This window comes from Microcoleus sp. B4-D4 (assembly GCF_036705185.1).
Taxonomy (GTDB): domain Bacteria; phylum Cyanobacteriota; class Cyanobacteriia; order Cyanobacteriales; family Microcoleaceae; genus Microcoleus.
On sequence record NZ_JAUBTX010000036.1, the window covers coordinates 1,705 to 59,375 of the forward strand.

The 57,671-nt window shown below is 46.1% G+C and carries 46 protein-coding genes and 1 pseudogene (1 of these 47 running past the window's edge); 17 read left to right on the forward strand and 30 right to left on the reverse strand.

From position 1 onward, the window contains the following. Positions 1–599: 599 nt before the first annotated feature. Positions 600–1,139, reverse strand: coding sequence for a pyroglutamyl-peptidase I family protein (locus tag QUB13_RS22250; protein ID WP_333384871.1), 540 nt, complete (start codon positions 1,137–1,139; stop codon positions 600–602). Between the two features lie 335 nt (positions 1,140–1,474). On the opposite strand from QUB13_RS22250, the gene hisH reads away from it, so the two are divergent. Next, on the forward strand, positions 1,475–2,110 hold the full coding sequence (hisH, locus tag QUB13_RS22255) for an imidazole glycerol phosphate synthase subunit HisH (RefSeq protein ID WP_333384874.1): 636 nt from the start codon (positions 1,475–1,477) through the stop codon (positions 2,108–2,110). Positions 2,111–2,191: 81 nt separating this feature from the next. On the opposite strand, the gene glgX is transcribed toward hisH, so the two are convergent. Beyond that, complete coding sequence (gene glgX, locus QUB13_RS22260; RefSeq protein ID WP_333384877.1) at positions 2,192–4,390, reverse strand: glycogen debranching protein GlgX; 2,199 nt, start codon at positions 4,388–4,390, stop codon at positions 2,192–2,194. 214 nt (positions 4,391–4,604) lie between these two features. Continuing rightward, positions 4,605–6,428: a malto-oligosyltrehalose trehalohydrolase gene (gene treZ, locus QUB13_RS22265; RefSeq protein ID WP_333385007.1), complete on the reverse strand. Its 1,824-nt coding sequence runs from the start codon at positions 6,426–6,428 to the stop codon at positions 4,605–4,607. Positions 6,429–6,822: 394 nt separating this feature from the next. Between treZ and QUB13_RS22270 the strand changes: the two genes are divergently transcribed. From QUB13_RS22270 to hpsO, 5 genes are all read left to right on the forward strand, one after another. Beyond that, positions 6,823–7,128 (forward strand): hypothetical protein, encoded by a 306-nt coding sequence (locus tag QUB13_RS22270; RefSeq protein ID WP_333384880.1) that lies wholly within the window; start codon positions 6,823–6,825, stop codon positions 7,126–7,128. Between the two features lie 15 nt (positions 7,129–7,143). Then, the gene (gene rsmD, locus QUB13_RS22275; RefSeq protein WP_333384884.1) at positions 7,144–7,686 is read left to right on the forward strand and encodes a 16S rRNA (guanine(966)-N(2))-methyltransferase RsmD; all 543 of its coding nucleotides are present in this window, start codon (positions 7,144–7,146) and stop codon (positions 7,684–7,686) included. Positions 7,687–7,981: 295 nt separating this feature from the next. Further along, entirely contained in the window at positions 7,982–9,442 is a 1,461-nt protein-coding gene (gene glmM, locus QUB13_RS22280; RefSeq protein WP_333385011.1) for a phosphoglucosamine mutase, read from the forward strand. A gap of 224 nt (positions 9,443–9,666) precedes the next feature. Further along, positions 9,667–10,635 (forward strand): hormogonium polysaccharide biosynthesis glycosyltransferase HpsN, encoded by a 969-nt coding sequence (hpsN, locus tag QUB13_RS22285; RefSeq protein WP_333384888.1) that lies wholly within the window; start codon positions 9,667–9,669, stop codon positions 10,633–10,635. 137 nt (positions 10,636–10,772) lie between these two features. Then, entirely contained in the window at positions 10,773–11,942 is a 1,170-nt protein-coding gene (hpsO, locus tag QUB13_RS22290) for a hormogonium polysaccharide biosynthesis glycosyltransferase HpsO (RefSeq protein ID WP_333384890.1), read from the forward strand. A gap of 309 nt (positions 11,943–12,251) precedes the next feature. Here hpsO and QUB13_RS22295 read toward each other — a convergent pair whose 3' ends face one another. Next, positions 12,252–12,380 (reverse strand): hypothetical protein, encoded by a 129-nt coding sequence (locus QUB13_RS22295; protein ID WP_333384893.1) that lies wholly within the window; start codon positions 12,378–12,380, stop codon positions 12,252–12,254. A 16-nt stretch (positions 12,381–12,396) separates the two neighbouring features. Between QUB13_RS22295 and QUB13_RS22300 the strand changes: the two genes are divergently transcribed. The 3 genes from QUB13_RS22300 to hpsP are packed head-to-tail and all read left to right on the forward strand — an operon-like array spanning position 12,397 to position 14,242. Further along, entirely contained in the window at positions 12,397–12,744 is a 348-nt protein-coding gene (locus QUB13_RS22300; protein ID WP_333384896.1) for a hypothetical protein, read from the forward strand. Beyond that, positions 12,741–12,920, forward strand: a complete 180-nt coding sequence (locus tag QUB13_RS22305; protein WP_194008849.1) for a hypothetical protein — start codon at positions 12,741–12,743, stop codon at positions 12,918–12,920. The genes QUB13_RS22300 and QUB13_RS22305 overlap by 4 nt, the downstream gene beginning before the upstream one ends. Positions 12,921–12,967: 47 nt before the next feature. Next, positions 12,968–14,242, forward strand: a complete 1,275-nt coding sequence (gene hpsP, locus QUB13_RS22310) for a hormogonium polysaccharide biosynthesis glycosyltransferase HpsP (RefSeq protein ID WP_333384899.1) — start codon at positions 12,968–12,970, stop codon at positions 14,240–14,242. 127 nt (positions 14,243–14,369) lie between these two features. On the opposite strand, the gene QUB13_RS22315 is transcribed toward hpsP, so the two are convergent. The 4 genes from QUB13_RS22315 to QUB13_RS22330 form a co-directional block, all read right to left on the reverse strand. Further along, positions 14,370–16,331: a TerD family protein gene (locus QUB13_RS22315; RefSeq protein WP_333384900.1), complete on the reverse strand. Its 1,962-nt coding sequence runs from the start codon at positions 16,329–16,331 to the stop codon at positions 14,370–14,372. A 240-nt stretch (positions 16,332–16,571) separates the two neighbouring features. Continuing rightward, on the reverse strand, positions 16,572–17,129 hold the full coding sequence (locus QUB13_RS22320) for a TerD family protein (RefSeq protein WP_333384902.1): 558 nt from the start codon (positions 17,127–17,129) through the stop codon (positions 16,572–16,574). A 233-nt stretch (positions 17,130–17,362) separates the two neighbouring features. Further along, complete coding sequence (locus QUB13_RS22325; protein ID WP_333384905.1) at positions 17,363–17,788, reverse strand: DUF4359 domain-containing protein; 426 nt, start codon at positions 17,786–17,788, stop codon at positions 17,363–17,365. A gap of 398 nt (positions 17,789–18,186) precedes the next feature. After that, positions 18,187–19,152 (reverse strand): M48 family metallopeptidase, encoded by a 966-nt coding sequence (locus QUB13_RS22330; protein WP_333384908.1) that lies wholly within the window; start codon positions 19,150–19,152, stop codon positions 18,187–18,189. Positions 19,153–19,397: 245 nt separating this feature from the next. Between QUB13_RS22330 and QUB13_RS22335 the strand changes: the two genes are divergently transcribed. Next, on the forward strand, positions 19,398–19,949 hold the full coding sequence (locus tag QUB13_RS22335) for a 1,2-dihydroxy-3-keto-5-methylthiopentene dioxygenase (protein ID WP_333384911.1): 552 nt from the start codon (positions 19,398–19,400) through the stop codon (positions 19,947–19,949). A 71-nt stretch (positions 19,950–20,020) separates the two neighbouring features. On the opposite strand, the gene QUB13_RS22340 is transcribed toward QUB13_RS22335, so the two are convergent. Continuing rightward, the gene (locus QUB13_RS22340) at positions 20,021–21,640 is read right to left on the reverse strand and encodes an NAD(P)/FAD-dependent oxidoreductase (RefSeq protein WP_333384914.1); all 1,620 of its coding nucleotides are present in this window, start codon (positions 21,638–21,640) and stop codon (positions 20,021–20,023) included. A gap of 379 nt (positions 21,641–22,019) precedes the next feature. Here QUB13_RS22340 and QUB13_RS22345 point away from each other — a divergent pair, with 379 nt between their 5' ends. Continuing rightward, complete coding sequence (locus QUB13_RS22345; RefSeq protein ID WP_333384917.1) at positions 22,020–22,628, forward strand: chorismate lyase; 609 nt, start codon at positions 22,020–22,022, stop codon at positions 22,626–22,628. A gap of 94 nt (positions 22,629–22,722) precedes the next feature. On the opposite strand, the gene QUB13_RS22350 is transcribed toward QUB13_RS22345, so the two are convergent. The 13 genes from QUB13_RS22350 to QUB13_RS22410 all read right to left on the reverse strand — a co-directional run bounded on the left by QUB13_RS22350 (position 22,723) and on the right by QUB13_RS22410 (position 42,689). Then, positions 22,723–24,039: a cytochrome P450 gene (locus tag QUB13_RS22350; RefSeq protein WP_333384920.1), complete on the reverse strand. Its 1,317-nt coding sequence runs from the start codon at positions 24,037–24,039 to the stop codon at positions 22,723–22,725. Between the two features lie 72 nt (positions 24,040–24,111). Next, positions 24,112–29,424, reverse strand: coding sequence for a PAS domain S-box protein (locus QUB13_RS22355; RefSeq protein WP_333384923.1), 5,313 nt, complete (start codon positions 29,422–29,424; stop codon positions 24,112–24,114). 353 nt (positions 29,425–29,777) lie between these two features. Next, complete coding sequence (locus QUB13_RS22360) at positions 29,778–31,757, reverse strand: ABC transporter ATP-binding protein (protein WP_333384926.1); 1,980 nt, start codon at positions 31,755–31,757, stop codon at positions 29,778–29,780. Between the two features lie 270 nt (positions 31,758–32,027). Further along, positions 32,028–32,537 carry a hypothetical protein gene (locus tag QUB13_RS22365; RefSeq protein WP_333384929.1) on the reverse strand — a complete coding sequence of 170 codons (510 nt, stop codon included), beginning with the start codon at positions 32,535–32,537 and terminating at the stop codon, positions 32,028–32,030. Between the two features lie 420 nt (positions 32,538–32,957). Next, positions 32,958–33,173, reverse strand: a complete 216-nt coding sequence (locus QUB13_RS22370; RefSeq protein ID WP_194008835.1) for a hypothetical protein — start codon at positions 33,171–33,173, stop codon at positions 32,958–32,960. 163 nt (positions 33,174–33,336) lie between these two features. Further along, positions 33,337–33,561, reverse strand: coding sequence for a DUF3574 domain-containing protein (locus QUB13_RS22375; protein ID WP_333385014.1), 225 nt, complete (start codon positions 33,559–33,561; stop codon positions 33,337–33,339). Between the two features lie 419 nt (positions 33,562–33,980). Continuing rightward, positions 33,981–34,328: a hypothetical protein gene (locus QUB13_RS22380; protein WP_333384932.1), complete on the reverse strand. Its 348-nt coding sequence runs from the start codon at positions 34,326–34,328 to the stop codon at positions 33,981–33,983. A 379-nt stretch (positions 34,329–34,707) separates the two neighbouring features. Beyond that, positions 34,708–35,790, reverse strand: a complete 1,083-nt coding sequence (locus tag QUB13_RS22385; RefSeq protein ID WP_333384935.1) for an ABC transporter ATP-binding protein — start codon at positions 35,788–35,790, stop codon at positions 34,708–34,710. Between the two features lie 398 nt (positions 35,791–36,188). Beyond that, a complete protein-coding gene (locus QUB13_RS22390) occupies positions 36,189–37,052 on the reverse strand; it encodes a carbohydrate ABC transporter permease (RefSeq protein ID WP_333384938.1) in 864 nt (287 codons plus the stop codon). A 98-nt stretch (positions 37,053–37,150) separates the two neighbouring features. Beyond that, entirely contained in the window at positions 37,151–38,044 is an 894-nt protein-coding gene (locus tag QUB13_RS22395) for a carbohydrate ABC transporter permease (RefSeq protein ID WP_333385017.1), read from the reverse strand. Between the two features lie 283 nt (positions 38,045–38,327). After that, positions 38,328–39,644 (reverse strand): ABC transporter substrate-binding protein, encoded by a 1,317-nt coding sequence (locus QUB13_RS22400; RefSeq protein ID WP_333384941.1) that lies wholly within the window; start codon positions 39,642–39,644, stop codon positions 38,328–38,330. A 547-nt stretch (positions 39,645–40,191) separates the two neighbouring features. Then, entirely contained in the window at positions 40,192–41,634 is a 1,443-nt protein-coding gene (locus tag QUB13_RS22405; RefSeq protein ID WP_333384944.1) for a DUF4912 domain-containing protein, read from the reverse strand. Between the two features lie 764 nt (positions 41,635–42,398). After that, positions 42,399–42,689 (reverse strand): type II toxin-antitoxin system Phd/YefM family antitoxin, encoded by a 291-nt coding sequence (locus QUB13_RS22410; RefSeq protein ID WP_333384947.1) that lies wholly within the window; start codon positions 42,687–42,689, stop codon positions 42,399–42,401. 131 nt (positions 42,690–42,820) lie between these two features. Here QUB13_RS22410 and QUB13_RS22415 point away from each other — a divergent pair, with 131 nt between their 5' ends. Continuing rightward, positions 42,821–43,396 (forward strand): Uma2 family endonuclease, encoded by a 576-nt coding sequence (locus QUB13_RS22415; protein WP_333384950.1) that lies wholly within the window; start codon positions 42,821–42,823, stop codon positions 43,394–43,396. A 71-nt stretch (positions 43,397–43,467) separates the two neighbouring features. Further along, positions 43,468–45,054 (forward strand): cysteine--tRNA ligase, encoded by a 1,587-nt coding sequence (cysS, locus tag QUB13_RS22420; RefSeq protein WP_333384953.1) that lies wholly within the window; start codon positions 43,468–43,470, stop codon positions 45,052–45,054. 55 nt (positions 45,055–45,109) lie between these two features. Here cysS and QUB13_RS22425 read toward each other — a convergent pair whose 3' ends face one another. After that, a complete protein-coding gene (locus tag QUB13_RS22425) occupies positions 45,110–46,066 on the reverse strand; it encodes an alpha/beta fold hydrolase (RefSeq protein WP_333385020.1) in 957 nt (318 codons plus the stop codon). A 140-nt stretch (positions 46,067–46,206) separates the two neighbouring features. Here QUB13_RS22425 and QUB13_RS22430 point away from each other — a divergent pair, with 140 nt between their 5' ends. Further along, positions 46,207–47,313 carry an AI-2E family transporter gene (locus QUB13_RS22430; RefSeq protein ID WP_333384956.1) on the forward strand — a complete coding sequence of 369 codons (1,107 nt, stop codon included), beginning with the start codon at positions 46,207–46,209 and terminating at the stop codon, positions 47,311–47,313. A 374-nt stretch (positions 47,314–47,687) separates the two neighbouring features. Here the strand turns inward: QUB13_RS22430 and QUB13_RS22435 are convergent, their stop codons facing one another. Next, positions 47,688–48,599 (reverse strand): OmpA family protein, encoded by a 912-nt coding sequence (locus QUB13_RS22435; RefSeq protein ID WP_333118662.1) that lies wholly within the window; start codon positions 48,597–48,599, stop codon positions 47,688–47,690. Between the two features lie 371 nt (positions 48,600–48,970). Between QUB13_RS22435 and QUB13_RS22440 the strand changes: the two genes are divergently transcribed. Both QUB13_RS22440 and QUB13_RS22445 read left to right on the forward strand, forming a co-directional pair. Further along, entirely contained in the window at positions 48,971–49,642 is a 672-nt protein-coding gene (locus QUB13_RS22440) for a hypothetical protein (protein ID WP_194011787.1), read from the forward strand. Between the two features lie 5 nt (positions 49,643–49,647). Continuing rightward, positions 49,648–51,717 (forward strand): abortive infection protein, encoded by a 2,070-nt coding sequence (locus tag QUB13_RS22445; protein ID WP_333384961.1) that lies wholly within the window; start codon positions 49,648–49,650, stop codon positions 51,715–51,717. A 423-nt stretch (positions 51,718–52,140) separates the two neighbouring features. Here QUB13_RS22445 and QUB13_RS22450 read toward each other — a convergent pair whose 3' ends face one another. The 4 genes and pseudogenes from QUB13_RS22450 to QUB13_RS22465 form a co-directional block, all read right to left on the reverse strand. Further along, a complete protein-coding gene (locus QUB13_RS22450) occupies positions 52,141–53,370 on the reverse strand; it encodes a DUF4335 domain-containing protein (RefSeq protein ID WP_333384964.1) in 1,230 nt (409 codons plus the stop codon). A 2-nt stretch (positions 53,371–53,372) separates the two neighbouring features. Next, a complete protein-coding gene (locus tag QUB13_RS22455; RefSeq protein WP_333089278.1) occupies positions 53,373–53,999 on the reverse strand; it encodes a DUF3038 domain-containing protein in 627 nt (208 codons plus the stop codon). A gap of 126 nt (positions 54,000–54,125) precedes the next feature. Further along, a complete protein-coding gene (locus tag QUB13_RS22460; RefSeq protein WP_333089276.1) occupies positions 54,126–54,254 on the reverse strand; it encodes a hypothetical protein in 129 nt (42 codons plus the stop codon). Between the two features lie 100 nt (positions 54,255–54,354). After that, positions 54,355–54,519, reverse strand: a pseudogene (locus QUB13_RS22465) (IS200/IS605 family transposase); the annotation flags it as partial. Positions 54,520–54,553: 34 nt separating this feature from the next. On the opposite strand from QUB13_RS22465, the gene QUB13_RS22470 reads away from it, so the two are divergent. Then, positions 54,554–55,825 (forward strand): RNA-guided endonuclease InsQ/TnpB family protein, encoded by a 1,272-nt coding sequence (locus tag QUB13_RS22470; protein WP_333384968.1) that lies wholly within the window; start codon positions 54,554–54,556, stop codon positions 55,823–55,825. Between the two features lie 40 nt (positions 55,826–55,865). Here QUB13_RS22470 and QUB13_RS22475 read toward each other — a convergent pair whose 3' ends face one another. Both QUB13_RS22475 and QUB13_RS22480 read right to left on the reverse strand, forming a co-directional pair. Continuing rightward, positions 55,866–56,369: a hypothetical protein gene (locus tag QUB13_RS22475; RefSeq protein ID WP_333089272.1), complete on the reverse strand. Its 504-nt coding sequence runs from the start codon at positions 56,367–56,369 to the stop codon at positions 55,866–55,868. Between the two features lie 476 nt (positions 56,370–56,845). After that, positions 56,846–57,671, reverse strand: partial view of a cation:proton antiporter gene (locus tag QUB13_RS22480; protein WP_333384971.1) — the 3' end only. The gene runs 1,379 nt beyond the window's last position; the window shows 826 of its 2,205 coding nt (coding positions 1,380–2,205); its start codon lies beyond the right edge, outside the window; it ends in the stop codon at positions 56,846–56,848.

The window sequence follows — 57,671 nt, forward strand, 5'->3', positions numbered from 1 at the left end:
GTTGTTAGTTGTTATTTGTTAGTTGTTATTTGTCAGTTGTCAGTTGTTATTTGTTATTGGTTAGTTGTCAGTTGTTAGTTGTTAGTTGTTATTTGTTAGTTGTTATTTGTCAGTTGTCAGTTGTTATTTGTTATTGGTTAGTTGTCAGTTGTTATTTGTTAGTTGTTAGTTGTTAGTTGTTAGTTGTTAGTTGTTAGTTGTTAGTTGTTAGTTGTTAGTTGTTAGTTGTTAGTTGTTATTTGTTAGTTGTTATTTGTTATTTGTTATTTGTTATTTGTTATTTGTTATTTGTTAGTTGTTAGTTGTTAGTTGTTATTTGTTATTTGTTAGTTGGTAGGGGCGGTGGATGGTGCGTGCCCGCCCTCTCAGTTGTTAGTTGGTAGGGGCGGTGCCCCGTGCCCGCCCTCTTAGTTGTTAGTTGTTAGTTGTTAGTTGTTAATTGTTAGTTGCTAGAGATAGCGGCTCGATCGCGTTGTGAGGTATGCCCTATGCCCTATGCCCTATGCCCTATGCCCTATGCCCTGTTTGCCCAATGCCCTGTTTGGCCAATGCCCTGTTTGCCCTGTTTGGCCAATGCCCTGTTTGGCCAATGCCCGACATTACCTCATATGAGAGCTGGAAATACTATAGTTCATTGTTAAGCGATTCACAATAGATAAAAAATCAGCAACAATCTTGTCGGTGTTGTCGGGAGTTAAAATCGGGACGTGGACAAAAATACATTGAGTGGGTATTTGAGAATCATAAATATGCTTTAAAACCGCATAATAGAGGTCTTCGCAAACATATTTCCCGGCTTCGTGACTGATTTCTGTGACGGCTAAATCTGCGACTAGCGCTTCAAGATTAACTGTTGTTTTCAAAATCTCCGTATCGCAGCAAGCGCAGGATTCCACGGTTAATTTTTCCCTGCTTTCTGCCATGCCACAGCAGATAATTATGTTTGGTTGGAGTTGGTTGATTTGGGCGATTGCCAAATTCGCTGCTAGCTGGGAATCTACGGGTAGTTTCCTCAAAAAAGTTAGGGAATCAGGCAAAGATTGAATTTGGGAAATGTTAGCTAATAAATCGTCAGAAGAATTTGATTGCTGATGCGATCGCCAAGTGTCAAATGAAGTTAGCAGGATTTTGGTATTCATATAATCTCCCGTAAATTGACGTGCAGAAAACCTTGTCGCTGGGTAGGGGCGAGTATCAAAAATCCTCTGGTTTTACAGCAGAAATACTGATGAACCAGTCCCTACGACTCTCGAATATGGGAATCAGGAATTGAAAATTCATCAGACTGTTGGCTGTTGGCTGTTGACTGTTGGCTGTTAACTAATGACTAATGACTAATGACTACTGACTAATGACTAATGACTAATGACTACTGACTACTGACTACTAACTACTGACTACTGACTACTAACTACTGACTACTGACGTTTTGTGCAATAATACTAAAAATTGATCATATAAGGCAAGTAAGTCAATGTCTGTCATCGCAGTAGTAGACTATGACATGGGCAATCTGCACTCGGTCTGTAAAGGCTTGGAAAATGTGGGCGCAGTGCCAAAAATTACGGATTCTCCTGCTGCAATCGAGCAGGCTGATGCGGTGGTTTTGCCGGGAGTTGGTTCCTTTGACCCGGCAATGCAGAATTTGCGATCGCGCAATTTGATAGAACCGATAAAAAGTGCGATCGCCTCTGGAAAGCCTTTTTTAGGCATTTGTTTGGGCTTGCAAATGCTGTTTGACAGTTCCGAAGAAGGTACAGAACCAGGATTGGGAATTATTGCCGGAAAAGTGCGCCGATTTCGCTCAGAACCGGGGTTAACCATTCCGCACATGGGATGGAATCAGTTAGAATTCACTCAGCCCAATTTGCCGCTGTGGCAAAATCTTTCATCTCAACCTTGGGTTTATTTAGTGCATTCCTATTATGTCGATCCGGTGGACTCAACAGTCAAAGCTGCAGTGGTGACGCACGGAAGTCAGACGGTGACGGCTGCCATAGCTAAAGACAATCTGATGGCCGTACAATTTCACCCGGAAAAGTCTTCAAGCACGGGATTGCAAATGCTATCAAATTTTGTGAGTCAAGTGAGAGCAAAAGTAGCCACTTAGAGTCAATTAAAAACCCGATTTCTTCAAGAAACCGGGTTTTTAATAAATCAGCTATTACTGTTTAGCGTTCGACCGCCAATTTTATTTGAGACACTTTAAAATCACCACCGATCGCGCCGTCACCGGAACAGCTTTCCCCTTTGCATAAATTCGCCCTTGAGATTCCACAAATTTCGGTTCAGCGGTGTCAAGCACGGCAATCCACTGCAAACTTTGAAAGCGGGGGGGAATCACAAAATCGAGCGTCTCCCAATAAGCATTGAAAAACAACAGAAAACTATCATCAACAATCCGTTCGCCGCGAGCATTGGGCGTGGCAAGTTCTTTACCGTTGAGGAAAATGCCGATCGCCTTAGCATATCCCACTTGCCACTGTTCGTCAGTCATTTCCCCGCCATCGGGGTTGAACCAAGCAATATCGCTAACTTGAGAACCGTGAATGGCGCGTCCTTGGAACCACTTACGGCGGCGGAACACCGGATGTTCGCGTCGCAAGCGGGTTAACTGGCGCGTAAATTCGAGCAAGTCAGCATTTTTGAACTGCAATCCCCAATCCACCCAGGAGATTTCGTTGTCCTGACAGTAAGCATTGTTATTGCCTCCTTGACTTCGCCCCATTTCGTCTCCCGCCACCAGCATCGGCACCCCTTGGGACAGCAGTAATGAAGTTAAAAAATTCCGCTTTTGGCGTTCTCGCAACGCCTGCACTTCGGGATCCTCAGTTTCCCCGTCCCCAGCACAGGGGTCTGGCGGAGGTGGATATTCTCCCTCTCCTAGCGCTTCAGTATATGGGAATTCCACCATCGTGCAGTTCCAAGACTGATTGTGGTTTTCCCCGTCGCAACTGTTTTCACCGTTAGCTTCGTTGTGTTTTTGGTTGTAGCTGACCAAATCGTGCAGGGTAAACCCGTCGTGGGCAGTGATAAAGTTGATGCTGGCGTGGGGTCGCCGTCCATTACTTTCGTACAAATCGGAACTTCCGGTAAAGCTGTAGGCAAACTGAGAGAGAGTTTCATCGGTTCCCCGCCAAAAGTCGCGCATGGTATCGCGGTAGCGACCGTTCCACTCCGACCACAGCAAGGGAAATTTTCCGACTTGATAGCCGCCTTCGCCGATGTCCCAAGGTTCGGCGATTAACTTGACATCGCACAAAACTGGGTCTTGGTGGATGATATCGAAAAAGGCAGCAAAAGTATCGACGCGATCGGTTTCCCGCGCTAAAACCGTCGCCAAATCGAAGCGGAACCCATCGACGTGCATCTCCAACACCCAATACCGCAAGCTGTCCATAATCAGCTTCAATACTTGGGGATGGAAGACGTTGAGGGAGTTGCCGCAGCCGCTGTAATCCATGTAGTAGCGGGGATTCTCTTTCACGAGGCGGTAGTAAACGGCGTTGTCGATGCCGCGAAACGAGATGGTCGGGCCCATGTGGTTGCCCTCTCCGGTGTGGTTGTAAACCACATCGATAATCACCTCAATGCCCGCAGCGTGCAGGGCTTTGACCATTTCCTTAAATTCATTCACCTGTTCGCCGGTGTCGCCGCTGGCGCTGTAGCTGGAGTAAGGCGCGAGATAGTTAATCGAGTCGTAGCCCCAGTAGTTCCGCAGTCCCTTGGCATCCAGAAAGCCGGGACAGCCGATGAAGTGGTGGACGGGGAGGAGTTCGACGGCGGTAATCCCCAAGGATTTTAGGTGGTCGATGGCGGCGGGATGGGCGAGTCCGGCGTAGGTTCCCCGCAAGGCTTTGGGAATGTCGGGATGCAGTTGGGTAAAGCCTTTGACGTGCATCTCGTAGATGACGGTTTTGTGCCAAGCCAGTTGTGGCTGAGTGTCGCCTTCCCAGTCGAAGGATTCATCGATGACAACGGCTTTGGGGATTAAATGAGAATCGTCTAATGCACTGTAGGATAAGTCTTCGGCTTCGTCGTCCCAGTCATAACCGAAGAGTTCCCGTCCGTGCTCCACATCTCCGGCGATGGCTTTGGCGTAGGGGTCGATCAGCAGTTTGGCGGGGTTGAACCGGTGTCCGGCTGCGGGCTCGTAGGGGCCGCGGACGCGAAACCCGTACAATTGACCGGGTTTGATGCCGGGAATGTAGCAGTGCCAGATGAAGTTGTAGACTTCAGTCAGCGGGACTCGGGTTTCCCACCCTTTTTCGTCGAACAAGCACAATTCGACTGCTGTCGCGTTTTCGGAAAATAGGGCAAAATTAGTGCCTTGACCGTCCCATGTTGAACCCAAGGGATAGGGTTTACCGGGCCAAAGTTTTAAATCCATAGAACCTAGAGTGGTAATTTTCTTTAAGTTGAACAATCAATCATTAGACTTGTAGCAAAAAGCCTTTCATATCCTAGACGATCGATTACCATCACAAAAACCGCTTTTGGGCAGACTTCAGTCCGCACGCGCGATCCTTGCTGATTGCGATCGATCGAACATGATATCAATGCTAGGCAAGATGCCTGCTGTTTACAGACTTTTTAGGAGAAAACTATTCAACTTGATACAGAATAAAGCTTTGATGCGGAATGCTGACCTCGGCTTGCCCTGTAAGTTTTTCGGGCAAAGTCGAACCGTCCCCCATCCACTGAGGATCGGATGAGTCTAAGACTTTTTGCCAGTTTCCTTCTGGTATTACAAGTTTAGTTTTTTGTGTGGTATCGCTGAAATTAAAGATTGCTAAGACTTCACTGTCGTCAACGCTTCTGATGAGGGTAATGATTTTTTCACCGTCAAAACTGTTAATATCAATGCTTTGGCGATCGCGACACTTCAAGGCAGGAATTTCTTGGCGAAGTTTAATCAGAGTTCGATACAACTCTAACAACACTTTATGCTTCCCTTCGCGCCGTTTTTTCCAATTAAGCTTTGATTGCAAAAATGTTGTCTTGTCTTGTACGTCCGGCGGTTCTCCTGTGTGGTGAAATTCTTTGAACTCGGCCTTTCTTCCCTGGCGCACCGACTCGACTAAATCTGGATCGCCGTGGCTGACAAAATACAGAAATGGTGCTTCTTCAGCGTACTCTTCCCCCATAAATAATAAAGGAATGTAAGGAGAAAGCAATACCGTGGCTGCTGCCAATTTTAGTGCTTCAAACGAGACCAAATGTGCCAGCCGTTCGCCTAACATTCTGTTGCCCACTTGGTCGTGATTTTGGCAACAAACGACGAATTGAGCTGGGTCGAAATTTCCCGCCGGACTGCCGTGGTAGCGCTGCCGAAATTCCGAATACTCTCCTGCATAAGCAAATCCTTCTTGCAAGACTTTCACTAAGGTTCTGAACTCGCGAAAATCTTGGTAATAACCTAGGTCTTCCTTGGTAATGAGGCTGTGCAAACAGTGGTGAAAATCATCGCACCATTGGGCATTGATATCGTAGCCGCCTTTGCTGGGAGGATTGATAATCCGAACGTCGTTGAGGTCGCTTTCGGCAATTAAATAAAACGATCGCCCTTGCTGTTGGGACAATTCTCCGGTTTTTTCGGCTAACTCGGCTAAAAAGTGCTTGGCGGAGAAGTCGTAAATCGCGTGAATGGCATCTAACCTCAGCGCATCAATGTGACAATCCCGAAACCAGTAGAGGGCATTTTCGATAAAGAAATTGCGAACGCCATAGCTACCAGCATCATCAAAGTTGATGGCGTTTCCCCAAGGGGTACGATATTTATCGGTAAAATAGGGGGCAAAATTTGAGGTGTAATTTCCTTCGGGGCCGAGGTGATTGTAGACGACATCTAGGACAACGGCTAAGCCTTTTTGGTGGCAAGCATCGACTAGGGTTTTCAAGCCGTTAACGCCGCCGTAGGAGGATTGAACGGCAAAGGGATATACGCCATCGTAGCCCCAATTGCGATCGCCCGGAAACTGCGCCACGGGCATAATCTCGATCGCGTTAACTCCCAGTTCTTTCAAGTCATCGAGACGGTCAATCATTGCCTCGAATGTTCCTTCTTCGGTAAACGCGCCTACGTGTACCTCGTACATAATATAGTCTGCCAGAGCAATCCCTTGCCAGTCGGCATCGTTCCAAACAAATGCACTTTGATCGACTACTTCTGAGGGGTTGTGAACGCCTTGGGGTTGACTATAGGATGCTGGATCTGGTAGCGTTGTCTTTCCATCTAGTTGATAGGTATAAAGCGTACCTGGAGACACCCCTTGGGCTGTGACAGTCCAATATCCTCTCCGTTTTTTTTGCATGGAGATTAGTTGTGGTTCGGGTGCTGTGATTTGGACTGCTACATCTTGTAACAAGGGTGCCCATAGCGTAAATTCACAGCGATTATTGCCCAGATACGTTGCGCCAATTCTCATATTTACTGATTGATTCCATGTAACATCATATTTTTGCTCCAATTTAACGATTCTATTTTTTTTATCAACTATTCGATCGTTTTTTGGATGCCAGCCGCAGGCGTTATCCTCGAAGTATGTTTCAACATCGGGCTTGTCTATCCCAATTTGCTTCGATTTTTCAGACATTCCCTGCTGGCTTGACAGAAGTATAACAGTAAGCTGGCTGTTTGCCAAGCGATAGTCGATATTATCCCCTCTCTCAAGAGAGCTTTATCACTTCAACAAACCCTAGATTAGAGCGAGTTTCAGCAAATTTGAGATGGGAAATTAGCTTTTTTCCACCCCTAATTTTATTTTTGAGCTGGATATGCCATAAGTTGAGCGACAGGATCATCGACGAAATGTATGATATTTGGCAGACAAAACGGCGATCGTCCTCTATAATTGCCGAGGATCAGGGAGCATCAAGCCAGCTTTCATAGAGCATCCCCGCTGGCGATCGATCGCAGACTCGGTTTCGGGCGATCGCGAGTATTGTACAGCTAGCGATCGAGACGCTCGCACTCTTAATGCTTTCGGGAGATATTCCCCAATTTATGCAGATATTTTGGGCCGGGGCGAACTCGCCAAAGCACTCAAAGAAATTCTGCTAAGTCGGAGATGCAGCCTTGCATTCAAACTTAGTTTGGCGAATCAAATTAATTATAAAATAGTGTGACAAATTGGGTGTTAAATGAGCTTGAGAATCTGCGGCAACCGCCAAATCAAAACTCTGCCGGGACTGGCCACTCGTCCTACGCCTTCGCGAGTCAGAGAAGCTTTGTTTAATATTTGGCAGGGGACGATCGCAGGTTGCAGGTGGCTTGACATTTGTACCGGCAGCGGCTCGATGGGCGCAGAAGCTTTGTGTCGGGGGGCGGCTAGTGTTACTGGCATCGAACAGTCGGCGAAAGCTTGTGCGGTTATTCATGAAAACTGGGAGAAAGTAGCAGGCTCTTCCCAAACATTCCAAATCCTGCGGGGAAACGCGATGGTAAAATTGGGGGCGCTGGGAGGACAGCAGTTCGATCGCGTTTACTTCGATCCGCCCTACGCCAGCGACTTGTACGAACCTCTGTTAAACAAGCTCGCCAGCCAAGAAATGCTAGCACCTGATGGCGAAATTGCGATCGAACACAGCCCCGAGCGATCGACACAACCGATTCCAGGTCTAGAAATTTGCCGACAAAAAATATACGGCAATACAGCATTAACTTTCTATGCCCGCAGTGGCTGACTAGCTCAAACGGCATCAGCATCATAATATCAAATCCCGCCCAGATCCGAACGATCGCTCAGTGCGATCGTCCCGAATAGCGGTCTCAACCATCCTGCAAGCGCCTGCAGATCGTAAAATTTAGCCCTTGAGTCCGATACAAATTTTTCCCGAAAAGTTAAACTTTGTGCGTAGGTTGACAGGGTACGTTACCTGATAAATCCCCGAAATAAATCGAGTTTACGCTGAAAATAAAGACTTTCAGTTGTAACATGAACTGCAAAGTGTGAGTGTGAATATTCCTAAAGGAGTGAATATGGTTCAGACACCTTCGCGCCATCGCGGCAGCGAGTTTCCGGCTGTTAATTCAGCAAGCCCAGTCAAACGCGATACGATTCTGCTGGGAGATAGCGCCCCGCTGCCAAATACAAAACTCTTCGGCACAGACGGCATTCGCGGGAAAGTGGGAGAATTGCTGACTGCATCCCTAGCGCTGCAAATTGGCTTCTGGGCTGGGCAAGTTCTCCGCCAAAATGCCCCCAACCAGGGCCCTGTGATGTTGGGGCAAGACAGCAGGAATTCTAGCGATATGCTGGCAATGGCGCTATCTGCGGGTTTGACAGCGGCCGGTTTAGAAGTGTGGAATTTGGGCTTGTGTCCGACTCCCTGCGTTGCTTATCTGGCAAGCATTTCGGATTCTGTCGGCGGTGTGATGATTTCGGCTTCTCACAATCCCCCTGAAGATAACGGGATTAAGTTTTTTGGCTCAAACGGCTCTAAGCTGTCGCAACAGTTGCAGGAACAAATCGAAGCGGGAATCCGGGGGGCTAAGGTTCCGGTTGCTAGTTTTGCTTTGGGACACCACTACCACCGCCAGGAGTTGGTGAAAGATTATGCTGCTTCTCTCTCTGATTCGCTGCAAGAGATGAATTTGTCGGGAATGCGGGTGGTTTTGGATTTGGCTTGGGGGGCGGCGGCTGGTTTGGCACCGGCGGTATTTGAGAAAATGGGGGCGGATGTTATCTGTTTGCACGACTCTCCTGATGGCGATCGCATTAATGTTAACTGCGGTTCTACTCATCTCGAAAGTTTGCAAGCGGCGGTTTTGGAACACAATGCCGATGTGGGATTTGCTTTTGATGGCGATGCCGATCGAGTTTTGGGTGTTGACAACAAAGGTCGATCGATTGACGGCGATTACATTCTTTATCTGTGGGGCCGGCAGTTGCGCGCCTCCGAACAGTTACCGTCCAATTTAATTATTTCTACTGTAATGGCTAACCTCGGCTTCGAGCGAGCTTGGGAAAAATTAGGAGGAAAACTAACTAGAACGAACGTGGGAGATCAGCACGTTCACGCTGAAATGCAGCGCACCGGTGCGATGTTGGGCGGCGAACAGTCGGGACACATTCTTTGTCCGCATTTCGGTATTAGTGGCGATGGTTTGCTGACAGCTTTGCACATAGCTTCGCTGGTGCGCCAATCCGGGGAATCTTTAGCGCAATTGGTCAGCGGCAGTTTCCAAACTTATCCGCAGTTGCTGGTAAATGTGCGGGTGGACGATCGGGAAAAACGCCTAAAATGGCACGAGTGCGAAATTTTGCAAGGGGCGATCGTCCGTGCTAAAACTGCAATGGGAGAACAGGGACGAATTTTGGTTCGCGCTTCTGGCACTGAACCGCTGATCCGAGTTATGGTAGAAGCCGCCAGCGCCGAATTGGCTAATTTCTGGACTGATAATTTGGTGTTGGCAGTTCAGAAATACCAATCTCTTTGATCTGAAGGAAGAAGGAAGAAGGAAGAGGGAAGAAGGAAGAGGGAAGAAGGAAGAAGGAAGAGGGAAGAAGGAAGAGGGAAGAAGGAAAATTATAGAGATTCAGTCTCTTGGTTTAAAACTAATTTCTGATCCTGCTTTGATATTCCTGCTTTGATATTCCTTCTTCCTTCTTCCTTATTCTTCAAATCTCAAATCTCAAATTCAATACTTTGGCGGCAAGTGCCATGATGATTTCTGTTGTGATACCTACCTACAATCGCGAGCAACCTTTGCGAGAGACACTGGCTGATGCGATTCGGCAAAATTACGATAATTTTGAAGTGCTGGTAATCGATCAAACTCGCACCCATGAATTGGAAACTCAAGTTTATTTGAACGAATTGGCAAATGCGGGAAAAATTAGGTGGTTTCGGGTAGATTGGGCGAGTTTACCAGGTGCTCGAAATTATGCAGTGCGGCGCGCTGTTGGAGAAGTTATTTTATTTATTGATGATGATGTACAATTGCCAGATGGTTTTTTGGCGGCTCACGCTGGCAATTATTTACAAAAACCTGATGTGGGATGTGTGGCGGGCAGGGTTTTTGACAGAATGAAACTGGATAATTCTATCAGCGGTTTGGCGATCGAATATTTGCCTCCAGAAGCGATGGATGCAGCCGTTGCTTGGTATTTTATCGATTTGGTGCATACGGTACAACCGCAGCAGGTGCTCTCGGCTAGAGGCTGCAATATGTCCTTTCGCAAGCAGATTTTTGCTGAGTGGGGTTTGACTTTTGATGAGCGGTTTGCGGGGAGTGCTGTGCGAGAGGAGTCGGATTTTTGTTTGAGATTGCGATCGACTAACATGAAAATTTGGTACGATCCCGATGCCTGTTTAGTTCACTTGGGGGAGGAGAGCGGCGGATGTCACGATGTCAGTACGCGATCGGTCGAATATCAAATCACATTTTATCACAACCACTTCCTCATGGGATTGAAAAATTTAACAGCCTTTCAATGCCTGCGATTTTTCGCCAAACTCTTTGACTGCCAAGTTTTGGGAAATCCGCCTTGCCATAAAAGCCGATCGCCCCTTAAAATGATCCTGAGACTTACTTTTTATCTCCTCGGCTTGATTAGCGCCATCAAGACATTAATTCAGTCCCTCTGGAACGACGGACAAATTTACACCCATCAAGACAAAAAAGCTTAATGATGTCATTGCGAATGCAGCGCAGTGAAGCAATCGCAGAGGCTGCAGGTAGCACGATCCTTCTCAATCAATAACGAACATAAATTTTCAACACCTATTATTCCCTCTTCCTTCTTCCCTCTTCCTTCTTCCAAAAAATGAGAATTCTGGTCGCCAGCCACACATATATAGTTGACATCAATCGCGAAAAATTCAAAATATTAGGCAACCTAGAGTCCGATATTCAAGTAACAGTTATAGTGCCGCGACGCTGGAAACCTGGAGGCGTACAAAATAAAATCATCAAAACCGGATTCTCTCAACAAGGTTCATTTAAAGTAGTTCCCGTCTCCAATTACAGCCAAAACAATCAAGGATTACTAACGTTTGGCCCAGATTTAATTAAAATATTACAAGAATTTAGGCCGCAGATTATCCAAGTCGAACAAGGTTCAAAGTCTCTAGCGTGCGCTCAGCTAATATTACTAAATAAACTGCTAAAATTGCAAGCGAAAAATATATTATTTACCTGGTGGAATCTGCCTTATAAATTGAAGTGGCCCGTTTCAGCCTTAGAAAATTACAATCTCAATCACACCGACGGAATTATTGCAGGGAACCTAGACGGAGCGAAAATTTTGCGCGATAGAGGCTATCAAGGTGCGGTGAAAGTAATGCCGCAACTCGGAGTAGATGAAACTTTATTTCTACCGACTGCTAAAAACGCTGATTTATCCAAAGAATTAGGCATTGAACCGACAGATTTTGTGGTAGGATTTGTCGGTAGATTTGTTGAAGAAAAAGGATTGTTGACTTTGGCTGAAGCCTTGGCAGGGTTGAAAAAAAACTCTTGGAAGTGGCTGTTAGTAGGACAAGGAAAATTGCAGGCGCATCTCGCAGAAAAATCTAGAGAATGGGGAATTAGCGATCGCATAATCTGGGTAGAAAGCGTTTCTCACGAAAGAATCCCCCCCTATATTAACTTAATGAACTGTTTGGTATTGCCATCGCAAACGAGCTATAAATTCAAAACTTTAACTACTGTGGGTTGGAAAGAACAATTCGGCCATGTTTTAATTGAAGCGATGGCTTGTAAAATTCCCGTTATCGGTTCCGATTGCGGGGAAATTCCCCACGTCATCGGATCTGCGGGGTTAGTCTTCCCGGAGGGAAACGCGGGGATTTTGCGAGATTGTTTGCAACAATTGATGGAGCGGCGGGAGTTTGCTGCTGATTTGGGCGATCGGGGTTATCATAGAGCGATGAGCCATTATACAAATAAAGCCTTAGCTGAACAGTTATTAGATTTTTACAAAGAATTTTCATAGCGATCGTAACTTTTAAGCAAATCCACCTAATTAAACGTAAAATACAGATCGAGTCGCGTTGCAGCTAGATGTATATGTATTATTCCTACTATAGCAACCAATACTTCGGACAGTTTTTTAACGGCCGTGTAAGCCTTACAGAGTAAGCCCTGCCATTTTTTACGCATTTTCTGAAACTTAGGGCTGAACTCAAACATTGAAAAAATAGTCCAGCATATAGCCCGCAAGGGTTTCGGAGGCTCGACTAGATATAAAACTGTCCGAAGTATTGGCAACGATAACTCAAGCCTTCTTCCTTATTCCTTCTTTTCACCCGCTCAGCTTCGCCCTTATAGCCTTCTTCCTTCTTCCTTCTTCCTTCTTCCTTCTTCCTTCTTCCTTCTTCCTTCTTCCTTCTTCCTTCTTCCTTCTAATTAGCAGTATAATTATGATTGTCAAATAAAAACTGTGGTAAATGTCTATTCCTTCCGACATACGACCTTTGGTTAACGAACTCTACCAGGTACTGAACGATACCGAGCGCCAAGCAACCCAGGGACTTTTTGCACTTAGAACAGCAATGTCTCTGTTTCCTGAAAATGAAATACTGATGCAATACTTTTCTTCGATCAGTAATTTTCAATTCTGCGTAGCAGGTACTCGCTTACAAGCAGAGAACATTGTGAGCAATATATTGCTGGCTGGTGTTCCCGACGAAGATGTTCAAAAAGCCGGAGATTATTTAGCATCCTTGCTACATATGGCTCCAGAAGTTAAAATTATGCTCGAACAAGTAATTGAAAAATTAGAGGCCTTGCCATGAAAAAATTACCCGATGAAAGCCTACTCCTAGAAATTCTTGAAATTGTCAAAGCCACTGAAGCCAAAGCCAGTGAAATGTATGAATTTTCTAAGCAAATATCTCACAATACCCAAATAAAAGCAACAAAGAGAGAGGAAGCTCAACAGCTACATGGCCAGCCTTTTCCAGATAATTAAATTTGTCATTGGAGAGGTTGGTATATTGATTTAAAAAACGATCCTCCATGCGAATCATCCAAATTATTCCCTCAATTTCCCTCGTCTACGGCGGCCCGAGTCAAATGGTATTGGAACTTTCTGCCGCCCTAGCTTCCCAAGGCATTGATGTCACAATTATCACCACAGATTCTAATGGAGATATCGGTCAATCTCCCTTAGATGTGCCGTTAAATCAACCAATCAAGCAAAACGGTTATCAGATTATTTATTTCCGCTGTTCTCCGTTTCGTAGATATAAGTTTTCACTCTCGTTATTGCAGTGGTTGAATGTAAATGTAAGGCAATTTGACCTTGCTCACATTCACGCTTTGTTCTCGCCAGTAACTACTTTTGCTGCTAGAATTGCTAGAAATCGCCAGTTACCGTATATTATTCGTCCCTGCGGTATGCTCGATCCCGCAGATTTAGAGAAAAAAAAGTGCTTAAAACAGATTTATGCTGCACTTTTAGAACGTCCTAATTTAGCAGGTGCTGCTGCGATTCATTTCACTAGCAAGCGAGAAGCTACAATCTCAGAAAGATTTGGTTTGACCGGGCCCAGTGAGATAGCTATGTCACAAGATTTTATGTTACAAAATAATGCAAATAATATTGCTCTTTCACAAAATTGTTTTCCACAAGATTTGGTGATTCCCTTGGGGGTGAAAGCAGCTTTTTATTCTGATTTATTGCGAAATATTCAAGTACCAGTCGTATTATTTATGTCGCGGATCGAACCCAAAAAAGGATTAGATTTGCTGATTCCTGCTCTAGAAAGTATTTTAGCGGACGGCATAAAGTTTAATTTTATTTTAGCAGGTTCCAATCCCCAAGATGCTGATTACGAAACAAAAATTAAACAACAAATACAAAATTCAAGTTTAGGAAAATTTACCACAATCACGGGTTTTGTTAGCGGTGATGCCAAAGTTGCACTGTTGAGAAAGGCTGACTTATTTGTGTTACATTCTTATTACGAAAACTTTGGCATTGCTGTTGCAGAAGCGATGGCTGCTGGTGTACCTGTGGCTATTTCCGATCGCGTACAGATTTCCGAAGACATTGAGGAAGCAGAGGCGGGCTGGGTTGCTCCTTTGGATGTAGGGGCGATCGCCAATTCAATCAAATCAGCACTTCTGAACCCGCAGGAACGGCAGCGGCGGGGATTGAATGGCAAAGAGTATGCCGAAAAGCATTATAACTGGGAGGCGATCGCCCAACAAACCATCGATGCCTACCAGCACATTTTGTCATCTATAGCAGAAGGAAGAAGGAAAGCACGACACGGATACACGGATTAATTATTTAGTGTCCGTCAGATTTTGAAGGAAGAAGGAAGAAGGAAGAAGCAATAAAATCAATCGTTTCAGCCATTAACAGCGTCCTAACCGTCTTGGCGGTTGCTATATTAACTAATGCAACAGAGGTTTACCTTTTACTTCTTTTCCTGCTGCGAGTTATGGCGCTCCTATCAGTATTTGCAGGCGAGATTTTTTCAACGCTCCTTTTGGTTTGAACATCACTAGAGTCGGAGTTTGAGGTACTGACTGCGGGTTTTCTTCTAACTATAATCGGAACATTAACAGATCGACCGCATCGCCGGCCCAAGGAGTCGATATTCCTGCGATAATCGCAGATTACAGCCTGTGCAGTAGGTTCTTGACACTCATTAATAAAGTTTTTTGCTAATTGGTAATTATTGTTGTCTCCCTGCTTTGAAAAAAGTTCGACGGCTTGGTTGAAGTCTGCTAATGCTTGCGATTTAGTTCCCAGCATACAGCGAATCGCACCTCGTTCTAAATAAGCTAAAGCATAATCAGGATTGACGCGAATAGCTTGTTCGTAATTCCCGATCGCCTTTTGCTTGTCTCCCAATTCATAGTATGCTTGACCTCGACCAAAATAAGCTTCTGCTAGGTTAGGATTGAATTGCAGCGCTCGATCGTAATTGTAAATTGCCTGCTGCTTGTTTCCCTGTTGTGAACTCGCAATTCCCAATCCGAGATAAGCTTGGGGTATGTTGGCATTCAGCCCTAAAGCTTGAGTAAAATTGGCGATCGCCCCAGGAACATCTCCCTTTTGAATTTTTAAAGAACCTTGGTTGCTGAAGTTGGTGGCTTTTTGAGCGATCGCCAGTCTTTGACTGATAACAGCGAGATTTTTTCGGTAATTAGATAACTTATTTTGAGCTAAATTATAGATAGGTGTACGCGATTCGATCGCTTCTAAAAGCCCGATCGCCTGTTGCCATTTACTTTGCGACTGATGCCAAACTTCTATTGGATGAGGCGGTTTTTGCACGAGCACAGCAGCTTCCAGCGCCAACTTTTGAGCTTTTTCTAGATTTTCTGCAGCCTGTAAATTTTGCTCGACAGCAACCAAATTCGGGCCTAACGTCAGCAAATCAATTCTCGCCTGTGGATATCCCAAGCCGGGGAAGTTAGGAATTTTTTCTAAATTCGCGATCGTTTCTTTAAGTCGTTTATCGAAACTTCTGAGTAGGTTGATATCGGTTGCTTGCGCTGCATTCTGCGTTTCAACGGTTAGTATTTTTGATTGCTTCAGCGTTTCATTTCCCGATCGCATAAAGGCGAGCGCTACTGCACCAGTCCCCAGCACCAAAACCCCTAAACTTGCCGCTAAAGCTAGCGGTATTTTGCGGTTTCGGGAATTAACTTGATGGTTAATTTGCGATCGCGGCGGGATTTCCGTCTCCCCGGAAGCTGCCGCTTCTGACTCCACTTCCAACTCCCAAGCCGGCAACTGCAAATCATCTGCTGCCATTTCCGGTGCCAACTCGTTAGTAATTGGAGCAGTATTATTGCTATTTTTGCTACAATACTTGTCAACAAAACTCTGCAATCCAGCTTGAGATCCTTGTCCTACCGCCTGAAATCTCCACTCTCCATTCTTTCTGTGCAAACGCCCGAATTCTACAGCAGTTTCTCGCGAAAAATTCTCTTTTAATTTATACCGAACAAGTTCGGTTCCCGTATCCACATTGCAAATTTTGATAAAAGCATTTGTGATATTACTAAAATCTGCCTTAATTTTATCTGCTTCGTGAATGGTGACAGCAAAAGTTATTTCCTCAATTTCAGGATTAACTTTTTCTAATATCAAGCCGTAAATAGTCTTGTTTTTTTGACTTGGGTTGTTTTGTGCAGGAATCGATTGCAGTAGCGAACCGTCACAGGATTGCAGGTTATTGTAAAATATAAAATATTTATCGTTAGGCACTTTACCGTCAGAACCTAGCATAAATGCAGAGACATCAATCTCGTAGCTTTGTCCTGCCTCTGTCAACTGCCAACCAAGGGCGATCGCCATTTTTTTCAAATCCGGCGCTTCTTGAGAAAGATTAAATCTTTCACCCTTACTTAATTGCATTGCCATCTGCTTATTTATAAAAGATAAAAATTGATATAGCTCACTTTAATATAAATTGGTGTCAAAATCTTTTATTTTTAATAAGACTTAATATTAACTTGCGTCTGATAGCAGATCAGATTTAAAATATGTGATTTTTGTGGCCGGATTTACGAAGATTTACTGACATATAATTCAATTAACTTGGGTTAAAGCCGATCGCCCCTAGCCTCCCTTAAGCGGAGCAATGTTATTGCTATTTTAGCTACAATACTTGTCAACAAAACTCTTTAATCCAGCTTGATATCCTTCTCCTACCGCCTGAAATCTCCACTCTCCCTTCTTGCGATACAAGCGACCAAATTCTACAGCAGTCTCTCGCGAAAAATTATTTTCTAATTCATACCGAGCAAGTTCGCTTCCCGTATCCAAATTGCAAATTTTGATAAAACTCTTTGTGACATTGCTAAATTTTGCATTAATTTTCTGTGCTTCGTGAATAGTGACAACAAAAGTTATTTCGACTATTTCAGGATTAACTCTTTCTAAGATAACGCCATAAATAGTCTTGTTTTCTTTACCTTGGTTGTTGTCAGGAATTGTTTGCAGTACCGAACCGTCAGAGGATTGCAGGTTATTGTAAAATATAAAATATTGATCGTTAGGTATTTTACCGTCAGAACCTAGCATAAATGCAGAGACATCAATCTCGTAGCTTTTTCCTGCCTCTGTCACCTGCCAACCGAGGGCGATCGCCATTTTTTTCAAATCCGGCGCTTCTTGAGAGATATTAAATCTTTCACCCTTACTTAATTGCATGGCTATCTACTTATTGGTAAATAATAAAACTTTATATTGTTCATTTTATATTAAAATGACATCACAATTTATGATTTTTATTAAAATTTAATATTTGGCGTTTGATAGCGGGATCGATTAAAAATACGTGCTTGCTGTCTAGGAATTTATTGAAACTTACTTAGATATAATTACGCAAGTAAAAACCGGGTTTTCTAGAAAACCCGGTTTTGAGAATTGAACTTAATTTAATCCTAATTTTGAGCATTTTCAGAACTAGGTGGCAGGGTGACAAAATTACCGAAAGCTGCAACGGTTGGATAGGTTTTTTTGCCCACTTGAGTTTTGTAAATGCTGACAAGGCCTAAGTTCTGACGTTCCGTTGTATTGTCGAGCAAGTGTTCGATCGAGCTCCGTTGCGAAGTTAGCAAATTTTTGCAACTGCCGATCAACGCCTCTGCAACGCCGCTCAACGCTTGAGGCACGCGAGAGTCCTTACACACAGTGGTTTCCAACTCGGTTTGGAGTACGCCGGAAGCATAAGTTAAATATTTGTCTCTAGGAGGATTTGTAAATGCCATACCGGCGGCTAACACGGTTAGGGCGATCGCCACTTTTCCGATATTGCCGAAAAAATTAGAAGTTGGTTTGTGAGTATTCATTGGTTTATCAATAATCATTTTTTTCTTAGCTCCATTGAGTTATAAGCTTCTCTAAATTTAAACTACACGTTCTCAGAAACAAATTTCATAAAAAAGAGGACAGTTTGTAGATTGGAGATTAGTTGCGAGTGCCAGCGATCGCGATCGAGAGGCTCCCACTCAAATATAATTTGGATTTAGCCCGATGGGAGATCCGCAGTTTAACTTCCTTATACTCTACTTTCTCGCCCCAATCCGGTAAATTTTCACTTAGGCTCTTGTAAGCTCTTGTAGCGTGCCCATTGTGTACCAATCGGTAAATCTGTACACAATGCGCCGTGGGACACCCCGTCAACCGGTCTTGCTAAGCACACCCTACGCAAACAGTGGTTGAGGGCGCGAATAATCGCGGTAAGGTGCGCCCGCACGCCCTAGATTTAGTTTCGCTTTGATTTTTGTCGATCGATCTCCCGCTGCAATTCTTCAATCTGACGGCGCAAAGCCTCCGTCTCGCTGTTAGGCGCTTGGGACTTCACATCAACCGCACCCTCAGCCACAGCCCGCTTGTAGTTTCCCAGTTTGATTTGGCGGTATTCCTCGGAACTTGCCCAGTCTCGCAAATACCGCAGGCGTTCCACCGGGAAAGGGTGACTCAGCATCACGCCTTGACCGCCGTTGTACAGTAAAAATTTATACACTTGATTGAGATTGTCGCGATCGAGCTCTTGATAATTATCAGACTGGCGGATAAATTCTTGCAAACTGCATTGGTCAGCATATTTACTGCTAACTCCCGCAAGTTTCATCATCGTCTTCATCACGCTATTCAAATCATCAGTTACTAACAAAGCCGCCCGATCTGCGGATAATTCCGCCTTGCGCCGCCACTCATAAAAAGCGTAAATTAAACCGCTTCCGACCATATTTCCCAGCCCGAAAGTCATCTCGCCAATGGTCGAGGCGACGCTCATCGCCCACATCGCCATTTGATTTAAAATTGGATGGCCGCATTTTATGTGTCCCAACTCGTGAGCCAGCACTGCCTTGATTTCCGCCTCGTCCAACAAGTCTAAAAGACCCGTATTTAACACTATGTAAGGCTGGTTTTTTCCTAGGGCGTAGCTGTTAACGGCGGGATTTTGAGACACAAACAAACCCGGTTCTGGAAAAACATCTAAATCCTGCACGCACTCCCGAAATATGTGATAAATGCTGGCATACTGGCGCGGCCCGACTTGAATGCTATTTCCCATTAAGTAAACGAATTGCGGTCGTTCGTAGATAAATTCTACAAATTTGCTGGCAATTAAGTCAAATCCCGGTACGCTGCGTAACGCTTCTTCGGCTTGGCGATCGAGCGGATGCTGAAATGCTTCGCTAGAAATTCCAGTATAAGTAGGCATGGTTGTTGCAAAAATTACATGAATAAAATCAGTATACTGAACCGCTGGCGGTACAGACGGACACCTGACTTTTTTGGGTTCTGATTAAATACTGACAAATTAATTGGAAAATTGTGTTGAGTCGATCGACCAAACTTGCGAACACCCACAAATCCTAAAATTAGCGTTAAAATTGTTTTTCTGCTACAAGGGCGATCGACCAATATCTTTCGCGGTCTGTGAATCAAAAATAAAAACGTGAAATAATGGCTATCCTGCAACTCGAAAACGGTACAACCTACACTCAATTAAGCGATATTGCGCGCGAACTCGCGCCTTTAAACATTCAACTCAACCGCTGGCCCGTGGGTGACAGCGCTGAAATTCTGGAATTGCTAGCGAAAGATGCTCTTGACGACAATCAAAAAGAGCAAATCCTGCAAGCCCTCGACGGCTACTTTCAGCAACTCAAGGAAACCGCAGGCTATCAGTCGCGCGACTTAATCGTACTGCACCCAGACATTCCCAACATCGACACCGTGCTGTCGAAATTCAATAAGTGCCACATCCACGCTGACGATGAAGTCCGCTATATCGTAGCAGGCGAGGGCATTTTTGGCTTCGTGCGGCCCGACGGTAGCCAAGTGGAACTCACGGTGCAGCCAGAAGAATTTATCAATGTACCGGCGAATACAGAACACTGGTTTTATTTGACTGCGGCCCGGAAAATTAAAGCTGTGCGATATTTTACCACCACAGAAGGCTGGACGCCGGAATACACGGATACGGAAATTCGATCGGGCTTAGCTACTGTTTGAACAGAGTTGACAGTTGACGGTTGACGGTTGACGGCTATCCTCAAATCATCTAAAAATCCTCAAATCCAGCCTCAAACTTTGTGGTTTTCTCGCAATATGCTCAAAGCAACCGCCTCCGCCACCTTAATCCCATCAATCCCCGCCGACAGGATTCCACCCGCATATCCTGCACCTTCCCCAGCAGGATAAAGGCCTTCTGTATTCAAACTCTGATAATCTTCCCTGCGCTTAATCCGAATCGGCGAAGAAGTGCGCGTTTCCACCCCAGTTAAAACCGCATCATCCATCGCAAATCCTTTGATCTGTTTGTCAAAAGCCGGAAGTGCTTCGCGGATGGCTGCGATCGCAAAATCCGGCAAACTTTCGCTCAAATCAGTCATCACAACTCCCGGCGTATAAGATGGCTGTACGCTTCCTAACGCCGTCGAAGGGCGATTCGCTAAAAAATCTCCTACAAGCTGCCCCGGCGCGTTGTAAGTACCTCCTCCTAACTCAAATGCCCGTTCTTCTAGGCGACGCTGAAATTCAATTCCCGCCAAAGGATGACCGGGATAATCTTCCGGCGTGATACCCACCACAATCCCGCTGTTAGCATTGCGTTCGTTGCGAGAATATTGACTCATCCCGTTAGTGACAAGTCGCCCCGGTTCCGACGCAGCAGCCACTACCAAACCACCGGGACACATACAGAAACTGTAAACAGAACGGCCATTTTGGCAATGGTGCACCAGTTTGTAATCGGCGGCACCCAAAAGTTTGTGGGCCGCGCGATCGCCAAAACGACAGCGATCGATTAACTGCTGCGGATGTTCCACCCGAAAACCAATAGAAAAAGGTTTAGCCTCGATGTAAACACCGCGCGAAAACAACATTTCAAAAGTATCGCGGGCGCTGTGTCCCACCGCCAAAACTATATAATTACTAGCAATATATTCTCCACTCGCGAGGGTAAGTCCCTGCACTTTTCCATTTTCGATGTGGATATCTTCAACACGAGTTTGAAAACGAATTTCTCCGCCTAATGATTCAATTTTTGCCCGCATAGTTTGGACAATTCCTACGAGCTTAAACGTACCAATATGCGGCTTATTAATATATAAAATTTCCGGTGAAGCTCCCGCATTCACAAGTTCTGTCAACACCTTGCGCCCGTAATGCTGGGTATCTTTAACTTGGCTGTAGAGTTTGCCGTCGGAAAAAGTACCCGCACCGCCTTCGCCAAACTGAGCGTTAGATTCTGGGTTGAATTCGGTTTTTTTCTTCCAAAATCCAAAGGTGTCAACTGTGCGATCGCGCACTGCTTTGCCGCGTTCTAAAAGGATCGGGCGAAATCCCATTTGTGCCAGCATCAGGCCTGCAAAGATACCGCAGGGCCCCGTACCGATCACAATGGGGCGGGGAACGGTCAAATTGCTGGGGGCTTCGGCTACATAGCGATAATTCATGTCTGGTGTTACCGTGACATGAGGGTCTTTTTTGAGGCGTTGCAGATGTTGTTTTTCCTGTGTCGTTTCCACATCCACAATATAGACAAGGACGATTTCTGCTTTTTTGCGAGCATCGTAGCTGCGCTTGAAGATGGTATAGCTGAGCAATTCTTCGGGGGGGATTTGCAGCTTTTTGAGTATGGCGCTGGCGATCGCACTTTCAGGATGATCTAAGGGAAGTTTGATTTCGGTTATTCGTAACATATAGTTGTCAGTTGTCAGTTGTCAGTAGGGGCGGTGGATGGTGCGTGCGGGCCCTCTTAGTTGGTAGGGGCGGTGCCCCCGTGCGGGCCCTCTTAGTTGTCAATAGTCAATAGAAAAATCGAATAAAATCAGTCGAATAAAAGTATTTAGGAATTGTGCACGGGTAGCTAAAAAGCGTTTTTTTACGAGAATAGGGGTGGCAACCAGCAGATTTCGTAAAAAACCCGGTTATGAGAGTCGGAGTGCGATCGCGAATTTTATTATAACTATTTAACCCGACATTCTATGGGCGATCGCCAGTAGATTTTTGACTTTTGACTTTGATTGGATAATTGCAGAAGCGTTATAATAAACAAAAAATTAAGTTTTGTAAAGACCCTTGACTGCAACATTCACACCCAAAAACAGCCGCACCTGGCACGCTCTCAACCCCCTGTGGCAAGGAGCAGAAGACGCAGTAAAGAAGGGTTTGCCCCACACCAAACTAGCACCGGCGTGGCAAATAATGCTGCTAGGCGACGGTTCCCCCACCCGTCACCTGCAACTGCTGACAGGGGAACCCACAGAAGTAGACGTAATCGATATGTCCTTGGTGGGTGACGATGCAGACGGCGCACCCCAGCAAATTGTCGCGGTGCCCGGGCCGCGCCTGCGCCGCCAAGTGTGGCTGCGGACAGCTTCGGGACAGCGCCTCGCCTACGCGACTTCTTGGTGGGAAGCGAGTCACGTAGACGAATATTTGCAAAATAAATCTTTGCCAATTTGGGCAAGTTTAGCGCGGCTGCGGACAGAATTGTATCGCGACGTGCAAGGCATTTATCTCGGCGATTCGGCGATTTTAGAGTCAGCTTTTGAACAATCGGGGCCTTTTTGGGGGCGACACTATTTGTTTTGGCATCACGGTAAGCCGCTGACTCTGATTTATGAGGTGTTTTCACCTTATTTAACTAAGTATTTGGGGCCGATGCACTTGGATGTTGATTCATAAAATGCGATCGCTCTTCGAGAACCCTGTTAGATCAAATATCGGAATTATCGATCTCTCTGTTCTCTTCCTCTGCGTTCTCTGCGTCCTCTGTGGTTTAATCCTTCAGATTCATAGTTGTTTGCCGAAATTTCACTCGCAAACCGTCGCGCGGGTGCGGAGTCGGTACTCGGATTAAATTCAAATCTTGATCCGGTAACAACTCCCATTCGCACTCCCGAACCATCCTCGCCGCAAACAATTTCATTTCCAAGCGGGCGAACTCTTTTCCCAAACATTCCCGCAAACCGCCGCCAAAGGGCACGTAACTAAAAGGTTTCGCATTTGTCGATCGATCGCCCGTAAATCGATCGGGATCAAAGCGATCGGGTTCGGGATAAACTGCGCTATCCTGATGCGTCTGATTAATTTCATACAAAATGCTCCAACCCTTGGGAATTTCGTAGCCGCCGAACTCGCAAGCCTTAATTACCTGCCGAAAACCGCCTCCCACCGGCGGCACCAACCGCAGCACTTCTCGCATCACCTGCTCTAAATAAGTCATTTGTTTGAGCTGTTCCAGAGTTAGCGGTTCAGTTGCAGGAAACTGCTGTTGTTCGGCGCGAATTTTTGCCATTACATCGGGGTTTTGAGCCACGAGAAGACAAAAAGAGGCGATCGCCGAAGTCAGAGTCTCGTGTCCCGCAAACAACAGCAGCAGCACTTGATCTTTCAACTCCTCCAAACTCAGAGAATTCCCCTCATCATCGCGAGCACAAATCAGCAAACCCAAAGCATCACTCCCGCCGGGGGCTGCTTGCTGTCTGTCTCGAATAATATTTTCTAGTTCTGCTAACAGCAAATCTCGGCATTTTTTCGCTTTCCCAAACTTTGTCCAAGGCACATCTAAAGGAATAGAAAATAATCCCTCGCACCAAGTTTCAAAATAATGTCCCAGCGCCGTATCCGAACCATTGTCAATCCCAACTAACAGCTTGCTTGCAACATCAAAAGTATAATTTCTCAGTTCGGGATACCAAGCAAACTCGCTCATTTGCGTCCACCTTTGCAAGTAGCGCCCCGTGATATCTTCCATCCCGCCGATGTAGCCGGCCAGAGCTCGCGGTTGAAATGCTTGATATAGCAGCTTGCGCCGATTTTGGTGTTCCGAACCCGTTTGCAGCGCCAAGGAAAGGGGCCCTAACAGCGCTTTGGTGCTAGGAGGCCAACTCACAACAAAATACTGGTTTTCATGGCTTAAAACAAACAAATTCGCCTCCTGGCCGCACACAAACACGGTAGGTTGTCCGAAGATGCTGGTTTTGAAAATTGGCCCGTACTGTTGGTGGCGTTTTTTGGCAAATTGAGAATCTTTCAAAAAGTTGAGAGTATCGCCAATTAGCGGTAAACCTAAACTGCCTGGAGGTAATGCCATTTTAGATTTTAAATTTTAGATTTTTAATATTATATCAAACTCTGAGGACTAAAGTCCTCACTACAAACCTATTTAATTTTCTATTCTTTTAATCGGAATCTCGATCGCAAATTCAGTACCTTTCCCCTTCGCCGAAAAACAGTTGATTTTACCTTTGTGTTTTTCGACAATAATTGAATGGGAAATTGCCAAACCCATTCCTGTACCCGAACCGATCGGTTTTGTAGTATAAAAAGGGTCGAATATCCGCTGCTTGACTTGATCGGCGATACCTGAACCATTATCAGAAATTCCAATCACAGCGCAAGTACCTTCTACCTCTGTACGAATGCGGATAATTCCCGGATTTTCCGGCGGATATTGTAAAGCATCGATCGCGTTAGCGATAATATTCATAAACACCTGATTCAACAGTCCGGCGTAGCATTCCACCAGCGGCAATTCTCCATATTCTTTAATGACTTGAATGGCTGCGCGGTCTTGCTGAGCTTTCAGACGGTGTTCTAAAATCATTAATGTGCTGTCGATGCCTTCGTGAATATTAACATCTTTCATCTCCGCTTCATCGAGACGAGAGAAATTCCGCAAACTCCGCACAATATCCCGGATGCGAGTTGCTCCTACCTGCATCGAAGATAGCATTTTTGGCAAGTCGTCGAGCAAGAAATCCAGTTCTAACCGCTCTATTTCTTCCTGAAGATTTGGAGAAGGTTCTGGGTGTTCGTCTCGATACATTTGCAGCAGTTTTATTAGGTTTCCGGTGTATTCTTCAGTGTAGGTTAGATTGCCGAAAATAAAGCTGACTGGGTTATTAATTTCGTGGGCAATTCCTGCTACCATCTGACCGAGACTGGACATTTTTTCGGCTTGGACGAGTTGAGTTTGAGCTTGCTGGAGTTCGCACAGAGTTGTTTCGAGTTGGGCAGTTTGTTCTTGCGCGCTCCGGGCTGAATCGACGCTTTGAGTGTAGAGTTCCGCTTGATTAATGGCGATCGCCAATTGATTGCCCACCGCCACTAACAGTTCCACTTCCTCATCGCTCCAACACCGCACTCCGCTAGAAGCGCTACAGGAAATTACCCCAATTTTACCAGCCGATGTTTGAACCGGAATGTTCAGCAGAGAGTGGTATCCTATATAACTGAAAAACTCCCGCTCTACTGGATCGGTAACAGTCTCAAAATCATCGATCCGAATTATTTCCAAATTAGCAATTCGCTCCGCATGAGAACCAGTTGCAGTAACAGGAAATACACCTAAAAGTGAATAAAGATTGGCATTTTTTGCTTCGTACTGCACGTCCCAAATTGGCGGTGATGCCTCTGCATGATACCAAATAAACAGGCAGCTATCGAGCATCAGCAAATCGCGAATCTGCTGCACAGTTGTTGCCAAAATAGTATCTAAATCCAACGATTTGCGGATATTGCTAGCTAGTTGGTTCAGCAATATTTCCTGCTCTGCTAATTTGCGAAATCTTGCTTCCGACTCTTGCAACTGTCTTTGAGATTCTTTTTGTTTTGTAACGTCCAAACCTAAACCTATCAACCCGATCGCCCTGCCACAATCATCTTTGATTTGAGTTTTAATTGTCTCCACCTGGTGATACTCGCCGTCAGCCAACTGGAGCAATTCTTCAGAATAACAGGGAGTCTCTTGGCTCCACGCTTGCGCGTCAGATGCCATGCAGTTAGCAGATGCTTCTAATCCCAAAACTTCGGAATAGTGAGAAGCTGCCAAAAATTGATCTTCGGATACAGCGACATCTTCGCAGAAAGTTTTGTTAACTAATAACATCCGCCCGCTAGGATTTGCCATCCACACCCAGATCGGAGCGTTATCAATAATTGTCCTCATAGTTTGCTTTTGGGCGGCGAGAGCCATTTCTGTTTGTTTGCGCTTGATTCCCAAGGCGATCGAATCAACACTTGATGCTAAAGCAATTAGTATTGATTCCTGCAACTCGTGGCGAGCAAACATCGCGATTACTCCCAGCAACTGATTGTCAACAATTAGGGGATATCCAGCAAAAGCTACCATTCCTTCTCGTTTCGCCCATTCTTTGTCACTGACTCTGGGATCTGTTTCCACAGAATTAGTGATGTGAGGTTTTCGCTCTCGGGCGATTAAACCAATCTTGAACTGGCCGACAGCAATGCGGCTATGAGCGCCGTCAATGTGAGTATACATCCCCCCGCTTGCTTGCAATTCCAAGACATTTCCCTCTTCATTCAGCGTCCAAATCCGAGCAAACGCAGCATCCAAATGGCGCACAACTGCATCGGTGCAATATTGCAAAGTTGCAGGCAAAGTCTGGTTTTGAGTGAGAGCAATTCCCACATCTGCTGTGAACAAAGAAAGTTTCAATTGTTCTGCTAAAGCTTGTTCTGCTATTTTGCGCTCTGTAATGTCCGTAGCAGCACCGAGACGCTGGTGAATTTTTCCATCCTCTGTTCTGCTAAATACAACATTCCGGCCGACTAACCAGTGCCAACAATTCTGTCGATCGCGCAGCCGATATTCGTACTCAACAACCTCGCCGTCGGGAGCATTTTCTAATTGCTGCAAATATTCGGGATATTTAGCTAAATCATCAGGGTGGATAATGGTAGATAACAGACTGCTGCCCATTTGTTCAACTTCTTCGGCCGTATAGCCGAGGATGTCAGTGATTTTGCGGTTGCTGTAGACATTTCGCTGCTCAGTTTCGTCGTAAACATAGAGAATATTCGGACTGGTATTGGCAATTCGCTCAACAAAATGCTGGCTGGCTTGCAGCGCTGCTTCTGCAAGTTTTCGATCCGTAATGTCGATCGAATTACCAATTATGCGGTAGATGCTGCCAGAGGCATCCCGCAGCGGTGTCAGAGTGACGATATACCAGCGTTCTGCGCCTTCTAACTCGGTGCTGGTTTCGTAAGCAATCGAGCTGCCGGCTGTCAAACAATCTACGTAACTTTGTCGAAAAATTGCTGCTATTGGCGGGGGAAAAATTTCTTCTGGGGTTTTGCCTTTGAAATCAGCACTCAAAATACCTGTAGACGCTTCTGCAGCAGCATTCCAGCCAGCGTAGCTAAACTCTCTTTCTGCGCCGACATCTATTACGAAAATAGGTTGATTAGAGCCGTTATAGATGCTGTTTAAAAATTCTTCTTGTTCGCGCAATTGGATTTCGGCTTTTTTGCGTTCTGTAATGTCGCTGCAACTGCCGACAACGCGATAAATTTTGCCCGATCCGTCCCGCAGCGGAGTCAGAGTTACGATCGACCACATTTCTCTAGCGTCAAAACTAACGGGATATTCGCGGGAAAGCGAGCTGCCTCTTTCCAAACAGTCGATCAAATTCTGCCGGAACATTGCTGCTGTAAATGGATCGAAAAGCTCTTGGGGAGTTTTGCCACGCCCGAATTCGCTGCTGATGCCACTGAGTAAGTCGGATGCTGGGTTCCAGCCGGCGTAGCGAAACTCTCCATCTGCACCGATATCTATTACGAAAATGCTGTAGTCTACGCCGTCGTAAATGCTGCCCAAAAATTCTTTTTGCTGCTGTATTTCTTGTTCTGTGATTTTGCTCTCTGTAATATCCGAGTGTATTCCCACCCACAGGCGAACGCTGCCGTCTGCGTTCAATAGGGGCACAGCGCGCACGCTCATGTACCTGTACTCGCCGTCGTGCCGCAGCAAGCGGTGTTCTATTGCGAATAAGATGCAGTTGGCAACTGCATCAGACCACATCCTGGCAGTATATTCTCTGTCGTCTGGATGGACGTGATTGAGCCACCCCCAGCCTTTAAGTTCGTGGTAAGTCGCTCCTGTGAATGCACTCAATCCTGTTTGTTCGCCGATAACTTCGCCGGCGGCTGTAGTATCCCAAACAATTTGGGATGTGGCTTCAATTAAGCAGCGGTAGCGTTCCTCGCTTTCTTGCAGGGCTTGTTCTGCTTGTTTGCGATCGCTAATATTGCGAGAAACTCCGACTACACCGGTGATGTTTCCAGCCCGATCGCGCAAAGGACTTTTGGTAGTAAAAAATGTCAGGATGTTACCCTCACTATCTTTTATTGTTTCCTCGATCGCTTCCTCAATCCCAGCTTGCCAGATCCGGCGGTCATTTTCCACAAGCATATCTGCAATATCCGGCGGAAATAATTCTGCATCTTTTTTGCCAATAATTTCTGACTTTGGGACACCAATAATGGCCGCAGCCTTAGAATTGACCAATAGGTGGTGGCCCTGAGTATCTTTGACAAAAATGCTGTCGCCTGTACTTTCGATTATGCTTTCAAAGAGGATGTTTCTCTCTAGTAGCGCTGCTTCTATTTCTTTGCGATCGCTGATGTCGCGACATATGGCAACTACGCCGACAATATTTTCCTGAGAATCGCGCCAAGGGTATTTCGCTGTTAGAAACGTTCGCACAACTCCGTTTTGTGGTATGTCTTCTTCATAAGTAAAACATTCTCCCGTAGCAGTCACTCTGCGGTCTCCTTCGATAACTTGAGCGGGTATTTCACCCGGAAATAATGCTGAATCGTCTTTGCCTATAATGGCCTCGATCGGTTTTCCAGAAAATTGAGCTACTGCAGAATTTGCGATCGCGTACCGGCCTTCAAGATCCTTGACAAAAATCAGATCCGGCGTGCTTTCTATCACGGAACGCAAGATAGAATTGCTGTGTTGGAGAGACTCTTGGGCTTGTTTGCGATCGGTAACGTCGCGACCGACACCATACATCAATTCTTCTTCGCATACAGGGCTAACAGTCCAGGCTATCCACTTGTAAGACCCATTTTGACACAGCCAGCGATTTTCAAATCCAACGCTACTGTTGCCCGCAGCAATGCTTTCAGCTTCTTTGATAGTAGCTTGGCGATCGTCTGGATGCACGAATTCAATGAAGAGTTTGCCAACCATTTCGGCTGGGGAATAGCCGAGGATTTTTTCTGCTGCTGGGTTGATGCGTTTGAAATAACCGTCAAAACCAATGACGCACAACATATCTGGCGAGAGACTAAAAAAGCGATCGCCCTCGTCAGTTTTGCCCGATTGGCGATCGTTTTTCTTAGCAGCAGAGTCGTTCCATCCCGCTGCGGCCAGCAGAACAATATTTGCTATTACCAAAAATGCCAGGGCGATCGGGCGATCGTACAAACCACAGGCACCGCTTGCTACCAGCCACCCGTTTAGTACCAGCAGTACGACTATCAAAACTGAGAATTGGCTGCTGCGGGCGATCGTCCCTAAGCTGATGTTTTTTTTATACAGCATTCTGGATTTGGTTTTTTGTTTTCTGTTGACTTGTGCAGCCGTGATTTCTCTCAACCGCATTTGCAGAAAGTGCAACAATTTATTATTTATTTTTTTGATATGAACTGAATCTGTCATTTTTTCACTCCAAAATCAAGAGGAATATTGGCTGTTAAAAACTTAAAATAAAAATATCTAAATATTGTAAAATATTTTAAATTTGCGAATTTTAGTATTGTAAGTCCTACCTAAATCTCAGCATTGCCACAAGCGAATTAAGTATATTTACGGAATTAGCAGTTATTGTTAATAGCTAACGCACCTATTTTATAATTGTTTTTTCAACAGGCTTAGAGGGTTTATTTCTTATAATGCACTAAACATTGCTGTCAGTCATTGGACATTTGGCCTAATCTAGCTAGTCCCGACACACAAATTAATTATCTACAGTAAATGCGTCTTAATCTGCAGTCAGCCTCGCGATCGAAGATTTAGGCACTCTTGTCTGCTGCTTCGCGGCCTAATTGCTGTTGGCGAATGCGTTCCAAATTGCCCGCCGGAATAGCAGCTATAAGTTGCTTGGTGTAAGCTTGTTGCGGTTGGCGGTAAATGCGCTCGGCTGTGCCCATTTCCTCGATTTTACCTTTGTTCATGACGATCGCCCGATCGCTCATAAACTTAACCACGCTCAAATCGTGAGAAATAAAAATATAAGTCAGTCCAAACTCTGTTTGCAACTCCTTGAGCAAATTTAAAACTTGCGCCTGTACCGACACATCTAAGGCAGAAACCGACTCATCGCAAATAATAAACTTTGGATTCAAAGCCAAAGCTCTAGCAATACAAATTCGCTGCCGCTGCCCGCCCGAAAACTCGTGGGGGTAGCGCCGCATAATATCGGGATTCAAACCCACTCTATCCAACAAATAAGCCGCGCGATCGCGCTGTTCTTTCTGGTTCTTGCCAAAGCGGTGAATCACCATCGGTTCCATCACCGCCGCCCCAACACTCAGGCGCGGATCGAGAGAACTAAAAGGGTCTTGAAAAATAATTTGCAAATCGCGCCGCAGCCACCGCAATTTGCGATCGTACTCTTTTTGCCTTTGATAATTAGCGATCCACTGCCCTCTCGCACTACTTTTCGCAGGAGGAGTAATTTCTTGACCTTCAAAAAATACTTTACCGCTGGCGATCGGAATTAATTGCAATAAAGCTCTTGCTAAAGTTGATTTTCCGCAGCCGGATTCGCCCACCAAACCCAAAGTTTCCCCAGGATAAACCTCAAAAGAAATATCGTTGACTGCCATAAATAAACGTTTAGTTTCGCCAAACATTCCCTGCACGGGAAAACCGACTCGCAAATTATTAACAGCTAACAAAGGCTGGGAAATATTCGGCAGTCTGGGCGGTTTTCCGGTGGCAAAAGCGGAAAGTCCGCCGCTACTGTCGCCGTCTAAATCGATATTTTTCTCGACAATTACTAATTCGCCGTTGGCATTTGTGCTGACATCCATAAAATCGGAAACCGTCGGTAAGCGGCGCCTTTGCCGATCGAGAGTTGGGCGGCAAGCTAACAGACCTTTTGTGTAAGGATGTTGGGGATTGCTGAAAATTTGTTCGATCGCAGCGCACTCAACAATCTTGCCTCGGTACATCACCGCCACCGTATCGGCAATTTCAGCAATGACGCTCAAATCGTGGGTAATAAAAATCATTGCCATGCCTCTAGAGTCCCGCAACTCGCGCAGCAAAGCTAAGATTGTGGCTTGGACGGTTACGTCTAAAGCCGTGGTAGGTTCGTCAGCAATTAATAATGTCGGATTGCAGGAAATGGCCATTGCAATCATCACGCGCTGGATTTGACCGCCGGAGAGTTCGTGGGGGTAGCGATCGAGCATAGCTTGTTTTTGGCCGTTGATGAGCTGCATCAAATCGCGATCGGCCTCCCGACCAGCTTCTTGCTGTTCCAAACAGCGCTGCCGGAGTTCCTCGTCTCCTGGTAGCAGCTTCACCTCTTGCAGTAGAGAAGCAGCTTTGCGCCGCGCTTCTGTCTGCGACACCTTTTGGTGCAGACAAATGGCTTCTGTGAGTTGAAATCCGATCGTGTAAACAGGATTTAGCGAACTCATCGGCTCTTGAAAAATCGTCGCAATCTGGCTGCCCCGGTAGGTTTGTTTTTCCCTGTCCGGCATGGCCAACAGATTCACGGGCCCGTGGCTAGCGCCGTCTTTGGTGGGAGAAAACCAAATTTCGCCTTCTATCTTCGTTGACGAACTAGACAGCAAATTCATCACGGCCAGGGATGTTACCGATTTTCCTGACCCCGATTCTCCCACGATGCCCAGAGTTTGCCCTCGCTTGACCTCAAACGAAACGCCGTCAACAGCTTTGACTGTTGCAGACGCATCGGCGGAGGCGGCAGATGGAAATTCAACCCGCAGGTTGCGAACTTCGAGGACGGTTTCACTCATGGATATCTACGGCAAAAGTTAAATACAGATTAAGTGGATTGTAGCAGGGGTCGCTCAAGGCAGAAGGCAGGGGGAAAGTCTGAATTTTTAAATTAGAAATTTTTTAACTAATGGCGATTTTCGCGCTGATGAGTGAAATATAGATGCTTGGGTAGGAGGGACACGGCACTGCTGTGTCCCTACTATATTTCATAGAATGAAAAACTGCGATCGAACTCAAAACTGACAAGTCGGAACTACTTAAGTGCCTTCTGACAGAGAGGAATTTTCTCAAAAACCTATGACTTGAGTGTCAGCAGGCAGTGCAGTGGCCTCGGAGACCTTTTTAAACACGGTTGCTTGCTCGTTTAAGGAATTAGGTCTCGCCTGTCCGGGATTGGTGCCTTGCAACTGAAGGCGCATTTGACCTTCGGGAGTCAACTCAAAAATAGTTTCAACGGTTTCTGTGCTGCTGAGGCCAACATCCAGGTGCATTGGTTTTTCACCGAGATTCACTTTGTATCTCATTTCTTTGGCGCGGGCTGCTCCGTCGGGGCCTTTAGCCATGAGAAACAATTTGCCTTCTGGGGCGAAGACGAAGGTGAAAGACTGACCGGATGGGACTGTACCTTGCCATTGACCTAGGAGTTGCTGGTCGATGTTGCTAGCGGCCGGGGCGGCTGCTTCGGCAATTTTTGGTTCTGCTGCGGATGCCGGGCCCGGTGAAGCGTTGAAGCTGGCGAGGATGCCGAAGCAAATGCCACTTGCGATCGCTTTGCCAATCATTTTTGAATTAGACATGAGACCGATCTAAAAATTGGTTATTCTTTTGTACACTCTAGCGGTTAAAGCGTAAATTGTTTAGCTTTAATTTCTTTTAGAGATAGATATATAGCCTTTCAAGCTCTCATAGGAGGTACTAGGCGGCATGGGCCTCCGTGGGCATAGGCCTCCGTGGGCATACCTCACTTTTTTGAGAACCGCTATAGGTGGATATTCAAACCTGCAACGCGGTTCTCATCCCAGATTAAAGCTTGTCTTGAGCTTGTTGAAGAATCACGGGCTGTCAGTTTTTTTGTGGTAAAGTCCAATACAAAGCTGGCTTTAAAGGCACAGCTCGCTGTCCTAAGTCGATCGTTCTCAACCCAGAACAGCTAACTGACTGTCGCGTTCAGGAGCGCCACCAGAGAATTTTGTCCTTCTGCTATTAATGCTATTTCATTAATTGCGTTCAGGAGCGCGATCGACTTGTTCTGTTTCAGATTGTGTCTGAGATTGTTGCGCTGCTTCCTGTTGATTTTCCGAGCGTTTAGTTCGCTCCAAAGCCTCTGCGTAAGACCAAGCTACGCTCACAATAAAAGCTTTGGCAATGCCGTCAAAATTTTTGGAATCATCGCTTTCGGGCGCTGGTGCTTTGGGGTTGCCGTCGTCCGTCATATTTTTGTTTTCTCCAGGGCTGGTTTTTCTAGCGAATGGCAGGCAATGTGCGATCGATACCCACAAACTTTGATTTTTCTTGCACCCGCACCCTACCGATCTTTGAGGGTATGACCTCGCTCACCATAAATAATATCATAAATACGCTAATTGCCCGATCGCATCAGAAAGAAACCTTAACTTCGCTGGTTGTCCGCAGCACTGACTCCTGCTGAAAACTGCGCTTGTAACTGTCGATTATTTCATTAATATATTTAGTTTTATCTGGGCTATTTTCATAAATTAAAATTACTATTTTTGAGTTTTCTAGAATCAGAATTCCCGAACTGTTAAAAAGCTGCCCGGAGCCGTCTAATACAGTTAGTCCTTCCCGAAAATGAGGGGTGATAGCTGTCTTGACAAACTGCTGCTATTCTGATTCCTAAACAATCTCGCCTCCCGGTTTAGTTAAACCAAAACACTGTTCATCTTTGAGGCAATTTGTTTGCTGTTATAATCGGAATTTTCGGGCAGTTTAGCGCGGGCCATTGTCGCCGGAAACACAGGCAGGACTAACAGCAGACAAGTCAAACCAAGACTGTGAAGATGTTTGTTTATATATTATTTTTAACGCTTCGTTGCTTAAACTACTGGCAAACATACACGCACCAAAACTGTCAATACCAATAAAGTTTGTATCTTACATCGTTTAAAATAATTTAAAAGTTAAATTTAGCTAAAAAAATAGTGCGAGATGTGAGGTTAAATGCACATCTTGCACTATATTAGGAACGGGATTTTCGACCCTTGCCACCAAAAAAACTATTCCTAATCCTTTAATTCGCGGATACTTCTCTTAGCGGTGTCTTGGTACATTTCCCCAAATTCTTTCACAGCAGCTCCTGCTTCTTGCCCGATCTTTTGAGCTCTCTCGCCCGGATCGTTTTTAGTTTCGCGAGCTTCTTGTCTCCATTCCCGAGTTGTTTGAGGTCTGTCAGGATTGTTGAGATCCCCATTTGAACCGACTTGTGCGTTATAAGCTTTGTTGCTGTTTCCCGCATCAACATTCGTTGTCATCAGCATGAAACCGACTAAGACAACACTCAAAAAACTCTTGATTTGAAAGCCCTTCAGCAGGGAATTGATGCGAGCGATCGCTGTAGAAATCAAATTCATCTCGGTAATACTCCGTCAGTTAATTGGCGATAATTTTCAACATTTTTTCATCTAATTGACTCGCTCCAAAATCCGCAGCTAACGCCAGCTTAAGCCGAACTTAGCTTTTAGATCCTGTCCGTTCGATTTACCGCAATCGACCGGAAATGATGTTACTTGCAATTAGCCACATCAATAGAGTTATAGGTGAGCGATAAAATCTCTTCAACACCAAACCCATGTGTGAGTCAACTAGCTTTTTCAAACACAAATATCACGTTAACAGCATCAAAATGCTTCTACCTCTTACTAAAGTCATAAGTTAGTTAGAAGCCGAACAACCAAAATTCAGCACATAGTTAGACAAATTTAGCTCGATCGCGCTATACAAGAGCGATTTTTATTGCAGCCGATCGCCCGTTCTGACATCAAACCAGTGCAGGAACTGAGCCGGCAAAACCAGCTCGACAATTTCAGAGTTCCACTGGCGGTCATTTGGCACCAAAAGCCGCACTGTTACCGACTCCACACCCTTAACTCGGACGCTAACCAAATTTTGCATTCCCAAGTTTTCCACTAAATAAACCTCACCTTTAATTGCCTCTGGGGCCGCTATCTTGCCGGCCTCTGCATCTGCAAAACCGACGTGTTCCGGGCGAATTCCCAAGACAATCTCTGGCGGCACACTAGGCCAATTTGGCAAAGGAACTTTAAAATCGCTCAACATCGCCGAATTTCCCTGGCATTTAAGCTCAAACAAATTCATTTGCGGACTGCCCACAAAACCCGCGACAAATTGATTGGCAGGACGGTTATAAATTAAGTGTGGGGGATCTAGTTGCTGGACAGTACCACTGTTGAGAACTGCGACTTTTGTAGAAAGCGTCATTGCTTCGGTTTGGTCGTGAGTTACGTACACTACAGGAGCTTTTTGTGATGCAAATAATTGTTTGAGTTCTGCCCTCACTTTTTCCCGCAATAATGCGTCGAGATTGCTCAAGGGTTCGTCGAGCAAAAATACTTCGGGTTGGCGCACTAAGGCGCGTCCTAGGGCTACTCTCTGCCGCTGTCCGCCTGATAATTTACCGGGTTTGCGATCGATTAATTCCGTCAATCCGAGGGATGTTGCAACTTCCGTCACTAACCGGTTGATTTCGCCGGAGGAGATTTTGCGAAGTTTGAGGCTGGATGCCATATTTTCGTATACTGTCATGTGCGGATAAAGCGCGTAACTTTGAAACACCATTGCAATATCCCGATCGCCCGGTCTGAGAGATGTCACATTGCGATCGCCAATTCTAATCTCGCCGCGAGTTGGCTGTTCCAATCCTGCAATCAACCGCAGCGTGGTAGATTTGCCACACCCGGAGGGCCCCAGCAAGGTGAGAAATTCGCCTTCGCTGACTTCTAAGCTAATATCTTTTACCGGTACAACTTTAGGGCTGTAGGTTTTATTGAGGTTTTTTACTTGCAGTTTTGCCATGATTTTTAATTGGGAATTGGGAATTGGGAATTGGGAATTGGGAATTGGGAATTGGGAATTGGGAATTGGGCATCGGGAAAACAGGGAATTGGGAATTGGGACTTGCTAGCAAATAACTAATGACTGTTGACTAATGACTAATGACTACTGACTGCTGACTAATTACTCGTTACCAGGCTCTGCCTGGTAACGCAGATCCGGAGGCTCTGCCTCCAATTTTCGTGTTTGAAAAGCGAGGCAGAGCCTCTGGATATCGGTTCCCAGGCAGAGCCTAGGAACCAGTTCAATCTAACTAAGAGGGCCCGCACGCACCATCCACCGCCCCTACCAACTGACTAATGACTACTGCCAACTGCCAACTGCCAACTGGCAACTGCCAACTGCCAACTGACAACTGACTATCCTTTGACTGCTCCGGCTGTTAAACCTTGAACAATGCGCTGCTGGAACACCAAAACCAGCAAAACTAAGGGTAGGGTTCCTAAAACGGTGGCGGCGGCGATCGGGCCGTAAGGGATTTCAAAGACTGACACCCCGCTGAGTTGAGCGGTAGCAACGGGGATTGTTTTCATGGATTCGCGAGTTATAAATGTCAGGGCAAATATAAATTCGTTCCAAGCTGAAATAAATGTCAAGATTCCGGTTGTGACTAAGGCGGGAAATGTCATCGGTAGCACGATTTGCCACAGCATTTGAAAAGTGTTGTAGCCGTCAACTTTTGCCGCATCTTCTAAATCTTTTGGCAGTTGTTGAAAGAAACTCCGCATTACCAAAATTGTCAAGGGCAAGTTGATAGCTGTGTAAGGAATAATTAAGGCTAAATAATTATTTCCTAAACTCAAAGCTTTGACTATTTCTAACAAACCCAAGAATAGCAGCACCGCCGGAAATAGCGTCACAATTGTTACAATTGCCAAAATGATTCTCTCGCCCCACAGTCGCAACCGAGCCAAAGCGTAAGCTGCGGGCGCGCCTACAGCTAAACACAGCAATGTGGAAGTAATGGAAACAAAAGCGCTATTTAAAATGTAAAGTGCAAACGGGCGGCGCTGGAACAAGGAGATGTAATGCTCGAAGGTGATTTGTTTGGGTATGTAGACGTTGGGAATGGCTGAAATATCTGCATTTATTTTGAAAGATGTCAGTACCTGCCAGATAATGGGTGCGAGGAAATATGCGACAATTAAGAGCGCTGAGATTGGCAAGATTAATTGCCGGATGTTAAAGGTTTTTTTGTGAGGCTGTTGGCGGGCGATCGACATAATTTATACCAATGAAAGGAAAAATTCAAACCGTTCAGCAATCTAAAATTTACAATCTACAATCCTCAAATCTCAAATCTCAAATCTAAAATCTAAAATCAATTGATGCGGGCTCTAGATAACAGATAAGCGGCGATCGCAACTGCTGCCACTAACAGCAAAAAAGTACACACCACCAAAGCCGCCCCGTAGCCAAAGTCTAAATACCTCATTACCGTGCTGTAAATGTAGATAGAAACCGTCTCCGTTGCCCCCGCCGGCCCCCCTCCCGTCATCACCTGAATCAAGTCAAAAATGCCGAAAGCTTGGGCAAATCGAAACAGCATAGCAATCACAATTTGGGGCATCAGCAGCGGCAAGGTAATTTGACGAAAACTCTGCCAACTACTCGCGCCGTCAATGGCGTGTGCTTCATACAAATCACCGGGAATCGATTGCAATCCCGCTAACAAAAGCAGGCTGACAAATGGCGTAGTTTTCCACACATCCGCTGTAATCACTGCCATCATTGCCAAAGTCGGATCTCCCAACCAGCTAATACTATTTTGAATCAATCCCAAGCGGATTAAAATATCATTAATTACGCCGTATTGGTCATTAAAAATCCACGCCCAAGCTACACCCATTAATGCAGTCGGCAGCGCCCAAGGCAGTAAGGAAATTGTCCGCACGATCGCGCGCCCTCTGAAAGATTGATTTAAGACTAAGGCAATGCCCATGCCGATAATTAATTCCAGCACAACAGAGGCGACTGTAAATATTGCGGTATTGCTTAAAGTTTGCCAGAAACGCCCGTCGCCTAACATTCGACTGTAGTTAGCAAAACCGGAAAAAACCAGTTTTAATTCTGTACCGAGGTTTTGGGTGAATAAACTCAGCCAAAAAGCGCGCAATATTGGGTAAGCAAACACTAGCAGCAGAATTATCAATGCTGGTGCTACTAATATCCATCCTGTTTTTTGTTCGCGCTGTCGCATTTTGTCTAATTGCATATTTGATATCAAATCCGTTAGTATCGGAATAGTAAATTTACTGTTGACTGTTGACTGTTGACTGTTGACTGTTAATTGTTGACTGTTGACTGTTGACATCATGTATGAGTGCAACCGGAATTGATATGAATCTCTAATTTCTTCCTCATTTCCCAGTTCATGGTTCTTCCAGTCTGCAGAGGCGGACATTGTTTGTATAGCCCCGAATTCCATTCGGCGGGTTCCATTCTGGTTGTATTCGGCGAATTCTCTTCGGCGAATTCTCTTCGGTAGGTTCCTTGTTTTACGAAGCTTTCGATTGTTTCAAACTGCTTAATAAATTACGAGTTTCGCTAGCTGCTGCTTTCATTGCTTGTTCTGCAGTCATTCTTCCGGTAAAAGCCGAACTCAAGTAGCGCTGTAAAATATCAGAAGCTTGAGCGTATTGTGCTATGGGCGGGCGTAAAACTGGCTGTTCCACTACTTTTAGCAGTTGCGGGTAGTGGGGATATTTGGCGACTATTTCTTTGTTGATAAATAGGGATTTGTAGCTAGGAATTAAACCCGTTTCTAAAATAAATTTGCGCTGGGTTGCTTCGCTTGTAAGGTATTTAATTGCTTTCCACGCTTGTTCTGGATGTTTTGAGGTTTTGGCAATTCCCCAGCCCCAGCCGCCCAAGCAGGAACCGCCTGTTTTACCCGTACTGCTGAGCATTGGCTCGATCGCAATTTTGCCTCTCACCTTCGATCCCTCGGCATTTGCTAGCTTCCAAACATAGGGCCAATTTCGCAAAAACAGGGCTTTGCCGTTTTGAAACAACAGCCGAGTTTCTTCTTCGCCGTAGGTGGTGACACCCGGTGGAGAAATGCCAGAGGCGATCGTATTTTTGAGAAATTCTACTGCTTGAATTGCCTCCGGTTTATCTAACCCAACTTCAAAAGTTTGAGGGTTAGCCCAGAAGCCGCCGAAACCGGAGAGCACTTCGACAAACATCGCAGAGACTCCTTCGTATTGTTTACCTTGCCACAAATAACCCCAAGTTGCTTTTCCCTTTTTTTGTAAGTTTTCAGAGATTTTTACCATCTCTTCAAAGGTTTTTGGCGCTGGAATTCCCGCTTGTTCTAAAATGTCTTTGCGGTAGTAAAGCATTCCGGCATCGGAAGCGTGGGGAATTCGGTAAAGTCTGCCCCGATACCGCCCGCCTTCGACGTTACCTTGAATGAATTTTGACAGTTGTTGGGGGGAAATTCTGTCTGTCAAATCCATCACCCAACCTGCGGCGGCAAATTTGGGAACCCAGACAATATCCATGTTGATGATATCGTAGGGCGAGTCGCCTAACAGAAAGGCAGATGTGTAAAGATTTTCTACGAGGTTTGTGTCAAATGGCCCTTCTATGAGGTCGATCCGAATATCGGGGTTTTTCTGTTCAAATTCTTTGACAAAGGGTTTCCAGTTAGCAATGTCTTGGCCTTGCATTAACATGGTGAGAGTGACTGGCTGCTGACTCTGTGCGGGCAGAATAAATAACAGCAAGATGGCGGCGAATGTGACGGTGCATAAGGCTAAAAGACGGGGACGCTTCTGCCTTCGCTGGGGTGTAAAATTTATTTTTTGCATTTGCTTGGGAGAAGTTCCTGTGCGATCGCCTTATTTCTCTCTTAACCCGCTTTCTGATGTTTCACGGGATTTAGCGAGTTTGTGTAATAAAAATTTAAGTAAACTTTAGCTTACTTAATAATTGTTGAGTGAAGAGTGCTAATTTGGATTGGACGAGTGCGATCGCGAGTTAAGTAAGCATCTATCTACAGACAGATATTGAGAGTATTGTCAAATATCGTTTCCGCTGGCATTTGGCATTGACTTGATTAAATCGTTTGGCCGGTGCGTGAGTAATAATCTGGGAGTCTGGATTTAAAAATTTCTTGCGCTCACGCACCCTAAAAATAAATAATTCTTCTTCCCTCTTCCTTCTTCCTTCTTCCCTCTTCCTTCGGATACAAAAAACACCGCTCCTCAAAACAGGAGAACGGTGCATAGGGGGTGTTATGGGTTGTTGTCTGGGATTAACCCTAACAAATCGCGATCGGCTGCGGGGAGGCCTTGTGATGGTTAAAAAATTGGCACAAACCTGCGCGCCTGTCCGCCTCGCGATCGACCTTTACTGTTAGCCCAACCATTCCACAACAGCATCTTGCTTGGTATTGGTGTGCCGTTCTGGGGTTTCGCGGTTGAATTTCATGTGGATGGCGCGGTTTTGTTCGCCGTCTGCTGCTACTGCAAAAATTGGATAGTCGATTAAGCCGTCTTGGAAAGACATCTGGAAGCGGAAAGTGCCGTCAGCATTGAGTTTGATCGGCTGTCCGCCTACGTAAACTGTAGCGTCGGGTTCGGTGGCACCGTAGACGATCAGTTCTGCGTCAGCAACTAACCAGAACTGGCGGGGGCGCATCGGGGCGGCGAAGCCAACTCCCGACATACCGACACCGGACATACCCATACCGGACATGGTGAGCCCGGACATACCGACACCGGACATACCGACACCGGACATGGTGAGCCCGGACATACCGACACCGGACATGGTGCGTCCCGACATACCGACACCGGACATACCCGCACCGGACATGGTGAGCCCGGACATACCTGCACCGGACATACCCGCACCGGACATGGTGAGCCCGGACATGGCGGGGGCTGCCCACATTCCGACACCGGAAGGGAACACGTAGGAACTCAAAGCTTGTTCGTGGATGCCTACTTGCTGAACCGAACCGGCGACGTGCGGCATGGAACCGAACATGGAACCAGCTACGCGCATCGATTCTGCCGATTCTGCCATGCCGAAGATTTCTTGGTAGATGCCGTTACGGGTGTTGTTGAAACTGTTACCGTTGCTTGCTTGTGCGATTTTTTTGGCAGGCGGAACCAGTTCGGCGAAGGTTTTACCGGACAAGTCTTCTTCCCAGTCGAGGGTGATGAATTGGTCTTCTATCCAGTCGCTGGGATAGATTGGGGGAACGCGGACTTCGGCCGATCGCGCTAAGATCAACCAACGACCGTCTGCACAGCGGTAGCCGATGTCGATCGCATAATCGCGATCGCTAACGGGGATCGGTACGTACCATTCCCGCGCCAGTTCGTCGCAGGGATATTCTTGAATGCTGTGCGGGCTTTGGATTTCGAGGTTAACATCTGTCACGTCGTAGATCCGCAGGGCGAGTTGCTGTCCGCCTTGGCGGCGCAATTCTTGTTTGCGATCGTTCGAGATATCCCAGTAGGTGTAAGCCCATTCTGGATCGCGCGGCATCAACACCACCCGACTTTCGCCGTAGCCGTTGGGCAAATCTGCTAAACCTTCATCGACAGACGACAAGGAACCGCCTGTTCTATCTTCTTGACCGAGTTCAAACTTTGCTGCTTCCACTGCTTCTTGTGCCTCTAGTTTGCGAGATGGACTGTATGAAAATTTGTTGCGCTGAATTTCTTGAATTGATGCCAGGAGTTGCGATTTCCGCATCCGGCTGTAGCGAGATACTCCACATTCGCTAGCGACTCTGCGGAGTTGTCGCAAAGTCATCTCTTCTAATGGTGGGCGTTCTTTTGCCATGAGTTTGTTCTCCTCTAATTTGCGATTGCGGGTTAGATTTTTTGTTTCAACACTTGAATAATGTGTTGATTTTTTGAGTTAGAAACTCTTTATAAGTGCAAGTTTTATCGAGCTTCCTAATCTCTCCAACCTTTGAAGCCTTGCTTGTGTTTAGCTTGTCTTGTCCCAAATTGCGATCGGGATTTGTGACTTTTTGGCTTCCGCGCGCACCGTCCGGTCTCAATAAAGCTTTATCTGTCGATTCTTGATTGACAAGATCGATTTTGCGAGTGCGATCGGTGCTGCTAGCAACGCTGTGCTGCCAGCACACGCGCTATTTGACTCCCATAGCTGCTTATTAATTGAAGCATTTCTTTGGGATCGCTTTGTCATGACTCAATGTTGCAGACAATTCGCGATCGGGTCAAGGGGTCTTTTGCCTCAATCATGGGTACTTATACGCATTTTCGTGATTTCGGGGATCAATATGTCAGGGAACCTTGATATATGGGAGGTTTAGGGGCTCGGTGTTGAAGAAAATGTCAGAATTTGATGACAATTTGCTCCCAAGGGGCGATTTCCTTTGGGATAGTCCCGCTTCACGGGTTTGTTGATGAGTCTGGGAGTAGCTGTAGCTGTAGGGTGCGTCGCCATTCACAATCCCTTGCATAAAAATCGACTTTTCGAGTAGCTTGCACCAGTGCCATAGCCGCCGAGTATAAACAAACCCAAAAATTATGTTGTAGCAAGACTTCAGAGAAATGGTATAGCTTGATATTTCTGATTCATTGCGGATTGTCTAGCTGATCAAACAGTTGATTTAAAAAATCTTCTACTTTTTGCCCTTGGCCTCCATCCATTTGTTCCAAACCAAGTTTAATTCCCTTTAAAGTCTCCAATAACTCAACCGCATCTAAAAGTTTCTGATAGGATTCGGCATCTTGAACAACTAACTCTGCTTTCCCGTTGACAGTTAGAACTAAAGGACGTTTTGTTTGCTTGAGGCGCTGCACAAACTCAGTCGTATTACGTTTGAAATCGGTGAGACAATGTATGTCTCTGGAAAGGTTTATCATAATAATGACATTAAATTAGCATCTAATTCAATGTCATATGGTATTTGCGGAGTTTGTCAATCAAATTTTGATAGTAAAAAAAGACTGTGACATAATAGAATAGGTAATCGCCGATCGCGAGAACGCACAGTATGCTCAAAACCACCATTACCATTCCCCAAACCTTCAAAGTAACTCACGAACAGTTCCAGGAAATTGCTGCCGTCAACCGTGACTTAAGGCTAGAGAGAACTGCTAAAGGAGAATTAATTGTTATGCCCCCGACAGGAAGCGAAACAGGAAATCGAAACCTAGATATTGAAGGACAACTCTGGCTGTGGAACCGCCAAACCAAGCTGGGAGTAGCATTTAACTCTTCTAGCGGTTTTAAACTGCCCAATGGTGCCGATCGCTCCCCAGACGCTTCCTGGGTTAAATTAGAACGGTGGCAAACTCTCACACCCAAACAACAAGAAGGTTTCGCTCCCCTTTGTCCAGACTTTGTTGTAGAATTGCGATCTAAATCTGACAACATGGAACCATTGCGGGAAAAAATGCGCGAATACATGGTAAATGGAGCCATTTTGGGATGGTTAATCGATCGCAAAAATAAGAAAGTCGAGATATACAGACAAAATCAGGATGTGGAAATATTAGATAATCCCAGCACTTTATCCGGGGAAGAAGTATTGCCGGGATTTGTTTTAGACTTAACAGATGTTTGGTAGCGACACCGAAAGATTCACCAACCGCAATATAATAAATTAGAGCAGTACATCAATCCCAAATCTCAAATCCCATGCCCCTAACGCTTTACAACAGCTTGACCCGCCGCGAATCACCTTTTGAACCCCTCGAACCCTCAAAGGTGCGGATGTACTGTTGCGGCGTTACGGTATACGATTACTGCCACGTCGGCCACGCCCGCGCTTACATTGTTTGGGATATGGTGCGCCGATATCTGATGTGGCGCGGATACTCGGTGCGCTACGTTCAGAATTTTACAGATATTGATGACAAAATTCTCAACCGTGCGCGAGAAACAAATTCCACAATGGAAGCCGTAGCCGAACGCTTCATCGACGAATATTTTGCCGATATGGACAAACTAAATATTCTCAGGGCTGATGAATATCCCCGCGCCACACACTCAATGGACGGCATAAAACGGCTGATTCACGAGTTAGAAAACAAAGGCTTTGCCTATGCTTCCAGCGGCGACGTTTACTACAGCGTTAAAAAGTTTTCCGATTACGGAAAGCTTTCCGGTCGCAAGTGGGAAGAAATGGAAGCCGGGGCTAGCGGTAGATTGGAAACCGCAGAAATAGAAGGTCAAAAAAAGCAAGATTCATCAGATTTTGCCCTGTGGAAAAGCGCCAAACCAGGCGAACCTGCTTGGGATTCATCTTGGGGAAAAGGTCGCCCCGGATGGCACATTGAATGTTCGGCGATGGTGCGCGATTGTTTTGGCGAAACTATTGATATTCACTGCGGCGGTTCCGATTTAATTTTTCCGCACCACGAAAACGAAATTGCTCAATCTGAAGCCGCGACTGGTAAGTCTCTGGCTAATTATTGGATGCACAATGCTTTTGTGACTGTCAATGGCAAAAAGATGTCGAAGTCTTTGCACAATTTTATTACAATTCGCGATTTGTTGGAGGGGAATTGGTCGGGTGATTTGGAATCTAACCCCCCCCAGCCCCCCCTTGGTAAGGGGGGGAGTAAGAATGAATCTCACCCCCCCCAGCCCCCCCTTGGTAAGGGGGGGAGTAAGAATGAAGGAAGCGAGAAGTCAAAAGCGGTGGAACCGATGGCGGTGAGGCTGTTTGTGTTGATGGCGCAGTATCGCAGTCAGATTGATTTTACTGAAGAGGCGATCGCATCTGCTAGAAATGGCTGGAATACGATCGCCGAAGGCTTGCTTTTTGGGTTCCGATATGCCGATAAACTGAGTTGGGATGTTGAGAAAACCGGACAAGATACCAATGCTGTGCAGCAGTTTCAAGCCGCGATGGATAATGATTTCAATACTCCGGCTGCTTTGACTGTTTTGTTTGAATTGGCTAAGGAATTGGGCAAGGAAGGTAATGTTTTAGTGCATCAAGGCAAAACTGACACTTCGCCGGAATTGTTGCAGCAAAAGTGGCTAACTTTGGTGAGTTTGGCGGGGGTTTTGGGGTTGGAAGTTCAGCCGGAAGCTGACAGCGATGATGCGGTTGGCGGTTTGAGTGATGGGGAGATTGAGGTGATGATTCAGCGGCGGAAAGATGCGCGGATAGCTAGGGATTTTGCTGAGGGCGATCGCATTCGCAACGAACTTAAGGATCGGGGCATTACTCTGATCGACCAAAAGGATGGTACAACCATCTGGCACCGGAGTTGAAATTTAGAGTTTGCAGTCGCAGATGCACGCGGATTAACGCGGATGTGTGTGGATTTTAGCTATTTTTTAACTTGTTCACAAATTCGGCAACCGCGCCGACAAATTCTGGGGTGGATTCGTAGGGTAAAACGTTGCGCCCCGGCATTAATAAACCCTCTGCGTTGGGAAAGTTAGCCAAATATTGCGCTAGTCTTTCCTCTGGTTTTTCTTCTTTACCCGATTGACTGATGCTTGAGGCTTTTTCTCCCATGACAACGAGTACGGGCCGATCGCACTTTTGAATCGTACTGCTGTAATCCTGGCGCCAAAACCCCGCCAAAAACGAGAAAACTGCGTGGCGGCTGTCAGGATTTGCCGCCCCAGCCTGCAAAGCCTCCAACCATTCGCTGTCAACTTTTGCCGCATCGCCAAACAATTGTTTTGCAGAAAAAGATCGCAAGAATTCAGCGCGTCTGGCGTAGCGGTAAAAAGCGTTTCCCAAGGGAGAATCTAACAAATTCCAGACAATTCTTTGCTGTCTCTCTGTCGAATGTTTGTTCATCACCGCCCAAGCTGGAGGCCCGGCGAGGACTAACCCGCGAATTAAATTTGAGCCGCTTTCCTGCTGGATTTTGGCTAATTCCAAGGCTACACACAGTAAAGCACCTTGCACGAGTACGATCGCAGGTTTTTTGACTACAGTTTCCAAGAAAAACTGCAACTGTGCGGCCCAATCGTCAGGATAGCAAGCCACAGCAGGCATTTCGCAATCGCCGCATCCCAAAAGATCGGGATTGTAAATCGGATTTGTGTTGCCCGATTTGTACCAATTTTCGCAAAATCTCTGCCAAAATACTCTTGACAATCCAACTCCTATGGGATGAATCAATAACAAAGGGATGCTATTTTCGGTTGCAGTATTTGGGTTATAAACATCATAAGCACAGCGATAATTTTGCCATTCGTAAAACAGCGTTGGTGATTTTATAGACGAAATGGCGGATAATTGTGGGGTTGAATATTGCGGCTGCATATAAGTTTTTGGCATGGATGTTACTTTCTTATTATAATATGAGTAGGGGCGTGTTTTACCAGAAATATATTTGGTAACTCAGCAGATAAATCAAGCAGCCCTAGGCGATCGCATAAGCTACAAACATTTATTACTCAATCATGTCAGAACAGCGGATTACAATTTCCATACCTAACTTGCTGCTCATTGTAGCATCGTCCTTGCTGCTAGTGTTGCTGTGGCAATTACGCAGCCTGCTAGTAATTCTGATGATATCAGTCGTGCTCGCCGCTTCGATCGTCCCGATCGTCAATTGGGCCGAAACCATGCGCCTCCCCCGCTGGCTGGCGGTGATTGTGGCTTATCTAACTCTGATCGGCGGATTCAGCGGGACTGTAGTGTTAATCGGCCCGACAATCATCGAACAAATCCAGTTACTCGTGCGACTGTTACCAGTTTACGCTGAAAGCCTGAAAACCTTAGCAACTAATCTATTGAGTCGCTTAACCGACGATGCCCCAACCTTGGTTGGTCAGTTTGTGGACACTCAATCGCTGACGAATTGGCTGATTCGATCTAGCCAACAACTAATTTTGCGATCGTACAGTTTAACTAGAGGCATTTTAGGAGGTGTTTTCAGCTTAGTTTTGGCATTATTTATTTCAGGTTACATGGTTGCCGATAGCGACACGTTAATTAAAAGTTTAGTGCAGTTTTTCCCGAAACCTTGGGATGAAAAATTAGCCGCCCAAGCAACTCCCATCGGTCAAAGAATGGGGAGTTACATTCGGGGGCGGGTGTTAGTTTCGGGAATTTTAGGAATATTTATTACCACAGGTTTGAGCATTTTGGGAATGCCGGAATTTGCTTTAGGCTTGGGCGCGATCGCAGGCGTTACCAACCTGATTCCCTTCATCGGCCCAGTTTTGGGTGCAGTACCAGCATTAATTGTAGCATTAGCTAAAGGTGGCTGGATACTTTTGTGGGTATTGCTGTTATTTGTAATTGTCCAAAACTTAGAAACTTACGTGCTCGATCCTTTGCTAGTTGGTTCCTCGGTTGGCGTGCATCCCTTGTATCAATTGCTGTCCGTCCTCGGAGGCGTGCAAGTATTGGGAATTATCGGCGCAATAATTGTGCCGCCTTGGTTTGCGGGAGTGGCGGCTTTGGTGGAAAACTTGTATTTAAAACCGAAGCTTAGAGGCGAACATCGAGAGGCAATAAATCAGGCTAAAAATAATTCTGACTTACCGCCTCTAACACTTTGACGTGACAGCAAGTTATGGCTCGATCGTGGAACATACTCGTAAGGTGCATCGCCTCAAAAATTCCTAACGAAATATCGAAAGTCTCACATATCCGCACCTTATAGCATTCAGGATCGCAAGTTTTTTTACCCAAAGATTGGGTTTATTTCCTCAATTATTGTCCGGTGCGTCGCTAGGGAATTGTTTGTCAAATTCAGGGATTTTTGATAGCGACGCACCCTACCACTTAAATCTGCGGTTGAACTATCAATCAAATACTGATAAATCAGTGCAGTATCTACAACCAACAACTAACAACTAACAACCAACAACTAACAACCAACAACTAACAACCAACAACTAACAACCAACAACTAACAACCAACAACTAATAACTAAGGACTAATTGCCACTTCAATGCGGCGGTTGCGCTGCCGGTTGATATCAGAACTATTGTCTACCAAAGGGCGACTTTCCCCGTAGCCGATCGCCACCCAATGATAATTGCGATCGATCGCGCCAGACAAATACTGCACCACAGCCTGAGCCCGCGCCAACGACACATTGCGATTTTCCACCACTTCCCCCCCGTCGTCAGTGTGGCCGGCTACCCGCACCGTTGCACCCTGGTAACTGCCTAAATCCGCCACCAAATTGTCCAAAATCGCACTCGTGCCCGCGCGCAAAGAAATACTGCCAGTGTCAAACAAAACATCGCTGGGCAGAGTTACCATCAGCCCATCCCTTCCAAACACCGAATTATTAACAGTTTTAGGGTTCAGACTCTGGCTGCTGCTTGCGGGTAAAACAGGAGTAGGGCCAGCCGCCGCTTCCGGCGCAGCCAATTCCCGCGACATCAACTGCAACCGCTTTTCCAAAGTTTCCGTCGGGCGGCTGCTACCCAACTGACTCTCCAAAGCCGCCGTGCGCCCAATCAGCGCGTTGAGTTCGCCCTGCAACTGTCTCAAATCTCCTTGCAATTTTTCTCTCAAGGCAGGATTGACTTTTGACTGGGGACTGGGTGTAGCGGTTGGTGCCGGAAGCGCCGGAATTTGCCTTGCTGGTGCGCGTTGCGGGCTGGGGGTCAAATTTTGAGTTAGGCGCAGCAATCTCTCGGCGATCGGCATCTGGACGCTGTTAGAAGGGTAAATTTGGGCGATCGTCATCCCCAAAACCCAGGCAAAACCGCTACCTACCCCCAGCAGCAGCAGTCGAAAAATCAGCGACAGCAAAAACAAACCTTTTCCCCGCGACTTGGAAACGCGAGTCGGGGGGATTGAAGGTTTTTGGTTAAAAGATCGCGTCATATTGCCTCCCTCTCGGTGCAGGTACCAGGTTAATTTCGATACTATCTTACCTATCAGATTTGAGATTTTCCATTTTTAGATTTGAGATTTGACGAAAATTATACTATCCCAAAAAGAAACCCGGTTCTTCCAAACTTGGGGTTTAGCGGCGCAGCATCCTTGCCAGAAACCAGGTTTCTACTTCCCGGCACCGATGGGAAATTGTATATTTTAGATGGGAAGACAAATCTAACACCTAAAACAGAAACCCGGTTTCTCCTAATTTGGGGTTTAGCGGCGCAGCATCCTTGCGAGAAACCGGGTTTCTAGTACCCCGGCGCGTAAGCCTGAATTCTGTTGGATAATGCTGTATAATTTTTGGAAAAAAAACGATGACTGACCCTTTAAATAGCGCCTATCCGATTCCTTGGGAATGGATTAACGCCACTCATGCCAAACTGAGCTCTACTGGCGGCACCAGCCTCCGCTACTATCGCAGCCCTTCCCTAGTTTCAACTAACGGCCAATACGCGGCTTACAGTCGAATTGAGTTGCAAGTACAGCCGGAATTAGCCCAGTGTAGGGTTAGCAGCGTTATGTTTGTGGAAAATCTCAAAACCGGGGAATTGCAAACAGTGGCGGCTGCTTCGCCGCTGGCGGAAAGCGGAATGTATGCTAGCGATGACACCGATATGTCCGGGACGATCGCCATTTTAGTACCTGTTGCTTGGAATCAAGACGGTTCCCGCCTTCTCGCCCGCGAATTTGAAGCGCTGTTCAACTCTTCCGATATGTCCGACTACGCGGTCATTTGGGATAAAAATGATAATTACACTTATACTGTTGCTCCCGCTCGCAGTCTTTACACTCATGCTGTACTGTTGGGTTGGAGTCAAGTTTGCCCCGGACAAGTTCTGTTCCGCGCCGGTCATTTGGGCGATCGACATTGGCCTCTTTGTGCAGTAGATATGACCGGTCAAACAGTAGCTGTCAGCGAAGACAAACCCCTAGTTTTCGGCACTCAAGCCAGCGCCGACTGGATCGAACCTAAAACTCGTTTTTAGATACTATGGCAGCATCTTCTTCGATCTGGCCCACAATTATTTTACTTTCCGGTCAATTTTTAGACCAATTCATTTTGACTCTGGGGCTGATAGCCTTAGCTGTCGTTTTTGGTTTAACCGCTTTTATTTTTATTCGAGTTTTCCTCAATTGGTTCCAGGCGAAATTGGCAAAAAACCGCCATTTCAATCTACCGCTGTTGCCAAAAAAGGCTAACAATTCAACCGCTAACATTGCAGATCCTGAAAAAGTTTTTTTAGAACCCGTGTTCGTAAAAACTGACAGAAATTTTGTGATTTCCGTAGCAGAAAACGATATCTTAGAAGAGATTGCACCGGCAATAATTTACAAAAATTCAGCAGCAGTTGCCCGTCTGTACAAGCCGATCGCTCTTTGGCAAGGGCGCTTAATCTTGCCCTCTCACGAACAGCGCCCGCCCAAAGATACAGTATTTTTGGAAGTAATAAATGCCCCAAAAAAATATCAAAATTTTATTGGCAAAACAGTATTTTTGAAGTGGATCGCCAACCGCCAAGTTCAGTTTTTTGTCCACGCAGTCAGTCAAGATATCAACTTCACAAAACAAACGAAAAAAAGTCAAAAATCTGGTAACATCCATCCAGATAGGTTGAACGGCTGGCGAAATGTCGGCCCTTTGGAAACTTTGGCGGGTAGCAGACTCGAAGACAGTGTGACTGTGATGCTGCGGAGGCCGGTGATTGCGATCGACCACAGCAGCGGCCAGCAGGAACTAATTATCGATCGCGAACCAGTACAAATTATCGGACGTTTGTGCGCCTTAGTTTCAATTTTACAGCGCCAAAAACCCGATAACAACAAATTTATTGTCCGGCATTTCAACAAAACATCCCAACAATTTGACGGCGCAGCCGAAATCATTCGGATTCCGCAAGTACAGCCCGACAAAAATGGCATAGCGAGGTCTACAAATTACCTGATAGAACAATCGCCATTAAACCCCGACGGCTGGTACATTTACGGCGAAAGAGACGAAGACAGTATTTTTGTAGTCCAAGCAATTGAACCCCGCAAAATTGCTCAGTTAATACCAGATGAAACACATTTTGGACTGAACAAATCTCTCGCTTATTTAAAAGACGAAAACTGGTCAAATACAGCGGCTCAAAAAGGACAAGCAAAAAGAGTATTGTTAATGCCAAATGAGGCAGCCGAAAACACTTTAGTCTCCCCTTGGGAAGAAGGAGATATCGGCATCGTGATTCACAGCTTTGGCGGTATTGGCGGCAAAAAAGGCGAATCTGTACCGCTGGGAATTGTCACCGGACATTTTGCTTTCGGAATCGCAAAAGTAGTGCGCGATGGATTTACCGACGAACTGCGTTTTGACATAGAATACAAACAAGTATACGCCCACAATCCCGATGGAATTGTCGCCGGTTCTAGCAAGTGGCAAAGTTATATGGGAGACTTGCAGCGTGGCTGGTTGGGCGATCGCCCGGTTTGCGATATCATTTGTAAATTAGACTGCGTGTGTTACGACTACGATTTTGACGGCATCATTTTGTCGCCTTTAACCGAGTTAAACCAGCAACTAGATATCATGATGGCGCGCTACCGCAGCGGAGACGGCACCGGCGCAACTTTAGTCACGCCAGCAACTTCTTGCGTCCAAGATTCCAGTCAAGCAATTTACGCTACTATTAAAAAAATCACTGCCGAAGTCGAGTCAAATTCTCAAATTCAAGACTGGCTAAAAACAAATCCTACCCACGCACAAACCGAAAGATTTCATCAGTTAGTAGTTTTGGGAGAGAGTTTAGGAAAAGTATTAATTCCCCTCGGTATTGTCCGTCTAGATTGGCGCAAAAATACGAGATTGGCGGGGATTGATTCGGTATTGAAAAAAAGCTTTTTTTCAGTAATCGCGAACCTGCTAAAAGCTGCTATTAGTTACCGAACAATGCTGCCCAGACGCACCCAAGATGAAATCGCCAAAATTCTCTTAAAACAAGGATCGTTTTTGTGGATAATTCGCACCAATCAAGTTGGGGGATTCGATCCAGATATTAAGCCTCGCGCGCCGACAGAACTTTGAGTCAAATTATAATATAAGAAAAAGACGGCGGTTGAAACCGCCAGAAAGTCAAACGAAGATGATTCGGCGATTGAAATCGCTTCTACAAAAACGAAGTCTGCCTCCGCAGGCTAAGAGTTGAGGAATTGGTTTGTAGTGTGATGTTATATCGTTTCCGTTTGGATCGGAATGATTTAACCGCAGAGTACACAGAGTACACAGAGTCCGAGAATATATATCTGAATCATTCCGATGCTACGGGATTTGATATTATATCGTTTCCGGTTGCGTCGGAATCATAAACTAGGGGGCAATTCATGAATGATTCTGACAAGTTGCCACCCTCAGATAGGCGCAATTTTAAGTGTTTGGAGTCAATCGTTAACAGTTAACAGTTAACAGTCAACCGTTAACAGTCAACAGTCAACCGTTAACAATCAACCATTACCAAGGAGTGACTGCAACAGTGCCGCCCGGTGCAATAACTACTCGGAAATCAGCTAGGGGTTCTGCTGGTGGCCTGCTGCCAATCGGTTTGTAAAGCAACTCCGATAACGGCGCTTCGGATCGATCGACTGCTGCGGGATTCTCCGACTTATAACCGACAATCGCCCCATCCTTAGCCACACTCACCCGATAAACCAACTCCGCATCCACCGCAGGCTTAGTTTTCAAAACTCCGTCAATTTGCTGGGAAAGTTGGCCCTTCAACAGCTCGATTTCTGCCGGATCGGTAATCGGCCCGGCTGCAACATCAGGACTTGGCAAAGCTTCAGAAACAGGACTGGGCGTGCTTTGGGGCGAAGCTTCCAACTGCGGGGTGGTACTAGGTGAAGCCTCCGATTGCGGGGTGGTACTGGGCGAAGCCTCCGATTGCGGGGTGGTACTCGGTGAAGCCTCCGATTGCGGGGTGGAGCTCGGAGTCGGCGAACTCGGTTCAGCATTCGGAGTCCTCTCCCCAGGTAGCAAACCGTCAGCAGGCCTGGGAGTAGGATTTGGCGAAGCCGATCCGCCCGGATTCGGCGTTCCCTGATTCTGCCCTGCAGGATTTGGCTGTCGCACCGGATCTCTCGGACGCTGGAGTTGCGGCACCGGCACCAAGAAAAAGGCTATCGCCGCCAAAGCCAAACTCGATATCCCCACCACCGCAGGCAAACTCCGCTTCGCCAAAGGTTCGGCGGACTTGATATAACGCTTGGAAATTGGGGTTAATTGCAGAGACAATTCTGGCAGCGTCTGGGTGTCGGCAAAAAATTGATCGATCGCCTCCACTAAGTCAAATAGCTGTACCGTCGTCAAATCTAATTTTGCCGACAGTTCTGTTTTTTGATCGATTTGGGTAGCGCTGCCTGTTTCGGCTGGTAGAACGGTCAAACGGTGCGAATTCTCGTCTATTCTGTGCAACTGCACCGTACTCAAATTCGGGCCGTAGCGATCGGGATAATGCACTCCACTCATAAATTCTTGGGCGTAGCTGCTGACAGCCCTCACCAAGCTTTCAAAAAACTCCCGTCCCCCGCTGAGGGGTTCGCCGATGCCTGTCACATAACATTCAGCGCTCATTAGTATAGAAAGCACTGGCCGTGTATCTAACTGGCTAGATACCGATCCGTCGCTCAACCCTTCCAGAACCAGGGTGCAATTCGGCAGACTGTACTGACGCCTAATAGTCATTTTTATTCCACTTCTCCATCAAACAAGCTAACCCAGAAGCGCTGCATTCCGGCCGTCCCCGTACAAAATAGCAGTTTGCTCAACAAGTTTAAAGCGAGTTCGTTGAGCTTCTCGTCGGAATTGTAAGCTGCAACTAGCGATCGCTTCGGGTTCATGCGCGATCGAAAATGAGCTCGAAAGCGTTCTAAATAATCGGCAAGCTGCAAGTTCTCGCTGAGGGGGAGATTTCTCGATCGCAACTGCTGCGAATCTAGCAGCAACTGGCGAATTGTCGCGGTTAACTTGCGCGCCATATTACAGGCGATCGCCACCAGCGCTTTTGCCTCCACCACTGTCAGGGATCGGCGCTGGGTATAGCGTCTCAGCGGGTTAGTATTCCGCATCATCCAAAAGGCAACCCGATTTTTGATAATTGACTCCAATTCCAGGTCTTTTGACACTGCCAGCATTTCTTCCGCCCCTCCGAGATACAAGGCTTCGATCGCCAGCAACATCAAATCAATTTGCAATCTAGCCCGACGGGGACATCCGCCATCGTTCGGCGACAAGTCTGGCAAACTGTCTAAAATCAACGGGTTTGACTCGGTAAGCAAAGTTTCTGACGGCATTAAGATCACGGGAACATCCATTCCAAACAAACTATACGGTTATCCGAGGTCTCTGGCATGACAAATTCTCAATCAAAGACTCCTCTCGGATACTTTATTTTTATCAATCACTTTTATGTGTCTTTTAAATCTAGCAGCAACCGACCGTCACGGGCGAGAAACGGTGCCGGGAGTTCGATCGAACGCCGCCCGTTTCCCCAGCCGATCCCTTAAAGCTTTGTGATTTCCCGGCGAAGCTGGGGGAGAAACCGACGGTGGACGATCGAACTTGACCATTTCCAACTTAATGTCGGCAGGGGTCGCCCGTTATAACGGTACTCCGTTTAACGGGTGGGGAATGCCTACCAACAAAAAACTGAGCGATAGCGAAACGTCATTATTCTGGGGTTGTTTGTTGCTCAACATACTTTCTTAACTGCTCAATTGTCATACCGCCACAGCTAGTCACAAAATACGAACCCGTCCAGAAAACAGGTTTAGTATAGACTTGTTTTAATTCTACTGCAAACTCTTTTCTCAGTAGCCTACTAGAAACAGTTTTGTGTCATGCAGACGGTAAGTGTATAATAAATCTCATGATACTCACCTATTGCTACAGAATCAAGCCTAGTGCCGAACAGGAAGCCGTTATGCTCTATACCTTGGAGTTACTAAGACGGCACTGGAATTATGCGCTAGGTCAACGTCTAGATTGGCTGCGGCGTACCCGTTGTCAAATAGACCGATGTAGCTGTCGGAGCGAACCGATAGGAGATATTCCAGAAAAAGTAGATTATTACACCCAGCAATCAGCACTTAAAGAAACGAAGCTCATTTACCCCGAATACAAGAAAATTTGGGCAGAGTCTCAACAAGTTAACTTGCAGAGACTGCTTCATGCTTGGGAACGCTGGTTAATTCCAGATAAATCAGGCAAGCGTGGCGGACGACCTCGGTTTAAAAAAGCTGGAGAGTTACGCTCATTTGTCTATCCACGAATCAATTGTTCTAAGGCAGGAGCGTATCTAAGTAATGGAGTATTGAAGCTATCAAAGATAGGTGAGATGCCAGTTGTGATGCACCGCCCTATCCCTAATGGTTTTATTCTCAAGACTTGTACGATTATTCGCAAGGCAGATGGTTGGTATTGTTGTATTTCCCTGCAGGATTCTACAGTACCGTCGCCGTTACCAGTAGAAGAAATTAAGTCGGTCACGGCAATTGATGTGGGCTGCGAAAAATTTCTGACTACCGCACAGGGACAAGCCGTAGCAGTTCCTCGGTTTTATCGTTCATCACAAAATAGATTAGCCAGAGCGCAACGCAAATTAGCGCGTCAAGAAAAAGGTTCTAAAAATTGGGAGAAACAGAAAAATAGAATTGCACTATTACATTTGAAGGTGGCTAGATGCCGCAAAGAGTTTCATTATCACGTCGCACATTGGCTGTGCCAAACTTATGATTTAATTTCATTTGAAAATCTTAATATCAAAGGCTTAGCCCGTACCAGATTAGCGAAATCAATCCTAGATTGTGCCTGGGGCGCGTTCCTACAAATTCTGCAAGCAGTGGCGGTTAAACGCGGCAAGCAAACAGTAGAAGTGTCGGCTCGTGGCAGTAGTATTGAGTGTTCTAGTTGCGGTACGAGAGTTGAAAAGACCCTGAAAGATAGAGTGCATGAGTGTCCTAGTTGTCGTTTAACCATTGACAGAGATTGGAACTCAGCACTTGTATTATTAGCTCGTGGACTTGGGGCAGTTGGACTACCGCTTCCTGGCTGTGGAGGCTTAGGGGATGCCCAGCCGTCGATGCAGCAATTTCTGATTGTGAAATTGGAAGCTCCCGTTATAGTCGGTACTCCGACTTAACGGTGAGAGTTGTCACTTCTCGATTCCCCATTGCGATCGATCAATGTTCCTGCTTCTGCGATTTCGCCACCGCTTCTCTTTGAGCCGTAAAATCAGTAGCCGCCGCCCCATCCCTCAGACTAATCTTTCCCTTAAGGGTGTCTCCCTCCAAAATTCCTCGCAGTTTAACAGAACTGTTTTGAGCGATCGCACTGGAATCCCTGCAACCTTCTAAATTAGGAACCACACCCGACAAGCTCAATCCTTGAGTTTCCCACTTACCACCTAAAGAAGGTTTCTCCTCTGCTGTTTTTTTGCGATCGGCCTCGCTGCTACCTCGCAAATTACCGTTCAAATAAACACCAGATTGCTCGATTGTCAATACCAAAGCATCAGATTTCAGACATTCGGGCAAACTGTTAGCATCGAAGCGATAACTTCCCGCAAGTGCCGGAGGAGCCTTTAAATTTGTTTCGCCGTAAGCAGTTACTACTTTAAACAGCACGGCAACAATGGCGAGGGAAATACCATAAAATGATAACATTTTGACATTAAAATGAGGCATAATTTTGGTTGTTGGCAGTTGGCAGTTGACAGGAAAGCAGTTGGCAGTTGACAGGAAAGCAGTTGGCAGTTGGCTGTTGACAGTTGACAGGAAAGCAGTTGACAGTTGTTAGTGGTTAGTTGTTGGTTATTGGTAGTTGGTAGTTGGTTATTGGTAGTTGACAGTTGACAGTTGGTTTTTGGTTTTTGGCAGTTGACAGTTGGATGCTGGCAGTTGACAGTTGACAGTTGTTTTTTTTGCAGTTGGCAGTTGAATGTTGACAGTTGGTTGTTGGTTTTTGGTTTTTGCCACTTAGTTGTTAGCAGTTGGTTGTTGACGGTTGACAGTTGGCATTAAACATTAGGCATTAAGAAGTTGATATTAAAAGCTAACAACTAACCACCAACAACTGCCAACTACCAACTGCCAACTAACCACCAACAACTGCCAACTAACCACCAACAACTGCCAACTACCAACTGCCAACTAACAACTGACTACCTTCGAGGAAGTACCGAAGCCAAGTGCGATCGCGCTTTAACGTAGCACCGCGCAATCAGCAGCGAAGAATGACACTGTACCGCCAATTCATCAGTATACTGTCCCAACGTTTGGCGCTCAATTCCCCACTCCCGACTCGTACCCGCAATAGTCAAATCAGCATTAGCAGAAGCCGCAATCACCGCTTGAATTGGATCGGCAGCCTCCACAATCGGAGTTTCAATGCGCGATCGCACCTCAATAGGCAACTGTTCCATCACTCGCTGAAACTCGTAACTCAGCTCGTTTCCCTCGAACCCGTTTACCCCCACCCGCAGCACCGTCAAACGGCGTTCCTCGCTATTAACTAACAGTCTCAGCGCCAATTCTAAGCCCAAATCATCGTGAATATTTGCAGCGTAAGGCACTAACAAATTATTCAACCGTTCCCGGCCTCTGTCAACAAAAATTGCTACATCCACCTTAGCGCTGCTGAGAATTTGACCGACACGCCCTCCCAAACGGTTGCTGCTAAAAGTCGGCCTGTGCCATCCTACCAAAATCAAATCCGCGCGATCTAGTTCCGCAATTTGCGCCGTTTCCCGCGCCACATCCTTAGTAACCCGAATGATCGGATGCACGAATTTTCTCGCCTCCGGCAGTTCCAAACTATCAATTAATTCTGATAATTTCAAGCGGCGCTCTTGAATAATGCGATCGGCTTCCGCAGGCGTACTTTGAAAAGCATAATCCTCATTGAATTCGATCAAACTCAGAGGATGAACCGCCGCCGACTGCAAATCGTTACCGCCCGTACCCGCAGCCGGCAGCGCCAGCCCTACT

What these genes read in the sequence shown, in the direction of transcription:
- QUB13_RS22250 (WP_333384871.1), bottom strand. Translation starts at nt 1,139, where the DNA reads ATGAATACCAAAATCCTGCTAACTTCATTTGACACTTGGCGATCGCAT.
- hisH (WP_333384874.1), top strand. Translation starts at nt 1,475, where the DNA reads ATGTCTGTCATCGCAGTAGTAGACTATGACATGGGCAATCTGCACTCG.
- glgX (WP_333384877.1), bottom strand. Translation starts at nt 4,390, where the DNA reads ATGGATTTAAAACTTTGGCCCGGTAAACCCTATCCCTTGGGTTCAACA.
- treZ (WP_333385007.1), bottom strand. Translation starts at nt 6,428, where the DNA reads ATGAGAATTGGCGCAACGTATCTGGGCAATAATCGCTGTGAATTTACG.
- rsmD (WP_333384884.1), top strand. Translation starts at nt 7,144, where the DNA reads ATGAGCTTGAGAATCTGCGGCAACCGCCAAATCAAAACTCTGCCGGGA.
- glmM (WP_333385011.1), top strand. Translation starts at nt 7,982, where the DNA reads ATGGTTCAGACACCTTCGCGCCATCGCGGCAGCGAGTTTCCGGCTGTT.
- hpsN (WP_333384888.1), top strand. Translation starts at nt 9,667, where the DNA reads ATGATGATTTCTGTTGTGATACCTACCTACAATCGCGAGCAACCTTTG.
- hpsO (WP_333384890.1), top strand. Translation starts at nt 10,773, where the DNA reads ATGAGAATTCTGGTCGCCAGCCACACATATATAGTTGACATCAATCGC.
- QUB13_RS22300 (WP_333384896.1), top strand. Translation starts at nt 12,397, where the DNA reads ATGTCTATTCCTTCCGACATACGACCTTTGGTTAACGAACTCTACCAG.
- QUB13_RS22305 (WP_194008849.1), top strand. Translation starts at nt 12,741, where the DNA reads ATGAAAAAATTACCCGATGAAAGCCTACTCCTAGAAATTCTTGAAATT.
- hpsP (WP_333384899.1), top strand. Translation starts at nt 12,968, where the DNA reads ATGCGAATCATCCAAATTATTCCCTCAATTTCCCTCGTCTACGGCGGC.
- QUB13_RS22315 (WP_333384900.1), bottom strand. Translation starts at nt 16,331, where the DNA reads ATGCAATTAAGTAAGGGTGAAAGATTTAATCTTTCTCAAGAAGCGCCG.
- QUB13_RS22320 (WP_333384902.1), bottom strand. Translation starts at nt 17,129, where the DNA reads ATGCAATTAAGTAAGGGTGAAAGATTTAATATCTCTCAAGAAGCGCCG.
- QUB13_RS22325 (WP_333384905.1), bottom strand. Translation starts at nt 17,788, where the DNA reads ATGATTATTGATAAACCAATGAATACTCACAAACCAACTTCTAATTTT.
- QUB13_RS22330 (WP_333384908.1), bottom strand. Translation starts at nt 19,152, where the DNA reads ATGCCTACTTATACTGGAATTTCTAGCGAAGCATTTCAGCATCCGCTC.
- QUB13_RS22335 (WP_333384911.1), top strand. Translation starts at nt 19,398, where the DNA reads ATGGCTATCCTGCAACTCGAAAACGGTACAACCTACACTCAATTAAGC.
- QUB13_RS22340 (WP_333384914.1), bottom strand. Translation starts at nt 21,640, where the DNA reads ATGTTACGAATAACCGAAATCAAACTTCCCTTAGATCATCCTGAAAGT.
- QUB13_RS22350 (WP_333384920.1), bottom strand. Translation starts at nt 24,039, where the DNA reads ATGGCATTACCTCCAGGCAGTTTAGGTTTACCGCTAATTGGCGATACT.
- QUB13_RS22355 (WP_333384923.1), bottom strand. Translation starts at nt 29,424, where the DNA reads ATGACAGATTCAGTTCATATCAAAAAAATAAATAATAAATTGTTGCAC.
- QUB13_RS22360 (WP_333384926.1), bottom strand. Translation starts at nt 31,757, where the DNA reads ATGAGTGAAACCGTCCTCGAAGTTCGCAACCTGCGGGTTGAATTTCCA.
- QUB13_RS22365 (WP_333384929.1), bottom strand. Translation starts at nt 32,537, where the DNA reads ATGTCTAATTCAAAAATGATTGGCAAAGCGATCGCAAGTGGCATTTGC.
- QUB13_RS22370 (WP_194008835.1), bottom strand. Translation starts at nt 33,173, where the DNA reads ATGACGGACGACGGCAACCCCAAAGCACCAGCGCCCGAAAGCGATGAT.
- QUB13_RS22380 (WP_333384932.1), bottom strand. Translation starts at nt 34,328, where the DNA reads ATGAATTTGATTTCTACAGCGATCGCTCGCATCAATTCCCTGCTGAAG.
- QUB13_RS22385 (WP_333384935.1), bottom strand. Translation starts at nt 35,790, where the DNA reads ATGGCAAAACTGCAAGTAAAAAACCTCAATAAAACCTACAGCCCTAAA.
- QUB13_RS22390 (WP_333384938.1), bottom strand. Translation starts at nt 37,052, where the DNA reads ATGTCGATCGCCCGCCAACAGCCTCACAAAAAAACCTTTAACATCCGG.
- QUB13_RS22395 (WP_333385017.1), bottom strand. Translation starts at nt 38,044, where the DNA reads ATGCAATTAGACAAAATGCGACAGCGCGAACAAAAAACAGGATGGATA.
- QUB13_RS22400 (WP_333384941.1), bottom strand. Translation starts at nt 39,644, where the DNA reads ATGCAAAAAATAAATTTTACACCCCAGCGAAGGCAGAAGCGTCCCCGT.
- QUB13_RS22405 (WP_333384944.1), bottom strand. Translation starts at nt 41,634, where the DNA reads ATGGCAAAAGAACGCCCACCATTAGAAGAGATGACTTTGCGACAACTC.
- QUB13_RS22410 (WP_333384947.1), bottom strand. Translation starts at nt 42,689, where the DNA reads ATGATAAACCTTTCCAGAGACATACATTGTCTCACCGATTTCAAACGT.
- QUB13_RS22415 (WP_333384950.1), top strand. Translation starts at nt 42,821, where the DNA reads ATGCTCAAAACCACCATTACCATTCCCCAAACCTTCAAAGTAACTCAC.
- cysS (WP_333384953.1), top strand. Translation starts at nt 43,468, where the DNA reads ATGCCCCTAACGCTTTACAACAGCTTGACCCGCCGCGAATCACCTTTT.
- QUB13_RS22425 (WP_333385020.1), bottom strand. Translation starts at nt 46,066, where the DNA reads ATGCAGCCGCAATATTCAACCCCACAATTATCCGCCATTTCGTCTATA.
- QUB13_RS22430 (WP_333384956.1), top strand. Translation starts at nt 46,207, where the DNA reads ATGTCAGAACAGCGGATTACAATTTCCATACCTAACTTGCTGCTCATT.
- QUB13_RS22435 (WP_333118662.1), bottom strand. Translation starts at nt 48,599, where the DNA reads ATGACGCGATCTTTTAACCAAAAACCTTCAATCCCCCCGACTCGCGTT.
- QUB13_RS22440 (WP_194011787.1), top strand. Translation starts at nt 48,971, where the DNA reads ATGACTGACCCTTTAAATAGCGCCTATCCGATTCCTTGGGAATGGATT.
- QUB13_RS22445 (WP_333384961.1), top strand. Translation starts at nt 49,648, where the DNA reads ATGGCAGCATCTTCTTCGATCTGGCCCACAATTATTTTACTTTCCGGT.
- QUB13_RS22450 (WP_333384964.1), bottom strand. Translation starts at nt 53,370, where the DNA reads ATGACTATTAGGCGTCAGTACAGTCTGCCGAATTGCACCCTGGTTCTG.
- QUB13_RS22455 (WP_333089278.1), bottom strand. Translation starts at nt 53,999, where the DNA reads ATGGATGTTCCCGTGATCTTAATGCCGTCAGAAACTTTGCTTACCGAG.
- QUB13_RS22460 (WP_333089276.1), bottom strand. Translation starts at nt 54,254, where the DNA reads ATGGTCAAGTTCGATCGTCCACCGTCGGTTTCTCCCCCAGCTTCGCCG.
- QUB13_RS22470 (WP_333384968.1), top strand. Translation starts at nt 54,554, where the DNA reads ATGATACTCACCTATTGCTACAGAATCAAGCCTAGTGCCGAACAGGAA.
- QUB13_RS22475 (WP_333089272.1), bottom strand. Translation starts at nt 56,369, where the DNA reads ATGCCTCATTTTAATGTCAAAATGTTATCATTTTATGGTATTTCCCTC.